Origin of the sequence: Comamonas nitrativorans (assembly GCF_042654765.1) — a bacterium.
GTDB classification, from domain to species: Bacteria; Pseudomonadota; Gammaproteobacteria; order Burkholderiales; family Burkholderiaceae_C; genus Comamonas; species Comamonas nitrativorans.
In genome coordinates this window covers 1-53,523 of record NZ_JBHSEW010000016.1, presented here as the reverse complement: position 1 = coordinate 53,523, position 53,523 = coordinate 1, and the positions used below count along the sequence as shown (strand labels likewise).

At 65.4% G+C, this 53,523-nt stretch carries 54 protein-coding genes and 3 pseudogenes; 32 read left to right on the top strand and 25 right to left on the bottom strand.

Annotation, left to right across the window (positions count from 1 at the left end; all coding sequences use genetic code 11):
• Positions 1-118: pseudogene (locus ACFO3A_RS14575) on the top strand (IS5/IS1182 family transposase); the annotation flags it as partial.
• Between the two features lie 7 nt (positions 119-125).
• Here the strand turns inward: ACFO3A_RS14575 and ACFO3A_RS14570 are convergent.
• A pseudogene (locus ACFO3A_RS14570) lies at positions 126-399 on the bottom strand (Arm DNA-binding domain-containing protein); the annotation flags it as partial.
• Positions 400-680: 281 nt separating this feature from the next.
• Positions 681-974 (bottom strand): 30S ribosomal protein S20, encoded by a 294-nt coding sequence (rpsT, locus tag ACFO3A_RS14565; protein WP_377727833.1) that lies wholly within the window; start codon positions 972-974, stop codon positions 681-683.
• Between the two features lie 110 nt (positions 975-1,084).
• On the opposite strand from rpsT, the gene murJ reads away from it, so the two are divergent.
• Positions 1,085-2,641 carry a murein biosynthesis integral membrane protein MurJ gene (gene murJ, locus ACFO3A_RS14560; protein ID WP_377727840.1) on the top strand — a complete coding sequence of 519 codons (1,557 nt, stop codon included), beginning with the start codon at positions 1,085-1,087 and terminating at the stop codon, positions 2,639-2,641.
• A gap of 128 nt (positions 2,642-2,769) precedes the next feature.
• Here the strand turns inward: murJ and ACFO3A_RS14555 are convergent, their stop codons facing one another.
• The 3 genes from ACFO3A_RS14555 to purM all read right to left on the bottom strand — a co-directional run bounded on the left by ACFO3A_RS14555 (position 2,770) and on the right by purM (position 5,369).
• Positions 2,770-3,162 (bottom strand): universal stress protein, encoded by a 393-nt coding sequence (locus ACFO3A_RS14555; protein WP_377727831.1) that lies wholly within the window; start codon positions 3,160-3,162, stop codon positions 2,770-2,772.
• A gap of 80 nt (positions 3,163-3,242) precedes the next feature.
• Positions 3,243-4,289 (bottom strand): AI-2E family transporter, encoded by a 1,047-nt coding sequence (locus tag ACFO3A_RS14550; RefSeq protein ID WP_377727828.1) that lies wholly within the window; start codon positions 4,287-4,289, stop codon positions 3,243-3,245.
• Positions 4,290-4,328: 39 nt separating this feature from the next.
• Complete coding sequence (gene purM / locus ACFO3A_RS14545; RefSeq protein ID WP_377727826.1) at positions 4,329-5,369, bottom strand: phosphoribosylformylglycinamidine cyclo-ligase; 1,041 nt, start codon at positions 5,367-5,369, stop codon at positions 4,329-4,331.
• Between the two features lie 221 nt (positions 5,370-5,590).
• Between purM and hda the strand changes: the two genes are divergently transcribed.
• From hda to ACFO3A_RS14520, 5 genes are read left to right on the top strand one after another with little or no spacing between them, the layout of a single operon-like run.
• Positions 5,591-6,283, top strand: a complete 693-nt coding sequence (gene hda / locus ACFO3A_RS14540) for a DnaA regulatory inactivator Hda (RefSeq protein WP_377727824.1) — start codon at positions 5,591-5,593, stop codon at positions 6,281-6,283.
• A gap of 28 nt (positions 6,284-6,311) precedes the next feature.
• Entirely contained in the window at positions 6,312-6,998 is a 687-nt protein-coding gene (locus ACFO3A_RS14535) for a histidinol-phosphatase (RefSeq protein ID WP_377727821.1), read from the top strand.
• 8 nt (positions 6,999-7,006) lie between these two features.
• Positions 7,007-8,581, top strand: coding sequence for a polynucleotide adenylyltransferase PcnB (gene pcnB, locus ACFO3A_RS14530; RefSeq protein ID WP_377727819.1), 1,575 nt, complete (start codon positions 7,007-7,009; stop codon positions 8,579-8,581).
• Positions 8,582-8,588: 7 nt separating this feature from the next.
• Positions 8,589-9,101: a 2-amino-4-hydroxy-6-hydroxymethyldihydropteridine diphosphokinase gene (gene folK / locus ACFO3A_RS14525; RefSeq protein ID WP_377727817.1), complete on the top strand. Its 513-nt coding sequence runs from the start codon at positions 8,589-8,591 to the stop codon at positions 9,099-9,101.
• A gap of 8 nt (positions 9,102-9,109) precedes the next feature.
• Positions 9,110-10,111 (top strand): NERD domain-containing protein, encoded by a 1,002-nt coding sequence (locus tag ACFO3A_RS14520; RefSeq protein ID WP_377727815.1) that lies wholly within the window; start codon positions 9,110-9,112, stop codon positions 10,109-10,111.
• 166 nt (positions 10,112-10,277) lie between these two features.
• Here the strand turns inward: ACFO3A_RS14520 and ahpF are convergent, their stop codons facing one another.
• Both ahpF and ahpC read right to left on the bottom strand, forming a co-directional pair.
• A complete protein-coding gene (gene ahpF, locus ACFO3A_RS14515) occupies positions 10,278-11,834 on the bottom strand; it encodes an alkyl hydroperoxide reductase subunit F (protein WP_377727812.1) in 1,557 nt (518 codons plus the stop codon).
• Between the two features lie 115 nt (positions 11,835-11,949).
• On the bottom strand, positions 11,950-12,525 hold the full coding sequence (ahpC, locus tag ACFO3A_RS14510; RefSeq protein WP_377727810.1) for an alkyl hydroperoxide reductase subunit C: 576 nt from the start codon (positions 12,523-12,525) through the stop codon (positions 11,950-11,952).
• 220 nt (positions 12,526-12,745) lie between these two features.
• Between ahpC and bfr the strand changes: the two genes are divergently transcribed.
• A complete protein-coding gene (gene bfr / locus ACFO3A_RS14505; RefSeq protein WP_377727807.1) occupies positions 12,746-13,228 on the top strand; it encodes a bacterioferritin in 483 nt (160 codons plus the stop codon).
• An 18-nt stretch (positions 13,229-13,246) separates the two neighbouring features.
• Here bfr and ACFO3A_RS14500 read toward each other — a convergent pair whose 3' ends face one another.
• Positions 13,247-15,631: a DNA internalization-related competence protein ComEC/Rec2 gene (locus tag ACFO3A_RS14500; protein ID WP_377727805.1), complete on the bottom strand. Its 2,385-nt coding sequence runs from the start codon at positions 15,629-15,631 to the stop codon at positions 13,247-13,249.
• An 84-nt stretch (positions 15,632-15,715) separates the two neighbouring features.
• Here ACFO3A_RS14500 and ACFO3A_RS14495 point away from each other — a divergent pair, with 84 nt between their 5' ends.
• The 8 genes from ACFO3A_RS14495 (at position 15,716) to ACFO3A_RS14460 (ending at position 23,114) form a co-directional block, all read left to right on the top strand.
• A complete protein-coding gene (locus ACFO3A_RS14495; protein WP_377727802.1) occupies positions 15,716-16,177 on the top strand; it encodes a RidA family protein in 462 nt (153 codons plus the stop codon).
• Positions 16,177-16,527: a divalent-cation tolerance protein CutA gene (cutA, locus tag ACFO3A_RS14490; RefSeq protein ID WP_377727797.1), complete on the top strand. Its 351-nt coding sequence runs from the start codon at positions 16,177-16,179 to the stop codon at positions 16,525-16,527. Before ACFO3A_RS14495 ends, cutA begins: the two co-directional genes overlap by 1 nt.
• Before the next feature lie 134 nt (positions 16,528-16,661).
• Positions 16,662-17,369, top strand: coding sequence for a MarC family protein (locus tag ACFO3A_RS14485; protein WP_377727794.1), 708 nt, complete (start codon positions 16,662-16,664; stop codon positions 17,367-17,369).
• Between the two features lie 80 nt (positions 17,370-17,449).
• On the top strand, positions 17,450-17,704 hold the full coding sequence (xseB, locus tag ACFO3A_RS14480; RefSeq protein WP_377727792.1) for an exodeoxyribonuclease VII small subunit: 255 nt from the start codon (positions 17,450-17,452) through the stop codon (positions 17,702-17,704).
• Positions 17,705-17,742: 38 nt separating this feature from the next.
• Positions 17,743-18,633, top strand: coding sequence for a polyprenyl synthetase family protein (locus ACFO3A_RS14475; protein ID WP_377727789.1), 891 nt, complete (start codon positions 17,743-17,745; stop codon positions 18,631-18,633).
• 76 nt (positions 18,634-18,709) lie between these two features.
• Positions 18,710-20,572: a 1-deoxy-D-xylulose-5-phosphate synthase gene (gene dxs / locus ACFO3A_RS14470; RefSeq protein WP_377727787.1), complete on the top strand. Its 1,863-nt coding sequence runs from the start codon at positions 18,710-18,712 to the stop codon at positions 20,570-20,572.
• A 181-nt stretch (positions 20,573-20,753) separates the two neighbouring features.
• Positions 20,754-21,836 (top strand): TRAP transporter substrate-binding protein, encoded by a 1,083-nt coding sequence (locus ACFO3A_RS14465; protein WP_377727784.1) that lies wholly within the window; start codon positions 20,754-20,756, stop codon positions 21,834-21,836.
• A 198-nt stretch (positions 21,837-22,034) separates the two neighbouring features.
• Complete coding sequence (locus ACFO3A_RS14460) at positions 22,035-23,114, top strand: TRAP transporter substrate-binding protein (protein WP_377727781.1); 1,080 nt, start codon at positions 22,035-22,037, stop codon at positions 23,112-23,114.
• 86 nt (positions 23,115-23,200) lie between these two features.
• Here ACFO3A_RS14460 and ACFO3A_RS14455 read toward each other — a convergent pair whose 3' ends face one another.
• Complete coding sequence (locus ACFO3A_RS14455; protein ID WP_377727778.1) at positions 23,201-24,139, bottom strand: NAD-dependent epimerase/dehydratase family protein; 939 nt, start codon at positions 24,137-24,139, stop codon at positions 23,201-23,203.
• A gap of 71 nt (positions 24,140-24,210) precedes the next feature.
• Between ACFO3A_RS14455 and ACFO3A_RS14450 the strand changes: the two genes are divergently transcribed.
• The 3 genes from ACFO3A_RS14450 (at position 24,211) to ACFO3A_RS14440 (ending at position 27,311) form a co-directional block, all read left to right on the top strand.
• A complete protein-coding gene (locus ACFO3A_RS14450; protein WP_377727776.1) occupies positions 24,211-24,633 on the top strand; it encodes a MerR family transcriptional regulator in 423 nt (140 codons plus the stop codon).
• A 229-nt stretch (positions 24,634-24,862) separates the two neighbouring features.
• Positions 24,863-25,858 carry an acetoacetate decarboxylase (ADC) gene (locus ACFO3A_RS14445; RefSeq protein WP_377727773.1) on the top strand — a complete coding sequence of 332 codons (996 nt, stop codon included), beginning with the start codon at positions 24,863-24,865 and terminating at the stop codon, positions 25,856-25,858.
• 16 nt (positions 25,859-25,874) lie between these two features.
• Positions 25,875-27,311, top strand: a complete 1,437-nt coding sequence (locus tag ACFO3A_RS14440) for a coniferyl aldehyde dehydrogenase (protein WP_377727770.1) — start codon at positions 25,875-25,877, stop codon at positions 27,309-27,311.
• A gap of 143 nt (positions 27,312-27,454) precedes the next feature.
• Here the strand turns inward: ACFO3A_RS14440 and mog are convergent, their stop codons facing one another.
• Both mog and yjgA read right to left on the bottom strand, forming a co-directional pair.
• Positions 27,455-28,072 carry a molybdopterin adenylyltransferase gene (gene mog, locus ACFO3A_RS14435; protein ID WP_377727767.1) on the bottom strand — a complete coding sequence of 206 codons (618 nt, stop codon included), beginning with the start codon at positions 28,070-28,072 and terminating at the stop codon, positions 27,455-27,457.
• A complete protein-coding gene (gene yjgA / locus ACFO3A_RS14430; protein ID WP_377727765.1) occupies positions 28,065-28,736 on the bottom strand; it encodes a ribosome biogenesis factor YjgA in 672 nt (223 codons plus the stop codon). The genes mog and yjgA overlap by 8 nt, the downstream gene beginning before the upstream one ends.
• Positions 28,737-28,806: 70 nt before the next feature.
• Between yjgA and pmbA the strand changes: the two genes are divergently transcribed.
• Complete coding sequence (pmbA, locus tag ACFO3A_RS14425) at positions 28,807-30,234, top strand: metalloprotease PmbA (RefSeq protein WP_377727763.1); 1,428 nt, start codon at positions 28,807-28,809, stop codon at positions 30,232-30,234.
• Positions 30,234-31,130 carry an EamA family transporter gene (locus tag ACFO3A_RS14420; RefSeq protein ID WP_377727837.1) on the top strand — a complete coding sequence of 299 codons (897 nt, stop codon included), beginning with the start codon at positions 30,234-30,236 and terminating at the stop codon, positions 31,128-31,130. Before pmbA ends, ACFO3A_RS14420 begins: the two co-directional genes overlap by 1 nt.
• Positions 31,131-31,227: 97 nt before the next feature.
• On the opposite strand, the gene ACFO3A_RS14415 is transcribed toward ACFO3A_RS14420, so the two are convergent.
• Entirely contained in the window at positions 31,228-31,674 is a 447-nt protein-coding gene (locus ACFO3A_RS14415; protein ID WP_377727761.1) for a GatB/YqeY domain-containing protein, read from the bottom strand.
• 129 nt (positions 31,675-31,803) lie between these two features.
• Complete coding sequence (locus ACFO3A_RS14410; RefSeq protein WP_377727759.1) at positions 31,804-32,721, bottom strand: LysR family transcriptional regulator ArgP; 918 nt, start codon at positions 32,719-32,721, stop codon at positions 31,804-31,806.
• A gap of 108 nt (positions 32,722-32,829) precedes the next feature.
• Here ACFO3A_RS14410 and ACFO3A_RS14405 point away from each other — a divergent pair, with 108 nt between their 5' ends.
• From ACFO3A_RS14405 to ACFO3A_RS14395, 3 genes are all read left to right on the top strand, one after another.
• Complete coding sequence (locus tag ACFO3A_RS14405) at positions 32,830-33,447, top strand: LysE/ArgO family amino acid transporter (protein WP_377727756.1); 618 nt, start codon at positions 32,830-32,832, stop codon at positions 33,445-33,447.
• 31 nt (positions 33,448-33,478) lie between these two features.
• Positions 33,479-34,105 carry an FMN-binding negative transcriptional regulator gene (locus tag ACFO3A_RS14400; RefSeq protein ID WP_377727753.1) on the top strand — a complete coding sequence of 209 codons (627 nt, stop codon included), beginning with the start codon at positions 33,479-33,481 and terminating at the stop codon, positions 34,103-34,105.
• Between the two features lie 91 nt (positions 34,106-34,196).
• The gene (locus ACFO3A_RS14395) at positions 34,197-34,511 is read left to right on the top strand and encodes a DMT family transporter (protein WP_377727750.1); all 315 of its coding nucleotides are present in this window, start codon (positions 34,197-34,199) and stop codon (positions 34,509-34,511) included.
• Positions 34,512-34,582: 71 nt separating this feature from the next.
• On the opposite strand, the gene rpsU is transcribed toward ACFO3A_RS14395, so the two are convergent.
• The 3 genes from rpsU to ACFO3A_RS14380 all read right to left on the bottom strand — a co-directional run bounded on the left by rpsU (position 34,583) and on the right by ACFO3A_RS14380 (position 36,629).
• Positions 34,583-34,795: a 30S ribosomal protein S21 gene (gene rpsU, locus ACFO3A_RS14390; RefSeq protein WP_377727747.1), complete on the bottom strand. Its 213-nt coding sequence runs from the start codon at positions 34,793-34,795 to the stop codon at positions 34,583-34,585.
• Between the two features lie 222 nt (positions 34,796-35,017).
• Positions 35,018-36,145, bottom strand: coding sequence for an FUSC family protein (locus ACFO3A_RS14385; RefSeq protein ID WP_377727744.1), 1,128 nt, complete (start codon positions 36,143-36,145; stop codon positions 35,018-35,020).
• 4 nt (positions 36,146-36,149) lie between these two features.
• Positions 36,150-36,629: a MarR family winged helix-turn-helix transcriptional regulator gene (locus tag ACFO3A_RS14380; RefSeq protein WP_377727742.1), complete on the bottom strand. Its 480-nt coding sequence runs from the start codon at positions 36,627-36,629 to the stop codon at positions 36,150-36,152.
• 107 nt (positions 36,630-36,736) lie between these two features.
• Here ACFO3A_RS14380 and ACFO3A_RS14375 point away from each other — a divergent pair, with 107 nt between their 5' ends.
• Entirely contained in the window at positions 36,737-37,336 is a 600-nt protein-coding gene (locus ACFO3A_RS14375; protein ID WP_377727740.1) for a DUF937 domain-containing protein, read from the top strand.
• Between the two features lie 139 nt (positions 37,337-37,475).
• Positions 37,476-38,519, top strand: a complete 1,044-nt coding sequence (tsaD, locus tag ACFO3A_RS14370; protein WP_377727735.1) for a tRNA (adenosine(37)-N6)-threonylcarbamoyltransferase complex transferase subunit TsaD — start codon at positions 37,476-37,478, stop codon at positions 38,517-38,519.
• 18 nt (positions 38,520-38,537) lie between these two features.
• Here tsaD and ACFO3A_RS14365 read toward each other — a convergent pair whose 3' ends face one another.
• The 6 genes from ACFO3A_RS14365 to ACFO3A_RS14340 all read right to left on the bottom strand — a co-directional run bounded on the left by ACFO3A_RS14365 (position 38,538) and on the right by ACFO3A_RS14340 (position 42,814).
• Positions 38,538-39,167, bottom strand: coding sequence for a response regulator transcription factor (locus ACFO3A_RS14365; protein ID WP_377727731.1), 630 nt, complete (start codon positions 39,165-39,167; stop codon positions 38,538-38,540).
• Positions 39,164-40,222, bottom strand: coding sequence for a sensor histidine kinase (locus tag ACFO3A_RS14360; protein WP_377727729.1), 1,059 nt, complete (start codon positions 40,220-40,222; stop codon positions 39,164-39,166). The genes ACFO3A_RS14365 and ACFO3A_RS14360 overlap by 4 nt, the downstream gene beginning before the upstream one ends.
• Positions 40,223-40,225: 3 nt before the next feature.
• Entirely contained in the window at positions 40,226-40,954 is a 729-nt protein-coding gene (locus ACFO3A_RS14355) for an MgtC/SapB family protein (RefSeq protein WP_377727726.1), read from the bottom strand.
• A gap of 116 nt (positions 40,955-41,070) precedes the next feature.
• The gene (locus ACFO3A_RS14350; protein ID WP_377727723.1) at positions 41,071-41,763 is read right to left on the bottom strand and encodes a hypothetical protein; all 693 of its coding nucleotides are present in this window, start codon (positions 41,761-41,763) and stop codon (positions 41,071-41,073) included.
• Positions 41,760-42,455, bottom strand: a complete 696-nt coding sequence (locus ACFO3A_RS14345) for a magnesium transporter (RefSeq protein WP_377727720.1) — start codon at positions 42,453-42,455, stop codon at positions 41,760-41,762. Before ACFO3A_RS14345 ends, ACFO3A_RS14350 begins: the two co-directional genes overlap by 4 nt.
• The gene (locus ACFO3A_RS14340) at positions 42,452-42,814 is read right to left on the bottom strand and encodes a hypothetical protein (RefSeq protein WP_377727717.1); all 363 of its coding nucleotides are present in this window, start codon (positions 42,812-42,814) and stop codon (positions 42,452-42,454) included. Before ACFO3A_RS14340 ends, ACFO3A_RS14345 begins: the two co-directional genes overlap by 4 nt.
• 374 nt (positions 42,815-43,188) lie before the next feature.
• On the opposite strand from ACFO3A_RS14340, the gene ACFO3A_RS14335 reads away from it, so the two are divergent.
• From ACFO3A_RS14335 to ACFO3A_RS14320, 4 genes are read left to right on the top strand one after another with little or no spacing between them, the layout of a single operon-like run.
• The gene (locus ACFO3A_RS14335; RefSeq protein WP_377727715.1) at positions 43,189-44,634 is read left to right on the top strand and encodes an efflux transporter outer membrane subunit; all 1,446 of its coding nucleotides are present in this window, start codon (positions 43,189-43,191) and stop codon (positions 44,632-44,634) included.
• 18 nt (positions 44,635-44,652) lie between these two features.
• Positions 44,653-45,996: an efflux RND transporter periplasmic adaptor subunit gene (locus ACFO3A_RS14330; protein ID WP_377727712.1), complete on the top strand. Its 1,344-nt coding sequence runs from the start codon at positions 44,653-44,655 to the stop codon at positions 45,994-45,996.
• A complete protein-coding gene (locus tag ACFO3A_RS14325; RefSeq protein WP_377727709.1) occupies positions 45,993-46,769 on the top strand; it encodes an ABC transporter ATP-binding protein in 777 nt (258 codons plus the stop codon). The genes ACFO3A_RS14330 and ACFO3A_RS14325 overlap by 4 nt, the downstream gene beginning before the upstream one ends.
• Positions 46,770-47,975 carry an ABC transporter permease gene (locus ACFO3A_RS14320; protein ID WP_377727707.1) on the top strand — a complete coding sequence of 402 codons (1,206 nt, stop codon included), beginning with the start codon at positions 46,770-46,772 and terminating at the stop codon, positions 47,973-47,975.
• Positions 47,976-48,093: 118 nt separating this feature from the next.
• Here ACFO3A_RS14320 and ACFO3A_RS14315 read toward each other — a convergent pair whose 3' ends face one another.
• Both ACFO3A_RS14315 and hemH read right to left on the bottom strand, forming a co-directional pair.
• Positions 48,094-48,786, bottom strand: a complete 693-nt coding sequence (locus tag ACFO3A_RS14315; RefSeq protein ID WP_377727704.1) for a DNA-3-methyladenine glycosylase I — start codon at positions 48,784-48,786, stop codon at positions 48,094-48,096.
• A gap of 107 nt (positions 48,787-48,893) precedes the next feature.
• Positions 48,894-49,940: a ferrochelatase gene (gene hemH, locus ACFO3A_RS14310; RefSeq protein ID WP_377727701.1), complete on the bottom strand. Its 1,047-nt coding sequence runs from the start codon at positions 49,938-49,940 to the stop codon at positions 48,894-48,896.
• Between the two features lie 301 nt (positions 49,941-50,241).
• Here hemH and ACFO3A_RS14305 point away from each other — a divergent pair, with 301 nt between their 5' ends.
• Complete coding sequence (locus tag ACFO3A_RS14305) at positions 50,242-50,460, top strand: DUF2788 domain-containing protein (RefSeq protein WP_377727835.1); 219 nt, start codon at positions 50,242-50,244, stop codon at positions 50,458-50,460.
• Here the strand turns inward: ACFO3A_RS14305 and ACFO3A_RS14300 are convergent.
• Complete coding sequence (locus ACFO3A_RS14300) at positions 50,414-53,164, bottom strand: cation-transporting P-type ATPase (protein WP_377727698.1); 2,751 nt, start codon at positions 53,162-53,164, stop codon at positions 50,414-50,416. The two genes, ACFO3A_RS14305 and ACFO3A_RS14300, sit on opposite strands and share 47 nt — an antisense overlap.
• Positions 53,165-53,328: 164 nt before the next feature.
• Here ACFO3A_RS14300 and ACFO3A_RS14295 point away from each other — a divergent pair.
• A pseudogene (locus tag ACFO3A_RS14295) lies at positions 53,329-53,523 on the top strand (hypothetical protein); the annotation flags it as partial.

The following is a 53,523-nucleotide window of genomic DNA, read 5'->3' as shown; positions in this document are numbered from 1 at the left end:
CAGCTTTGCGTGGCTGGAGAAGAACCGCAGGTTATGGAAGAACTGCGAGCGCTGGCTCAATACCAGCTTGCAGTTCGTCCACTTGGCATTTCTGGCACTGCTACTCAGGAGATCGTAAACACGTTCTTAGCCCCGCTGGGATCGCCGCCCTTGCGCACCTCGGCAAGCCATTCCTGCGCCATTGTGCGTGCCTGATCGACGGTTAGTTCCCCGTACTGACCCAGGGGGGGGCTTGCGGCGCTCGCCGGCGTTCGTTCGGTACTGGAGCATGAACACCTTGCGACCGGCCGGGGTGATCTTGCACAGGAAGCCGGGCACCACGGTATCCCGCAGTTCGACGGCCTTGGCCTGAGGTTGCGCCGCATCGACAGCGGACTTGGTGAGCTTGATTTTCGCCATGATGACTCCTCGGAAAGCCCGGTTTCCAAGAGCCGCATGGGAGCCACGCGAGGGGAAGCCGGGTCAAGTTTCGGAAAGCACCGGCATATGTTGAACTCGCCTAACTGATTGATAAACCTGCTGTATCGAGCCTTGGCGTAGTCCAGCAAAATGCCGAGCTGGAGTCATCGTGAAACAAAAAAACCGCCTTGCGGCGGTTCTCTTGTTTTTGCTGGCAGCGCACCCGTTTTGCAAACGGCAGGCGGTGTGAACCGCCCGTGCTTTGCCTAAATGGGGATGGCTTAGGCGGCCAGGGCCAGGGCTTTGACCTTGGCGGACAGACGGCTCTTGTCGCGAGCGGCCTTGTTCTTGTGGAAGATGCCTTTGTCGGCCACGGAGTCGAGTACCGACTGGGCTTGCTGGAACAGGGTGGTGGCCAGGGCTTTGTCGCCAGCCAGCACGGCCTTTTCCACCTTCTTCACGGCGGTACGGTATTTGGAACGCAGCGAGGTGTTGGCGGCGTTGAGCTTGACGTTCTGGCGGGCGCGTTTACGGCCCGATGCCAGGCGGGGGTTCTTTTTGGCTTTGGTTGCCATGGTGTTTTTCCTTCGATTGGTTTGTGGATGTTGCCAGCAAAGCCACGCATTATAGCCTGGAGCGCACTTTTTTACCAAAGCCGGCGGACGCAATGGCTACACTCTCGCGGGTGTCGCTCTTCAAATCTGCCTCCATCGTCTCGCTCATGACCCTGGCCTCGCGCGTGACGGGGCTGGTGCGGGATTTGCTCATGGCCTCGATCTTCGGGGCCAACGCCCTGACCGATGCGTTCAATGTGGCGTTCCGTATTCCCAACCTGTTCCGGCGCCTGTTTGCCGAAGGGGCCTTCAGCCAGGCGTTTGTGCCGGTGCTGGCCGCCAGCCGTGCCCAGGAGGGGGAGGAGCGCACGCGGCAGTTGATCTCCAACGTCGCCACCGTGCTGGCCTGGGCGCTGCTGCTGGTGTGCGTCCTGGGCGTGCTGGGGGCGCCGGTACTGGTGTGGCTGCTGGCCAGCGGCTTTCAAAACCAGGGCGAAACCGCAGCAGCGGTGCTGATGACGCGCTGGATGTTTCCCTACATCGGCTTCATGTCGCTGGTGGCGCTGTCCTCGGGCGTGCTGAATACCTACAAGCACTTTGCCGTGCCTGCGGCCACGCCGGTGCTGCTCAATATCTGCATGATCGTGGCCGCCTGGCTGCTGGCGCCGTGGTTTGCCCGCCAGGGGATCGAGCCGATTTATGCCATGTGCGCCGGGGTGATGGCGGGCGGCGTGCTGCAACTGACGGTGCAGATTCCGGCGCTGCGCCGCCGGGGGCTGCTGCCGCGCCTGGGTTGCAGCCCGGCGGCGCTGCGTACGGCCTGGGCCGATGGCGGGGTGCGCCGCATTTTGCAGTTGATGGCCCCGGCCCTGCTGGGCGTGGGCGTGGCGCAGCTCAGTTTGATGATCAACACGCAGATCGCCTCCTACCTGGCCCCCGGCAGCGTGACCTGGCTGTTCTATGCCGACCGGTTGATGGAATTTCCCACCGCCTTGCTGGGCGTGGCCCTGGGCGTGGTGCTGACCCCGCAACTGGCAGCGGCCAGGGCGGCGGGCGACAGCCAGCGCTATTCGCAGATGCTCGATTGGGGGTTGCGCCTGGTGCTGCTGCTGGCGCTGCCCTGCGCCGTGGGCTTGCTGGCGTTTGCCCAGCCGCTGGTGGCGACGCTGTTCCACCGCGGGGCGCTGCACGGCGGCGACGTGCAGCAGATTGCCCTGGCCCTGGTGGGCTACGGCGTGGGCCTGCTCGGGCTGGTGGCGATCAAGGTGCTGGCGCCGGGCTACTTTGCCAGCCAGGACATGCGCACGCCGGTGAAGATCGCCGTGGTGGTGCTGGTGCTGACCCAGGCGCTCAATGTACTGCTGGTGCCGCGTTTGCAGCACGCGGGGCTGGCCTGGTCGATCGGACTGGGGGCGTTGGTCAATGCCGGGTGGCTGCTGGTGGGGCTGTTGCGCCGGGGCGCCTACCAGCCCGGCAGCGGGTGGCTGAAATATTTTTTTCAGGTGCTGCTGGCCTGCGGCCTGCTGGCGGCCCTGCTGCTGTGGCTGGGCCAGCGCTGGGACTGGCTGGCCCTGGGCCAGTGGCAGCGGGCCGGCTGGATGGCCGCAAGCCTGCTGGCCAGCGCGGCGGTGTATTTTGGCGCCTTGCTGGCCACCGGTGTCAGATTACGTAGCTTGTTCCGCAGGTAAACATTGAGTTTCAGCCACTTTTATGGCTGAAGTGCTTGCTGTATGTGCGGTAGCAGCTATGAATAAAGAAAACCCGCCTGAACTTCGTCAAGTTCCAAGGCGGGTATGGGGTGCTTGGTGCGTGCCGCTTATTCGGCCTTGACCGCCAGAACCGGGCAGGGCACGGACATCAGGATGTCGTGCGCTAGGCTGCCCAGCAGCAGTTTGCCGACGGCCGAGCGCCGACGCAGGCCGATCACCAGCAGGGAAACCTGTTCGCGGTGTACCAGGTTCTGGATTTCTTCCAGGGTGTCGTGGCCGCGCACGAACATCTTGAATTCGGCCGGGACGGGCAGGGCTTGCAGGCGCTGCTCCAGGCGTTCGGCCTCGTGGCCGGGGACGATGTCCCGATCTTCCTGCGGGCCGCCGGGGGCGGCATTCACGACGATCAGACGCTCGTTGCGACGGGTGGCCGTTTCAATGCCTTTTTCCAAAGCCGCTTCGCCTTCTGGGCGGGGCGCGTAGGCGACGAGAATGGTCATGGGATTTCCTTAACGAACTCAATGAAACCGTACAGCATAGCGGCTTCAAAGCCGAGTAGTACATTTTTCCAGACCCGGATTTACACCAATTTTGCCGCTTCCAGCTCTTTCTTGAGGTAGGCGTAGAACAGCGGGGCCGCTACCAGCCCGGCCGGGCCGAAGACCGATTCGGCGACGAACATCACCGACAACAGCTCCCAGACCGCCATGTGCGTGCGCTGGCCGACCACCTTGGCATTGATGACGTACTCGGCCTTGTGGATCAGGATCAGAAAGCCCAGGCAGGCCGCCGCCGTCGTGGGCGATACCGACAGGCCCACCAGCGTCAGCACCAGGTTGCAGAACAGGTTGCCCACGATGGGAATCAGCCCTGCCACGAAGGTCAGGCCGATCAGCGCCGGGGTGTAGGGCAGGCGCATGTCCCACAGCGGCAGGATGAACAGCAGGAAGACGGCGGTCAGCGAGGTGTTGAACAGCGCAATCCAGAACTGCGCGGCCACGATCTGGCGGAAGGCGTCGCCCATCAGCGTGACGCGCTGGCGCAGGCTGGCCGTCAGCGGCGCCAGCGGAATCAGGCGGGGGCGCACGGCAGCCAGCAGGCCGATCAGCAGGCCGACGTAGGCGTGCAGCAGGCCCCCCAGCCACGCCTTGCCGGCAGAGGCCAGCATCCCGGCCTTGGTCGCCAGATAGGTGGCGATGGTGCGCTGGATGTCTTCCGTGCCCTGGGGCAGCTGGGCGCCCAGGTCGGGGGGGAGTTTTTGCTGTAACTCCAGAATGGTGTGCGCCAGGAAGTTGAGCAGCTCGCGGTACTGCTGGGGCGCTTCCATGATGTAGCCACGGGTGTGCGACAGGGCGCTGGAGAGCAGCAGCAGCGGCGCCAGGCCGACCAGAACGGCTGCGGTCACCTGCGCCCAGCGCCGGGGAACGACGGCGGGCGCCCGCCGATCCAGGCGGTCCAGCAGGCTGGCGATGCGCCGTGTGAGCAGAAAGCCCAGGCAGGCGCACAGCAGGCCGGGCAGGAGTCCTTGCAGCATGACCAGCAGCAGCGTGGCGGCCATGAGCAGGTAACTGGCCACCCGCACCGTCCGTGACGGTGGCGAGGAGGTCGGGACAAGAGAAGGGAGCAAGTTGCTCTCCTGCGCAGGAAAGGGAAAGGGGCCGAAGCGTTACACCAGGGCCACTGCCGGGCCAGTGCCGCGCGGGGCAATCTGGCCGATGGCAAAGACGGTTTCGCCCAGCCCGCGCAGGGTCGCAGCCGTGGCTTCGGCGGCTTCTGCGGGCACGACCACCACCATGCCGATGCCGTTGTTGAAGGTGCGGTTCATCTCCACATCGTCGATCCCGGCGGTGGCCTGCAGCCAGGCAAACAGCTCGGTCTGCGGCCAGCTGCCTTTTTGCAGCTGGGCCGCCAGCCCTTCGGGCAGGACGCGGGGGATATTTTCCAGCAGGCCGCCACCGGTGATGTGCGCCAGGGCCTTGATGGGGTGCTGTGCCAGCGCGGCCAGCACGTTTTTCACGTACAGGCGCGTGGGCTGCATGATGGCTTCCTTGAACGGCCGGCCGTCCAGCGTGGCCGGGGCGTTGCTGCCGGCACGGTCGATGCACTTGCGCACCAGGGAAAAACCGTTGGAATGCACGCCGGCAGAGGCCAGGCCCAGCACCACGTCACCGGCCTGCACGTTCTGGCCGGTGAGGATCTTGGACTTTTCCACCGCGCCGACGGCAAACCCGGCCAGGTCGTATTCGCCATCGGGGTACATGCCGGGCATCTCGGCGGTTTCGCCACCAATCAGGGCGCAGCCGGACAGCTCGCAGCCCTTGGCAATGCCGCCGACCACGGCGGCCGCCGTGTCCACGTCCAGCTTGCCGCAGGCGAAATAGTCCAGGAAGAACAGGGGTTCGGCCCCTTGCACCAGCACGTCGTTCACGCTCATGGCCACCAGATCGATGCCCACGGTGTCGTGCATGTTCCATTCAAAGGCCAGTTTCAGCTTGGTGCCCACGCCGTCGGTGCCGCTGACCAGCACCGGTTCCTGGTAGCGCTTGGGCACTTCGAACAGGGCGCCAAAGCCGCCGATGCTGGCCAGCACGCCTTCGCGCATGGTTTTCTTGGCCAGCGGCTTGATGCGTTCGACCAGCGCATCGCCGGCATCGATGTCCACACCGGCGTCTTTGTAGGAAATGGGGGGGTTGGAAGCAGTGCTCATGGCAGGAGGCGGAATAAGGCTAGAGAGCGTTTGCCAGCGCAGCAAACGGCTGAACTTGCGGATTCTAAGGCCCGCACTGGAGGCCGGGGGTGGGCTGGGACTAAAATGCCGGGTTTTCGCGGCCTGGCCACCATGCAGTGTGTGGGCAGACCGTTTCCCTGTATCCCCTTCGTCCCCTGGTTTCGCATGTCGTTGTGCCGCACTGCGCTGCTGCTGTCCGCATGAAGCAGTTGGCCCTGGATATTGGCTTGCCCACAGGCCCCTCGCTGGAGCGTTTCTACGCCGGGCGCAATGCACCCGTGGCGCAGCATGTGCGTGCCTGGGTGCTGGCGCACGCCGGCCCGCACATGCCGGTGCCCACCTACGTCTGGGGCGACAGCGGCGCGGGCAAGACCCATCTGCTGCAGGCCGTGCGCGAGCTGCTGCGCGAGCAGGGCGTGCAACTGGGCTGGATGGACGCCAGCACGGGCTTTCCGCCCGAATTCGACGAGCGCTGGGGCGCGGTGCTGATGGACGACGTGCACAGCTACACGCCCATGCAGCAGCAGCGGGCCTTCAACTGGTTCGTCAATGCCAGCAACCCGCCCAGCGGCCGGCCCTGCTGGGTGCTGACGGCGGGCAATGCGCCCCCGGCGGACTTGCGCCTGCGCGACGACCTGCGCTCGCGCCTGGGCTGGGGCCATGTGTTCCAGCTCCAGGTGCCCAACGAGGACGAATGCCGCCGCATCCTGCAAAACGAAGCCGCCGCCCGGGGCGTGACCTACAGCGCCGATGTGCTGGACTACATGCTCAAGCGCTTTTCGCGTGACCTGTCCAGCCTGATGCCCTTGCTAGACATGCTCGACGACTTCGCCCTGCGCAACAAACGCGCCATCACCATTCCCCTGCTGAAAACCATGTTGGAGACGCAGTAAGTCTGCGCTGGCAGCTATTACTTTCTTTATGAATAAACCTTTGATCCGCCTGGCCCTGTTCGACCTGGACCACACCCTGCTGCCGCTGGATTCCGACCACGGCTGGGGCGAGTTCACCATGCAGATCGGCTGGTGCGACCGCGCCGAGTTTGGCCGCCGCAACGACGCTTTCTTCCAGGACTACCTGGCCGGGCGGCTGGACATCCACGACTACGTGCGCTTTGCCACCGAAGCCGTGGTGCAGCGCGGCCCGCAGGCTGCTGCCGCCGCGCACCAGCGCTTCATGGACGAGGTGATCCGCCCGGCCATGCGCCCGGCGGCCATCGAACTGGTGCGCCGCCACCAGCAGGCCGGGGACGTGGTGGTCATCACCTCGGCCACCAACGAGTTCGTCACCCGCCCCATCGCCCAGGCGTTCGGCGTGGAGGAACTCATCGCCACCGAGCTGGAGCGTGGCCCCGACGGCTGGCTGACCGGGGAAGTGGCAGGCCAGCCCAACATGCGCGAAGGCAAGGTGCTGCGCCTGGCGCAGTGGCTGGCCGCACGCGGCTGGGACTGGGGCGATGTGGAAGCCACCTTCTACAGCGACTCCATGAACGACCTGCCCCTGCTGGAGCAAGTCCAGCACCCCGTCGCCACCAACCCCGACCAGCGCCTGCGTGCCCTGGCGCAACAGCGCGGCTGGCCCGTGCTGGATTTGTTTGAAGAAAAATAAGCCCCCTCATGATCAAGACCTTTATCGACAAACTGCTGGGCAAACCCGCCGCCCGCAGCCGCAAAAACCCCTTCGGCAAACGCGAGGAGCTGCCTGCCAGCGTCCACGGCATCGACCCCAAGCTGGTCGATGACCGCGCCATCGACGTGGTGCGCACGCTGAAAAGCGCCGGGTTCGAGGCCTACATCGTCGGCGGTGCGGTGCGCGACCTGCTGCTGGGCCTGCGCCCCAAGGACTTCGACGTGGCCACCAACGCCACGCCCGAGGAAGTCAAGCGGCTGTTTCGCCGTGCCTTCATCATCGGCAAGCGCTTTCGTATCGTCCACGTTGTTTATGGTCGGGGGCGCGAGCATGAGGTGATCGAAGTCTCCACCTTCCGCGCCTTCCTGGACAACAGCCAGGCCGAGCAGGTCAGCGGCAACGAGCGCACCAGCAAGCAGCAGCTGATGGGCGTGCAGCACGCCGTGGATGCCAGCGGCCGTGTGCTGCGCGACAACGTCTGGGGGCCGCAGGACCAGGACGCCACGCGGCGCGACTTCACCATCAACGCCATGTATTACGACCCGCACAGCCAGGTGCTGGTCGATTTCCACAAAGGCATTCAGGACGCGCACAAACGCGTCCTGCGCATGATCGGCGACCCGGAGCAGCGCTACCGCGAAGACCCGGTGCGCATCATCCGCGCCGTGCGCTTCGGGGCCAAGCTGGCCCACCTGGGCTTCAAGCTGGAGGCCAAAACCGCCAAGCCCCTGGTCGCCTGCGAGCCGCTGCTGCATGACGTGCCGCAAAGCCGGTTGTTCGACGAAATGCTCAAGCTGCTGCTCACCGGGCACGCCGCCGCCTCCATCGCGCAACTGCAGAAGCTGGGCCTGTCCAAAGGCATCTACCCGCTGCTGGACGTGGTCGTGGAACGCGCCGCCACCCCCATGGTGCAGGCGGTATTGCAGGACACCGACCGGCGCGTGGCCGAAGGCAAAACCTGCGTGCCCAGCTTTTTGCTGGCCTGCGTGCTGTGGCAGGACGTGCAGACCGGCTGGCAGCAGCGCCTGCAGGACGGCTGGCACAGCTTCCCGGCCCTGCAGGAGGCCATCGACGAAGTGTTCGAGCGGCGCATCGGCGACGTCTCGGGCCGGGGCAAGCTGGCTGCCGATATGCGCGAAATCTGGGCCATGCAGCCGCGTTTCGACAAGCGCACCGGCGCCATGCCTTTCAGCCTGGTGGCCCAGGGGCGTTTCCGCGCCGGGTTCGACTTCCTGCGCCTGCGGGCCGACGTGGGCGATGCCGACGAAGCCCTGGCCAACTGGTGGCAACTGTTCCAGTACGCCGACGAAGCCCAGCGCGAAGACCTGATCGCCCAGGCCCGCGACGAGCAGCGCCAGCGCCAGAAAACGCAAAAACCCAAGGCACCGCGCAAACCGAAGGCCGAGGCCGACGGCAGCCCCGGTGGGTTGGATGCCGCTGCCGTGCAGGCCGGTGGCGCAGGCGAGCCGTCTGCCGATGCGCCCGCGAAAAAACGCCGTCGCCGCCGCAAAAAGCCCGCTGGCGAAGCGGCATCCGCCCCTGAAGGCAGCGCCGAAGGTTGATGCGGGCATGAACGCCGCCGCCGCTGAAACCGTCCCTGCCACCGTCTACATCGGCCTGGGGGCCAACCTGGGCGACCGGGGGCAGGCGCTGCGGGCTGCCGTGCAGGCGCTGGCCGCTCTGCCGGGCACGCGGCTGTGCGGCGTCTCCAGCCTCTACAGCAGCGCCCCGGTGGATGCCACCGGGCCGGATTACCTGAACGCCGTCGCCGTGCTGGAAACGGACGCCGCGCCGCAGGATTTTCTGGCGCAACTGCAAGCCCTGGAAAATGCCGCAGGCCGCCAGCGCCCCTACCGCAACGCCCCGCGCACGCTGGATCTGGACATTCTGCTGTGGGGCGATGCCCGGCTGGACACCCCGCAGCTCACCGTGCCCCACCCGCGCATGGCCGAACGCGCCTTTGTGCTGCGCCCCCTGGCCGAACTCGCCCCGCAGCGCGTCACCGCCGCGCAACTGGCCGCCGTGGCCGGGCAAGCCATCGCCGTGCTGGCCGGGCCGGATTGGGTGGAGGGATGCGAGTAAAGGTAACCATGGCCGCGTATGTCTTGTTTTTTGCGTTGTTTTTCAGCTCTGCTGGGTGGGCCGATACCAGGCTGCCAAGAGCAGTGAAAAATACAGTTTTCAAATGCCAAATTGAAGGTAAGACGCATTATTCCGATAGCCCCTGTCCCGATGCTATTGCCGTGGATGTCACGCCGACACGCGGTGTTGATAGCATGTCAGGCACAAAGCGCATCAGCGCTGAAGTTCAGCGCGAGATATTGGAAGAAAAACTGGCGAAACAAAAACGACAGATCGTCACTGTTGAAAAAACTCCATCCACTCCAAAAGCATTGACTCCAGCGGCACCGCTAAAAAATACCGACCATCAGCAGCGTGCCCAACCAAGTATGAATATTTTTCCTGTCATGCTTCAAGCGGTGAAGCCATTTTTTTGGTTGATACCATTTTTTGTTATTATTTTTTTACTTCGCTCGCCCTTTTTCAAAGGCTGGCTCGGTGAAAAAATGGTTAGGCGTGCATTGGAGGAAAATTTAGATAAAAACAATTACTTGCTCTTGCATGATGTGACCTTGGAAGACCAGATGGGCTCCACGCAAATTGATCATATCGTCGTGTCGCCGTATGGAATTTTTGTTCTGGAAACAAAGCATTACAAGGGCTGGATATCTGGGCACGAGCGTGACGCACAATGGCAGCAGACGAATTTTCAGAAGAAAAATAGATTCCAGAACCCATTGCGCCAAAATTACAGACACATCAAAGCCCTGGAGGGATTGCTTGGTGTACCAATGAATTTTCTCCATTCAGTAATTGTATTTTCAGGAACGTGTGAACTGAAATCCAACTTTCCTGCCAATGTTTGCACGACTGGTAATTTTCTAGGATTTATAAAAACATTCAAAGAACAAATAATCCCGGCGCATCAAATGCAGGCTATCTGGGAAAAAATTGAAGGCAGTCGCTTGGCACCTACGCATAGGACGCATCAAGCACATGTCGAGCAGTTGCGCAAACGGCATGGTCGTTGAATTTGCTATATTATAAATAGCTTTTATCGCAGGTAAATGAACGATTTCAGATTATTTTAATGCTGAAATCATTGCATGAATAGCGGAAGAAGCTATGAAAAAAGGACTGCCCTTTGCGGGGCAGTCCTTTTTTCTGGGGGATTTCTGACCGCGCCAGTGGGGCAGCTTAGTTGCGGATCAGGTGGTCGAACGCCGACAGCCCTGCCGTCGCGCCGGCACCGGCGGCGATGACGATCTGCTTGTACGGCACGTTGGTGCAGTCGCCCGCCGCGAACACGCCGGGGACACTGGTCTGACCCTTGGCGTCGATGACGATTTCGCCCATCTTGTTCAGCTCCAGCGTGCCCTTGAGCCAGTCGGTGTTGGGCAGCAGGCCGATCTGCACGAAGATGCCTTCCAGCGCCACCTGCTTGACTTCGTCATTGGTGCGGTCTTTGTAGGCCAGGCCAGTGACCTTGCTGCCGTCGCCCAGCACTTCGGTGGTCTGGGCGTTCTTGATGACGGTGACGTTGGGCAGGCTGGCCAGCTTCTTTTGCAGCACGGCGTCGGCCTTGAGTTCGGGCATGAACTCGAACACGGTCACATGCTCGACCACGCCGGCCAGGTCGATGGCCGCTTCCACGCCGGAGTTGCCGCCGCCGATCACCGCCACGCGCTTGCCCTTGAACAGCGGGCCGTCACAGCTCGGGCAATAGGCCACGCCCTTGGTGCGGTACTGGTCTTCGCCGGGCACGTTCATGTTGCGCCAGCGGGCGCCGGTGGACAGCACCACGCTCTTGGCTTGCAGGGTGCCGCCGTTTTCCAGTTCGACGGTGATCAGGCCGCCGGTTTCGGCAGCGGGAATCAGCTTGGCGGCGCGTTGCAGGCGCATGACGTCGATGTCGTAGTCGCCGATGTGCGATTCCAGCGCGGCGGCAAACTTCGGGCCTTCGGTCTTGTTGACCGAGATGTAGTTCTCGATGTCCAGCGTGTCGTTCACCTGCCCGCCGATGCGCTCGGCGGCAATGCCGGTGCGGATGCCCTTGCGGGCGGTGTAGATGGCAGCGGCTGCGCCGGCAGGGCCGCCGCCGACGATCAGCACCTCGAATGCCTCTTTGGCCGACAGCTTGGCCGCTTCGCGGGCGGCGGCACCGGTGTCCAGCTTGGCGACGATTTCGCCCAGCAGCATCCGGCCTGCACCGAACACCTGGCCGTTCAGGTAGACCATGGGCACGGCCATGATTTCGCGCTCCTGTACTTCCTGCTGGAACGCCCCGCCTTCGATCACGGTGGTCTTGATGTTGGGGTTGAGGATGGCCATGAGCGACAGCGCCTGCACCACGTCGGGGCAGTTGTGGCACGACAGGCTCATGTAGACCTCGAAGTTGAAATCGCCTTCGATGGCGGCGATCTGGTCGAGCAGGTCTTGCTCTTCCTTGGGCGGATGGCCGCCCGTCCACAGCAGGGCCAGCACCAGCGAGGTGAATTCGTGGCCCAGGGGCAGCCCGGCAAAGCGCAGGCTGCTGGTGCTGCCCTGGCGTTGCAGGGTGAACGACGGCTTGCGGGCGTCGTTGCCATCCAGGCGCAGGCTGATCTTGTCGCTGCGCAGGGTCTGGATGGTGGTGAGCAGATCGCGCATCTGTGCGGCAGTCTCGCTCTCGTCCAGGGAGGCCACCAGCTCGAAGGGCTGGGTCACGCGCTCCAGGTAGGCGGCCAGTTGGGTTTTGAGTTGATCGTCAAGCATGGGTGTCCTCCGAAAAAGCAGTGGTTTTTAAGAATTTTGGGCAATAAAAAGCCGGACGGCACGGCGCTCGCACCCGTCCGGCTTGCACTAGGGAACGGTCCCTAAGGCAACAGGCTTAGATCTTGCCGACCAGGTCCAGCGAAGGCGTCAGCGTGGTGGCGCCTTCTTTCCACTTGGCCGGGCACACCTGGTCGGGGTGGGCGGCGGTGAACTGGGCAGCCTTGAGCTTGCGCAGGGTTTCCGACACGTCGCGGGCGATTTCGTTGGAATGCACTTCCATGGTCTTGATCACGCCATCGGGGTTGATCACGAAGGTGCCGCGCAGGGCCAGGCCTTCTTCGGGGATATGCACGCCAAAGGCGTTGGTCAGCTGGTGGGTCGGGTCGCCGACCAGGGGGAATTTGGCCTTGCCCACGGCGTCGGAGGTTTCGTGCCACACCTTGTGCGAGAAGTGGGTGTCGGTGGTGACGATGTAGACCTCGGCACCGGCCTTCTGGAATTCGGCGTAGTTGTCGGCGGCGTCTTCGATCTCGGTGGGGCAGTTGAAGGTGAAGGCGGCCGGCATGAAGATCAGCACGGACCATTTGCCCTTGAGGGATTGCTCGGTCACTTCGATGAATTCGCCCTTGCCAGCGCGGTTCACAAAAGCTTGGGTCTTGAAGGGTTGAACTTGGGTGTTGATCAGAGTCATTGCAGTTTCCTTTCGTTGTGAAGTGAGTGTTTGACTGAACACAGCACGGAAGTTTAGCGCCGTTCAAAAATAAATCTAATCAATTGATTTGATTGTTGCGATTGTTAATAACTAACATCATGCGGCTTGCGATGCGTTGTCGACCACCGGTTATTCCTCAGCGTCGGCAGCGCTCTTGCCGCTGGGCCGACAATGGCGGTTTTACAAGGAGTGTTCCCACATGCAAGGCGAACCCAAGGTCATTGCCGCGCTGCAAGCGCAATTGAAAAACGAACTCACCGCCATCAACCAGTACTACATGCACTACCGGCTGCAGAAGCACTGGGGTTTCGAGGCGCTGGCCAAGGTGGAATACAAGGAATCCATCCACGCCATGAAGCACGCCGATGCGCTGATGGACCGCATCCTGATCCTGAACGGCCTGCCCAACCTGCAAGACCTGGGCAAGCTGCAAGTGGGCGAGGACGTGCCCGAAACCCTGGCCTGCGACCTGCGCCATGCGCAAAGCGCCCAGCAGTGCCTCAAGGACGGCATCCACGCCGCAGAAACGGCGCAGGACTTCGTCTCGCGCGATCTGCTGCAAAAGCTGCTCGACCGCACCGAAGAGCGCATCGACTTCCTGGAGACGCAGCTGAATTTGGTCGAATCCCTGGGCCTGGAAAATTACCTGCAAAGCCAGATCGGCGAGGCGCACGAGGGTTGACGTCCGGGCAGGGCGGGGCTACGGCCTGACGCTCTGCCAATAACGCGGCTGCCGTTCACGCTCGCACAGCGCCGTATCCGGCCGGGTGGAATGCCAGTGGATGGCCCCGCAGGTGGCGGTGTTGAAAAGCTGCGCCTGCGCCGCCTGCAAGCGCTGCACCACCGGCGCGGCGGGGTGGCCGAAGCGGTTGCGCCAGCCGCTTTGCACCAGGGCCACCTGCGGCTGCACGGCTTGTACCCAGGCGGCCGAGGTGGAGGTCTTGCTGCCGTGGTGCGCCACCAGCAGGGCATCGGCCCGCACGTCGGTGCCCGCCCGCAGCAGGGCGCGTTCCTGGGCCTGTTCCATATCGCCGGTCAGCAGGGCGACGGCACCGCTGGCCGAACGCACCTGCACTACGCAACTGATCGCATTGGTCGCCGGTTTGGCGCCGGACGGGCGCGGCAGCGTGTCCGGGGCAGGCCACAGCACGGTGAAGGTGACCTGCTCCCACACCCACTGCTGCCCTTGTTCGCACGCCTGCCAGGGGCGCTGCGCCTGCGCGGCGATGTCGGCAATGCCGCTGCCGCGCAAAGCGGCTTGCGGCTGGGCGGCGAGGACGGACAGCGCCCCGCCGGTGTGGTCGCTGTCCGCATGGGTGAGCAGCACCATGTCCAGCCGCAGGCCCAGGGCGTGCAGCAGCGGCACGATGGTCTGGCTGCCCGTGTCCCCGCCGTCCCAGCGCGGGCCGGTATCGACCAGCAGGGCGTGGCCTGCCGTCTGCACCAGCACGCTGCTGCCTTGCCCCACGTCCAGCGCCAGCAGGGAAAACTCCCCCGGCGGCGGGGGCCGGGGCTGCCACAGCAGCATGGGCAGTACCAGCGGCAGCCCCAGCAGGCGCAGCGGCCAGGGCCAGCGCAGCAGCAGCCACAGGCAGCCCGCCATGCTGACCACGCCCAGCGCCAGCGGCGGCTGGGCGAAATAGGCCACCGCCCCCGGCCACTGCGCCATCCAGGCCAGCAGGGCGAGCAGCACGTCGGCGCACCACACCGCCGCCGTCCACAGCGGCGGGCAGACCACCCCGGCCATGGCCAGGGGCGTGAGCAGCAGCGTCACCCAGGGAATGGCCCACAGGTTGGCGAAAAACCCGACGACGGACACCTGCCCGAACAGCAGCAGGGTCAAGGGGGCCAGGGCCAGGCCGATCAGCGTTTGCTCGCGCACCAGCCGCCACAGGGGCCGCCACCAGCGCCAGGGGCGGGCGGCCAGCCCCGGGCCGGTCATGAACAGCACGCCCACGGCGACGAAACTCAGCCAGAACCCCGCTTGCAGCAGCGCCCACGGGTCCCAGGCCACCACCACGGCCAGCACCAGCAGCCAGATGCGCGGCCAGGGCCACTGCACACCCAGGCTGCGCAGCAGGGTGACGGTGAGCAGCATCAGCAGCGTGCGCTGCGCCGGAATGCCCCAGCCGCTGAACAGGGCGTAGCCCAGCGCCAGCGCCAACCCCACCCAGGCGGCGGCCAGCGGGGCGGGCCAGCGCAGGCACAGGAAACGGCTGCGCCGCCACAGCCCGCCGACCAGCACCACGGCCAGCCAGGCAAACATGGTGATGTGCAGGCCGCTGATGCTGACGAGGTGGGCCACCCCGGTGGCGCGAAAAATCTGCCAGTCCGCCTTGTCGATCGCGCCCTGGTCGCCGGTGACCAGGGCCACCACCACCCCGGCGGCCCGGCTGGTGCCCGCGTAGCCGTGCAGCCGCTGGCGCACCTGTTCGCGGGCCTGTTCCAGCGGGGCGTGCCCGGTCTGGCCCAGCCGTTGCGCCGGGGGGTGCGGGCGCACGTAGCCGTTGGCCTGCACGCCCTGGCTCCACCACCATTGCTCCAGGTCGAAACCCTGTGGGTTGCGGGCACCGTGCGGGCTTTGCAGGCGCACCGTCCAGCGCCAGCGCTCGCCGGCGTGAACCGTCAAGTCCGGCGTGTAGTGGCGCAGGGCGATGCGCGGCGGCAGCGGCACGGGGATGCCCGCGCCATCCCGGGCGTGTTCGGGTGCGAACAGCCAGCGCTGGCCGCGTTCCGTCGTCTGCGGCAGGCTGATGATGACGCCTTGCACGGTGATGTCCGCCCCCTGCAGGGCGGCAGGCAGCGCGTGGCGGGCAAAGGCCATGGCCCGTATGCCGGTGCTGCTCCACCCGGCCAGGGCCAGCGCCAGCAGCACGCCCAGGCAGGCCGAAGACCGTGGCACTGCCTGACCGCGCCAGAGCAGCCCGGCCAGCCCGGCGGCGGCCACGCCCCCAGCGGCATAGCCCCACAGCGGCCCCAACTGCCCCTGCTGCAATTGCAGCGCACAGCCCAGCACCCAGCCCATCAGGGGCCAGGCGGTCAGCCAGGGGGAAATTTGGCGGTCAGGGGCTTGCGCTCTTGGCATACTTGCGGGCCATGCTAGTGGGGGCGGATGAATTTGGGCAAGCGCTCAAACCCCACACTGGCGGTAATGAAAGAAAGCATCACCATGAGCGTTTACGACCAACTGCAAGCCCTGAACATCACCCTGCCGCCCCTGGCCGTGCCGGCCGCCGCCTATGTGCCCTTCGTGCAGACGGGCAATCTGGTGTTCCTGAGCGGCCATATCGCCCGCAAGGCCGACGGCACGGTCTGGGCCGGCCAACTGGGCGGGCAGGTCAGCACCGAAGACGGCAAGCAGGCGGCCCGCGCCATTGCCGTCGATCTGATGGGCACGCTGCAGGCGGCCTGCGGCGGCGACCTGAATCGCGTCAAGCGCATCGTCAAGGTGATGAGCCTGGTCAATTCCACGCCCACGTTCACCGAGCAGCACCTCGTCACCAACGGCTGCTCCGAGCTGCTGGGCGAAGTTTTCGGCGACAAGGGCAAGCACGCCCGCAGCGCCTTTGGCGTGGCGCAAATCCCGCTGGGCGCGTGCGTCGAGATCGAGCTGATCGCGGAAATCGAATAATGCCGTCCGCGCCCCCGGCAGTGCAATTGCTGGCCGTCTTCACCACCGTCCCCGATGCGGCCAGCGCCGGGGCACTGGCCCAGGCCGCCATTGCCCAGGGGCTGGCTGCCTGCGTGCAGCAGGACAGCGTCCACAGCACCTACCAATGGCAGGGCCAAATGCAGTCCGAGCCGGAGGTGCGCCTGCTGTTCAAAACCACCACGGCGGCCTGGCCCGCGCTGCAGGCGCTGATTGCCCGGTTGCACCCTTATGAAGTACCGGCGATTTATGCCTTGCCGGTGCCGCACGCCAGCGCCAGCTATGCCCGGTGGGTGGCGGATCAGGTTGCAGTGAATACTGATAAACCATAGCTGCTGCCGCTTGCCAACTAACGATTTCAGAATCATTTATCTTTCAAATCCTTGCAGCACCAGCGGCAACAGCAACTGAATTGATAGCTTGCGTGCCCCTGCCATAAATTATTGATTTGCATCTTCCCCTTGCCATGAACCTGCCGTTCCTCGATCTGCTCACCGCCTTTGGGCAAAGCCTGCTGTTTGCCTTCATCGGCGTGCTGCCCATCATCAACCCCCTGGCGACGGCCCCGCTGTTCGTCGATCAGGCGCGGGGCCTGAGCGAGCAGGATCGCGCCCTGCTGGCCCATCGCATCGGCAAGAACGTGGCGATTCTGCTGACCTCCACCATGCTTACCGGCTCCTACGTGCTGCGCTTTTTCGGCGTCTCGCTGCCTGCCGTGCGCATTGCCGGGGGGATGATCGTCGCCTCCATCGCCTGGAGGATGCTCAACGCCCAGCAGGCCACCACCGACGACGCCACCCAGATCGCCCAGGCGCTGACCTGGGACAAGGCCCGCGTCAAGGCCTTCTACCCTCTGACTTTTCCCCTGACCTGCGGCCCCGGCACCATCGCCGTGGCCATTGCCATCGGTGCCAGCCTGCACTCGCGCACCAGCGTGCCGCTGACTCTGGCGAACATGAGCGGCGGGCTGGCGGCCTCGGTACTGCTGGGGATTCTGGTGGCGCTGACCTTCCGCTACGCCACCACCTTGCTGCGCCGCCTGGGCGACACCGGGCAGGTGGTCTTCATGCGGCTGATGGCCTTCATCCTGCTGTGCGTGGGCGTGGAAATCGTCTGGAGCGGCGCACGCGCCCTGCTGGCCGGGCTGGGCATTGGCGCCCCGGATGCGCAATAGCCGCCCACGCCGTCGTTGAGCGTGGGGTGCGCCTAAAATCCCGGCTTTCCCCTTCGCCACACTCTGCGCCCCCTTTTGCCATGCCTGCCAAGCGTTCTGCCGAAAAAAAATCCTCCTCCCCCTCCGACGAGCCGGCCAGCTACGAAGCCGCCCAGGCCGAATTGCAGGCGCTGGCCCAGGCCATGGAATCCGGGCAATTGCCGCTGAGCGAGATGCTCGACGGCTACCGCCGCGCCTCGGTGCTGCTGCGCTACTGCCATGCCCAACTCGATGCGGTGGAGCAGCAGATCCTGCAACTCGATGGCGGCGACCTCAAACCCTGGGCCGCAGAGTGAACCCATTGATCGCAGGAACCACAGGAAGCGGGCAGGCCGTGCAAGATTTTGATTTTTCCCATTGGGCCAACGCGCAGTGCCGGCAGGTGGAGCAGGCGCTGACCGACTGGGTCGGCATCGGCGCCCCGGCCGGGCTGGGCGAGGCGATGCGCTACGCCGTGCTGGACGGCGGCAAGCGCCTGCGCCCCTTGCTGGTGCTGGCCGCGGCCCAGGCCGTCGGCGGCAATGCCGCTGCCGCACTGCGGGCCGCCTGTGCGGTGGAGCTGATCCACGCCTACTCCCTCGTCCACGACGACATGCCCTGCATGGACAACGATGTGTTGCGCCGGGGCAAGCCCACCGTCCACGTCGCCTTTGGCCAGGCCCAGGCGCTGCTGGCAGGCGATGCCCTGCAAGCCCAGGCGTTCGAGCTGCTCACCCCCGGCGTGGCCGAAGTGCCTGCGGCCATCCAGGCCGACCTGTGCCGCATCCTGGCCCGCGCCGCCGGAGCGCAGGGCATGGCGGGCGGGCAGGCCATCGACCTAGCCAGCGTCGGCCAGCCCTTGACCGAGGCGCAACTGCGCCAGATGCACCGCCTGAAAACCGGCGCCCTGCTGGAAGCCTGCGTGCTGCTGGGTGCTGCCTGCGGCCAGACCCCGGCGTCGGCCCTGGCCGTTTTGCAGACCTACGGCCAGGCGCTGGGGCTGGCGTTTCAGGTCGTGGACGATGTGCTGGACGTGGTGGCCGATGCGGCCACCCTGGGCAAAACCCCCGGCAAGGACGCGGCCAACGACAAGCCCACCTACGTCGCCCTGCTGGGCCTGGACGGCGCCCAGGCGCTGGCGCAGGACTTGCTGGCCCAGGCCTGTGCCGCCTTGCAGCAATCGGGGCTGGCCGATACCCGCGCCTTGCTGGCCCTGGCCCGACAGGTGGTGGGGCGATCGCATTGAATGCCGCCTGTATTCATATAAAGAATAGCTGGGGCCGCTGGCCCCTTGGGCTTTTCAGCCCAGAGAGACTGGATAAATGACTGCCAACGCCTACCCTTTGCTACAAAAGATAAACGACCCCGCCGATCTGCGTGCCATCGCGCGGGGCCAGTTGCCCGCCGTGGCCGACGAGCTGCGGGCCTACGTGCTGGACAGCGTCTCCAAAACCGGCGGGCACCTCAGCTCCAACCTCGGCACCGTGGAGCTGACGGTGGCGCTGCACTACGTCTTCAACACGCCGTACGACCGCATCGTCTGGGACGTGGGCCACCAGACCTACCCGCACAAAATCCTTACCGGCCGGCGCGACCGCATGGGCACGCTGCGCCAGCTGGGCGGCATCTCCGGCTTTCCCCAGCGGGCCGAAAGCGTGTACGACACCTTCGGCACCGCGCATTCCTCCACCAGCATTTCCGCCGCCCTGGGCATGGCGATGGCCGCCAAGCGCAAGGGTGAAAAGCGCCGGGCGATTGCCGTCATCGGCGACGGCGCGATGACCGCCGGCATGGCCTTCGAGGCCATGAACAACGCCGGGGTGCTGGACGGCAACCTGCTCGTCATCCTCAACGACAACGACATGAGCATCAGCCCGCCCGTCGGGGCGCTGAACCGCTATTTGGCGCAGTTGATGAGCGGCCAGTTCTACGCCGCCGCCCGCCACGTCGGCAAGAACGTGCTGAAAAACGTGCCGCCCCTGCTGGAGCTGGCGAAAAAGCTGGAACAGCACGCCAAAGGCATGGTGGTGCCCGCCACGCTGTTCGAGAACTTCGGCTTCAACTACATCGGCCCCATCGACGGGCACGACCTGGATTCGCTCATCCCCACGCTGGAGAACATCCGCCAGCTCGACGGCCCGCAGTTCCTGCACGTCGTCACCAAAAAAGGCCAGGGCTACAAGCTGGCGGAAATCGACCCCATCACCTACCACGGCCCCGGCAAGTTCGATCCGGAGGTTGGCATCGTCAAGCCCGCCACCCCGCCCAAGCCCACCTTCACCCAGGTGTTCGGCCAGTGGCTGTGCGACATGGCGGCGCAGGATGCGCGGCTGGTCGGCGTCACCCCCGCCATGCGCGAAGGCTCGGGCATGGTGGAGTTTCACCAGCGCTTCCCCGAGCGCTATTACGACGTGGGCATTGCCGAGCAGCACGCCGTCACCTTTGCCGCCGGGCTGGCCTGCGAGGGCGTCAAGCCCGTGGTGGCAATCTACTCCACCTTCCTGCAACGCGCCTACGACCAGATGATTCACGACGTGGCCCTGCAAAAGCTGCCGATGGTGCTGGCGCTGGACCGTGCCGGGCTGGTCGGGGCCGATGGCGCCACCCACGCGGGCGCCTACGACATCGCCTTCGTGCGCTGCATCCCGCACATGAGCATGGCCTGCCCTGCCGACGAGCGCGAATGCCGCCAACTGCTCTCCACCGCCTACGAACAAGACCACCCTGTCTGCGTGCGCTACCCGCGCGGCGCCGGCGCAGGCGTGCCGCCGCTGGCCGACCTGGGCAGCCTGCCCTTCGGCAAGGGCGAAATCCGCCGCCAGGGGCAGAACATCGCCATCCTGGCCTTCGGCACCCTGCTGTACCCGGCGCTGCAAGCGGCGGAAAAACTGGATGCCACCGTCGCCAACATGCGCTGGGCCAAGCCGCTGGACACCGAGCTGCTGCTGCAACTGGCCGCCAGCCACGATGCGCTGGTCACGGTCGAAGAGGGCTGTCTGCAAGGCGGCGCAGGCAGCGCCGTGCTGGAAGCGCTGGCGCAGGCCGGCGTGGTCAAGCCCGTGTTGCAACTGGGCCTGCCCGACGTATTCATCGAACACGGCGACCCGGCCAAACTGCTGGCCTTGCAGGGGCTGGATGCGGCGGGGATGGAAAACAGCATCCGCCAGCGATTCATGCCGGTTTGAATGGGAATATCGGGGGTTTTCCCTGACGCTATGCCAGCCATAGCATTTTGTGTGGCCCAGGGCATTCAATAGGGATTGCTTTGATTTCACGCAAGCCCTTGCTGTGGAATACTGCACGCTTGGCTGCGCTGGCACAAAACGCCAGCGCACTTGTGTTGATATTCCAAACCAAGGAGATGCAATGGATCGTCGTTCCCTCATCAAGCAAGCGGGTATTGCCGGTATTTTGGCTGCCGGTGTGGCCCCTGCGGTACACGCCCAGGCGTCGGTGCGCTGGCGCCTGGCTGCCAGCTTTCCCAAATCGCTGGACACCATTTTCGGTAGCGGCGAGAAATTCGCCAAAACCGTCAAAGAGCTGTCGGGCGGCAAGTTCGAGGTGTCGGTACACGCTGCCGGGGAGCTGATGCCCGCTTTCGGCGTGGTGGACGGCATCCAGAACGGCACGGTGGAAATGGCCCTGACGGCCCCTTACTACTTCACCGGCAAGGACTACGTCTTCGCCTTCGGCTGCGCCGTGCCCTTCGGCCTGACCGCCCGCCAGATGGACGCCTGGATGGAGCATGGCGGTGGCCGTCAGCTGATGGACGAGTTCTACGCCGAATACAACATCAAGAGCCAGAGCGCCGGCAACACCGGCACGCAGATGGGCGGCTGGTACCGCAAGGAAATCAAGTCGGTCAAGGACCTGCAGGGGCTGAAGATGCGCCTGGGCGGCGGCCTGTTCGGCGATGCCATGCACAAGCTGGGCGTCGTCTCGCAGAACATGCCCGTGGGCGAGGTCTATCAGGCGCTGGAAAAAGGCACGCTGGATGCGGTGGAGTTCGTCGGCCCCTACGACGACCAGAAGCTGGGCTTCTCCAAAGTCGCTCCCTACTACTACTACCCCGGCTGGTGGGAAGGCGGCGCAGAGCTGGAGTTCTTCATCAACACCAAGGCCTATGCGGCCCTGCCCAAGGAATACCAGGCGATGGTCGATGCGGCCTGCCAGGTCGCCGCACGCGACATGACTGCCAAGTACGACGCCATGAACCCCATCGCCCTGAAAAAGCTGGTTGCCGAGGGCACCAAGCTGCGTTCCTTCCCCAAGGATTTCATGGATGCCGGCTACAAAGCCTCGATGGAAGTATTTGCCGAGAACGAGGCCAAATCGCCCATGTTCAAGAAAATCCACCAGCACATGCGCACCTTCCAGCGCGACCAGCTGCTGTGGGATCGCTACTCCGAATTCCGTTACAACAGCTACATGAGTTCGGTGAAACTGTAAACCGTATTCTTCTGGACAAGATTCTGTCGCCTGTGTGACAGAATTACCGGGGCCTGCCAGACCGTGTCAATACGGGAAAGCAGGCCCCTGTTTTTTTGTCGCAACTTTTTTGAAAAACATTCAAAACTTTTTTCACGGGAGTTGCGGGAAAAGCATTCAGAATGAAAAGGCTTCATTATTTTTTAGGAGACAAAGACCATGGATCGTCGCTCAATGCTGAAAAACGCCGGTGTTGCCGGTATTCTGGCCGCCGGGGCAGCCCCTGCCGTTCACGCACAAGCTGCCTTGCGCTGGCGCATTGCATCGAGCTTCCCGAAATCGCTCGACACCATTTACGGCGCTGCCGACGTGTTTGCCAATGCGGTCAAGCGCATGACCGGTGGCAAGTTCGACGTTACGGTTCACCAGGCGGGTGAATTGATGCCCGCTTTCAACGTGGTCGATGGCGTGCAAAGCGGCACCGTCGAAATCTGCCACACCGCCCCGTACTACTTCTTCGGCAAGAACGAAGTGTTCGCCATCGGCGGTGCGATCCCCTTCGGCATGAACTCGCGCCAGCTGACGGCCTGGATGCTGGAAGGCAACGGCGAAAAGCTGATGAACGAGTTCTACGCCAAGTACAACATTGTCGTCATGCCCGGCGGCAACACCGGCACGCAGATGGGCGGCTGGTTCCGCAAGGAAGTCAAGAGCCTGGACGACCTGAAGGGCCTGAAATTCCGCGCCGGCGGTTTTGCCGGCAAGGTGCTGGAGCGCCTGGGCGTGGTGCCGCAGAACATTCCGGCCGGTGAAATCTACCAATCGCTGGAAAAAGGCACCATCGACGCCGCCGAGTGGATCGGCCCCTACGACGACCTGAAACTGGGCCTGAACAAGGTGGCGCCCTTCTACTACTACCCCGGCTGGTGGGAAGGTTCGCTGCACCTGTCGTTCTACATCAACGACAAGGCATTCAACGGCCTGTCCAACGAGAACAAGGCCATCGTCCGCGCCGCAGCCATGGAAGCCCACGTCACGACCCAGGCCAAGTACGACACCTTCAACCCCGGCGCCTTGAAGCAACTGGTGGCTGCCAAGGCCAAAGTGCTGCCCTTCCCGCAACAGGTGATGGATGCCTCGTTCAAGGCCGCGATGGAGCTGTACAAGGAGCTGGACGCCAGCAACCCCGACTGGAAGAAGATCTACGGCGACTACCGCAACTTCCAGCGTGATCAGGTGCTGTGGTTCCGTTTCGCTGAATCGCGCTTCGACAACTTCATGATGGGCCAGAAGCTGTAAGCAGTTTCTGTCCTCTCAGGCAAAACAGGCAACCAAAGGGTTGCCTGTTTTTTTTATTGCACAGCCCCTGGCCCACACGCCCGTGGTCAGACAGTTTTGCCTTTCGCCTCGGCCAGAATTTGCGCCAGGCCTTCGCGGTAGGTCGTGGGGTGGAATGTCGGGAAGCGTTGCTTGAATTTTGTGCTGTCGAACCGGTTGTCGTGCGCGTAACGCGGCAGCAGTTCGTGCAATTCGCGTACCTGTCTGGAAAACAGGCTGGCGGCGTTCAGCATCCATTTGCCCAACACCTTGTAGGAGGAGCGGGTACCGAACACCGTGTTGGCCAGAGCCACGAACTGCGCATAGTTCAGGCGCTCGTCGTCGCAGGGCAGGTGCCAGGTCTGGCCGTAGGCATCCGGCGTGTTGCCCAGGGCGGCCAGCGCACGGCTGGCATCGGGAGTCCAGATCAGCGTGCGCAGCACATCGTCCCGTACCGGCACACGCGCTGGCTTGCCTGCCAGGAGGTTGTCGATGACCAGCGCGTTGGTGAAGCTCTGCGTCTTGCCCGGCCCGTAGAACTCGGGTGCGCGGCCAATCAGTACGGGGATGTCGCCGCGTGCCATTTCCTCCAGCACCATGGACGCCATCGCCGCACGCACCTTGCCCTTGCGGCCCACGGGGGCGAAGGGCGTGTCCTCGGTCTGCAGCCGATCGTCCTGCGGGTACATGTAGGTGTTGTCGAAGTAGGCGAAGCGGGCGCCCGCCGCGCGGCTGGCGTCCAGGGCGTTCTTCAGCATCGTGGGGAACTGCGCTTCCCACAGCGCCGTATCCGGCGGCAGCCCGGCGGTGAAATACACCACGCTGCTGCCCTTGACCGCCTCGGCCGTCTGCCGTGCGTCGAGCAGGTTGGCGGACACCAGCGCGTCCGTGCCGTTCACCTTGCGCGGGGTACGGCTTACCAGCCGGATGTCGTCGGTGTGGCTGCGCCGCAGTTCACGCGCCAGTTCCACGGCAATCTGCCCGTTCGCGCCCAAGATCGTTTGCATGGAGAGATCCTTTGAAATTTTGCTGGCGCGAGATTAACCTTGAAGCAAGGTTCAATGTCAAACTCCGGGCCATGAAAATCGGAGAACTCGCCCAACGCACCGGCCTGGCCGCCTCGCGCATCCGCTTCTACGAACGGATCGGCCTGCTCAAGGCCGTGGAACGCCAGGCCAACGGCTATCGCAGCTACCCCGCCGACGCGGTGCTGACATTGCAACTGATCACCGCCGGGCAGCGTGCAGGCTTCAGCCTGGACGAGCTGCGCACGCTGCTGCCCAATGGCCTGGCGCAGTGGGAGCATGGCACCCTGATCGACACGCTGCACCGCAAGGTGCAGGACATCGAGGCGCTCCAGGCGCAGTTGGCGCAAAGCAAGGCGCACCTGCTGGAGCTGGTGGCGCAGATCGAGGCCAAGCCTCAGGACATGGACTGCACCGCCAACGCCCGGCGCGTGCTGGCGGAAATGCGGCTGGGCCAGGCGCCTGCCAAGGGGTAAGCTATTTTTGATAGCTGTTAGCGATTTGCAGGCAAGCGCTGGAGACAGTTTTTTTATAAAAAAACTGTCTGGTAGGTGAAGACAGGGGGAGCGGTTTATCCACGGCAAGAAAACCGCTTGACCTTGAAGTTAAGTTGAATCTTATGCTTTGCAAAGGTCGGAAGAGTCGGGTATGCCAACACGGCGCTTTCCGGTTTTTTTCCCTTTGCTTCACTGCCACCACTGCCCCATGAAAAGCACTTCACTGACCGCCGTTCTCGGCCTGTCCCTGGCCCTTGGCACGATGCCCTCGTGGTCTGCCGACGACCATTCCGCACCGTCCCCCGTTGCAACCACCACCATTCAGATCGGTGCGCACGATGTGCCCGTGGTGCAGGGCGGCCTGTACGACCGCTTCCGCTCCAACCCGCCGCTGTCCGTCATCGCCGCCGAGGCGCCGGACGTCGATTTGAGCTGGTTCAAGGGCATCGCCAAGGAGAAGGTGGACATCGGCTTCGAAAGCTGGTCGCCCAACTTCTATTACGAAAACAGCCGGGTGACGGCCATCTTCACCGCCGACCTGGCGCGGCTGCGTGCGCTGATGCCGCCCGAGGTGCTGGCGCAGGTGCAGCCGCTGCAAGTGTGGCCGGGCCGGGGCGTGGTCGCGCTGACCGCGTATGCCTACCACTACTGCGACAACGACAGCTACAACGAGATCGGCCTGTCCGTCGTCACCAACCAGCCGGGTGCGTCGAACTGGGGGCCGCTCTCCCTGCTGGGCCAGTCCCGCGCCGGTGACTTCTGGGGCTATGTGTTGAAGCTGCCCGTCGATACCGAACTGGCGCGGGTGCGCGGCGTGGTGGGCTACAACCTGCCCAAGTGGCTCACGCGCATCGACTACAGCGAAGGCGAAAACAACGTCGTCGTCAATATCTATGACAGCGAAACCCAGGCGCTGGATGTCACGCTGGAAACGCGCAAGCTCGATGTGTCCTCCAGCAAGGAAAACCTGGTGACGACCCGCTTCACCAACATCGACCCGCAAGGGCAACTGACCACCGGCTACAGCACTTCCCGCCAGTTGCGCCACGCCAGCACGTCGGCTGCCGATGCGGTGAAGCTGACGCTGACGGACGGCAGCCTGTCGCGCTTCATCGCGTCGCTGAAACTGGGCAGGATGGTGAAGTACGAATACGTGCCCGACTTCCAGGCCGCCCTGTACGCGCCCCAACCGCTCAAGCCCTGATTGCCGGAGAGACACCATGACGCCTGATGAAGACCGCACCCGCATGGCCGACCTGCTGCACCGCCAGCGCAGCGCCTTTCTGCATGATGGCCCGCCGGGTCTGGCCTTGCGCAAAAGTCGTTTGGCCCGGCTGCGGGCCGCCGTGCTGGCGCACCGCGAGGCGCTCAAGGATGCGGTCAGCGCCGATTTCGGCAACCGCTCGCGCCACGAGACCGACATCATGGAACTGGCCTGCGTCGTTCAGGCCATCGACTACCTGTCCAATCACCTGCGCCGCTTCATGCAGCGCGAGCGCCGCCACGTGCCATTTGTCTATCGCTCGGCACGTGCCTACGTGGAATACCAGCCGCTGGGCGTCGTCGGCGTGATGGCGCCGTGGAACTACCCCGTCTCGCTCACGCTGGTGCCGCTGGCCACTGCGCTGGCGGCGGGCAACCGCGCCATGCTCAAGCCCTCGGAGCTGACCCCGCGCACCAGCGCGGCGCTGCGGCACATGCTGGCCGGGGCTTTTGCGCAGGACGAGGTGGCCGTGGTGCTGGGCGGCCCCGAGGTCGGCGCCGCGTTCAGCGCCCTGCCGTTCGACCACCTGCTGTTCACCGGCAGCACGCAGGTGGGCCGCAAGGTGATGCGGGCCGCCAGCGACAACCTGGTGCCCGTGACCCTGGAGCTGGGCGGCAAAAGCCCCGCCATCGTGGCCCGTGGCCACGTGAATGACCGCACTATGCAGAGCGTGGTGTACGGCAAGCTGTCCAACGCCGGCCAGACCTGCGTGGCGCCGGACTATGCCCTGGTACATCAAGACGATCTGGAGGCATTCATCGCCCGTTACGCCGCCACGGTGCAGCGCTTCTACCCGGATGGCCCGGCCAGCCGCGACTACACCACCATCATCAGCGACCGCCACTACGACCGCCTGCGCGGGCTGGTCGAGGATGCCCGCCGCAACGGCGCCCGTGTGATCGAGGTGGGCGAACGCCCCGCCCACCTGCCCGGGCGCGAGCGCACCCTGGTGCCCACGCTGGTCGTCAACGCGGGCGACGATGCGCTGCTGATGCAGGAGGAAATCTTCGGCCCCATCCTGCCGGTGCGCACCTACGGCGGCATCGACGAAGCCATTGCCTATGTGAACGCGCGGCCCCGCCCCCTGGCGCTCTACTACTTCGGTGCCGAGGACGGCGACTGCGCCCGGCTGCTGGCGCGTACCACCTCGGGCAACGTCGGCATCAACAACACGCTGATGCACGTGGCGCAGGACGATCTGCCTTTTGGCGGCGTGGGGCCGAGCGGCATGGGGGCGTACCACGGCATCGAGGGCTTCCGCGCCATGAGCCATGCCAAGGGCGTTTTCGTGCAGGGCCGCTGGAACCTTCCCGGCCTGCTACACGCGCCGTTCGGCAAACTGGCCGATATGGCGGCTGCGCTGACGCTGGGGCGGACTTCCCGCAAGCCCTGAGAACCTGTTCACGATCTCCGCGCGGGTGTGCTATGGATTAGAAAGCTGCTTGCGCTGGTATCTAAACGATTTCAAAGGTAAATCGTTCTGAAACCTTTGTTTATCCAGCGGAAGCAGCTTTCTTTTCAGATATTCCAGCCCTATCACACCGGCAGCGGGCGCCGTGCGGTTTTCGGGCGGAAGGCGGCGCAGACGGCATCCTGGGTATGGATGTACGGCCCGCCGATCAGGTCGATGCAGTAGGGCACGGCGGCGAAGATGCCGGGCACCAGGCTGTGGCCCTGCGCATCTTTCAGCCCCTCCAGCGTTTCGGCAATCGCCTTGGGCTGGCCCGGCAGGTTGATGATGAGGCATTGGCCGCGCACCACGGCCACCTGGCGCGAGAGGATGGCCGTGGGCACGAAGCGCAGGCTGATCTGGCGCATCTGCTCGCCAAAGCCGGGCAGCTCCTTGTCGGCCACGGCCAGGGTGGCTTCCGGGGTGACGTCGCGCAGCGCCGGGCCGGTGCCGCCGGTGGTCAGCACCAGATGGCAGCCGCCGTCGGCCAGTTCGCGCAGGGTCTGGCTGATGAGGGGCTGCTCGTCCGCAATCAGGCGCGGCACGCAATCCAGCGGGTTGCGGATGGCGCGGGCAAGCCAGTCCTGCAGGGCGGGCAGCCCCTTGTCTTCGTAGACGCCGCTGCTGGCGCGGTCGCTGATGGAGACGATGCCGATGCGCACCCGGTCAAGGGCGGCGCCGGGGGCAATGGTCGGTTCAGTCATTGGCTTCGTCCTCGCCGTCGTCCTGGGCTGGGTCTTCGGCAGCCGCATCGGTGTTCAGGCTGCGGCGCAGCAACTGGAACAGGTCGCGGTAGGCGCGGCCTTTTTTGGCGGGCGGGGCGCCTTCGGCAACGGCGGCCTGGGCCTGATCCTTGCGGGCCTGGCGCACCAGGGCACGCAGGGGCTGCACGTCGGTGCCGGGGTAATGCTCCAGCCAGAGGGTGAGGGCGGCATCGTCGGCAATCAGGCGGTCGCGCCATTGCTCGGCCAGCAGGATTTGCGTCTGCTCCGGGCCGGTGCCGCTGCGCTGCTCGTGCAGGGCGGTGCGGGCGGCGGCGACTTCGCTGTCTTCAAGCTTGCGCATCAGCTTGCCGACGAACTGCAACTGGCGGCGCTTGGCCTCGAAGCTGGTCAGGCGCTGGTACTCGTGCAGGGCATCGAGCAGTTTTTCGGGCAGTTGCAGGCGTTCCAGGGTTTTCGGGTGCAGCTCCAGCAGTTCCTGGCCCAGGGTTTGCAGGGCTTCGCTTTCTTTTTTCTGGTCGGAGCGGGTGCTGTCGTCGGCGTCGCGCAAGCCTTTGAGCTCGGCCTTGAGTTCCAGATCGCGGGCGCTGCCTTCGGCAACAAATTCGCCTTTGACGTAATAGCCTTTTTTCGGTTTGCGTGGCATGAATAAAAGAGAGGGCAATTGCTTGGGCAGCCGGGAGGCGGCTGCGCGGCTGGGTATCATAGCCGCCGCTATGAAAAATCTGCGCCAACGTGATGTAAGAACTGCCGCCGGGCAGGCCGATTCGGGCTTTAGTTACAGCCCGGTTTTTTTTGAAAATCTGGTCGATCTGGCGCTGGCCCACGCCAAGAAACTGGGGGCCACCGATGCCGGGGCCGATGCCTCGGAAGGCTGCGGCCTGAGTGTCAGCGTGCGCAAGGGCGAACTGGAAACGGTGGAGCGCAACCGCGACAAATCCCTGGGCGTGACGGTGTACGTCGGCCAGCGCCGGGGCAATGCCAGCACCTCGGACTTTTCCGAAGCCGCCGTGCAGCAGACCGTGCAGGCGGCGTTCGACATTGCCCGCTTCACGGCGGAAGACCCGGCAGCGGGCCTGCCGGACAAAAAAGACATAGCCCCGCAGAAAACGCACCGCGACCTGGCGCTGTTCCACCCCTGGCTGATCGATGGTCAGCAGATCAGCAGCGAGCAGGCGGCCGAACTGGCGCTGCGCTGCGAGGATGCCGCCCTGAGTCTGCACAAGCGCATCACCAACAGCGAGGGGGCCAGCGTTTCGGCTCAGCAAAGCCACTTCTTCAGCGCCCACACGCGCGGTTTTCGCGGTGGCTATGCCAGTTCGCGGCACAGCCTGTCGGTGGCGCCGATTGCCTCGCTGCCGGGCAAGAACGGCGAGATGCAGCGCGACTTCTGGTACAGCTCCGAGCGCAATGCCGCCGATCTGGCCAGCCCCGAGGTGATTGGCCGCTACGCCGCCGAGCGTGCCCTGTCGCGCCTGGGCAGCCGCAAGCTGGCCACCACCGAATGCCCGGTGCTGTTCGAATCGACCCTGGCGGCGGGCCTGCTGGGCGGCTTCGTGCAGGCCGTCAGCGGCGGGGCGCTGTACCGACGCAGCACCTTCCTGCTCGACAGCCTGGGCCAGCCCATCTTCCCCAAGCACGTGCAGATCGAGGAAGACCCCTTCATCATCGGCGGCAAGGGCAGTTCCCCGTTCGACGACGAAGGCGTGCGTGTGCAGCCGCGCAAGGTGGTCGAGGACGGGCGGGTGCAGGGCTATTTTCTGTCCAGCTATTCGGCTCGCAAGCTGGGGATGCGCACCACGGGCAACGCCGGTGGTTCGCACAACCTGAGCATGACCTCCACCCGGACCAAAAAGGGTGACGATCTGGCCGCCATGCTGCAAAAACTGGGCACCGGCCTGTTCGTGGTCGAGCTGATGGGCCAGGGCGTGAACTACGTCACGGGCGACTATTCGCGCGGCGCGTCGGGCTTCTGGGTGGAGAACGGCGAGATCGCCTTCCCGGTGCAGGAGATCACCATCGCCGGGAACCTGAAGGACATGTACCAGGGCATCGCCGCCATCGGCGCGGATGCCTACACGATGGGGGCCAAGACGGTCGGCTCCATCCTCATCAACCGGATGAAAGTGGCAGGCGGCGCATGATGCGCCAGTCCGACTGGCTGCGGGCGCTGCTGGTCATCGTTATCTGGGGGGTGAACTTCCTGCCCATGAAGTGGGGGCTGGAGCAGCTCTCGCCCCTGCTGCTGTCGGCCATGCGCTTTTGCGTGGCTTCGCTGCCCTTTCTGCTGTTCGTGCGCAAGCCGGCCAACCTCACCTGGGGCGTGTTGGCCGCCTACGGGCTGGTGCAGGGCGTGGGGCAGTTCGGCATGTTGTTCGGCGGGCTGGCGCTGGGGATGCCGGCAGGCATGGCCTCGGTGGTGCTGCAGGCGCAGGCGTTCATCTCGCTGCTGCTGGGGGCGCTGTTTTTGCACGAGCAGCCCCGGCCCTGGCAGTGGATCGGGCTGGTGATTGCCAGCGTGGGCCTGGGCGTCATCGGTGCGGCGCGGGGCGATGGGGCGGGCAGCATGACGCTGATCGGCTTTGTGCTGACCCTGGGGTCGGCGGCGATGTGGTCGCTGGCCAACCTGATCACCCGCCACGCGGCCAGGCAGGGGCCGTATGAGCCACTGCCCTTCCTGGTCTGGTCGAGCATCTTCCCCATCGCGCCGCTGCTGGTGTTGTCGGCGTTGGTGGAAAGCCCCGCGTTCGGCTCGATTCCGGCGCAGTTGCAGGCGGCAGGCTGGCAGGCCGTGGGGTCGGTGGCCTATCTGGCGCTGCTCTCCACCCTGCTGGGCTACGGGCTGTGGACCAAGCTGCTGCAACGCTACACCGTGGGCACGGTGGCCCCGCTGTCGCTGCTGGTGCCGGTGATCGGTATCGTCTCGGCCATGTGGGCGTTTGACGAGCGCCCGGTGCTGCTGCACTGGCTGGGCGCCGCCGGCGTGCTGCTGGGCATGGCGGTCAACCAGTGGGGCGGGCGCTGGGCGAAAAGAGCGTGAAAGATACGAAAAAGAGAGCTTTTTCCGATTGAAAACAAAGGATTTCAGATGATTTCAATGCTGAAATCCTTGTTTTATAAGCGGAAGCAGCTCTTTTTTATTTTGTCAGCGCAGCCTTCACGGCGGCGCTGACCTGGCCCATGTCGGCCTTGCCCGCCAGCTGGGCCTTGACTGCGCCCATCACCTTGCCCATGTCGGCCGGGCCGCTGGCACCCAGCCCGGCCACGATGGCGGCCACGGCGGCGGTGATTTCCTCGGCGTTCATGCGTTCGGGCAGGTAGACCTGCAGCACGGCCATTTCGGCTTTTTCGATGTCGGCCAGGTCCTGGCGGCCTGCGCCTTCGTAGGCGGCGATGCTGTCCTTGCGCTGCTTGATGAGCTTGTCGATGATGGCGACGATGGCTGCGTCGTCCAGCTCGATGCGCTCATCGACTTCCTTTTGCTTCATCGCCGCCTGCAGCAGGCGGATAGTCGAGAGGCGGGGCGCATCCTTGGCCCGCATGGCGGTTTTCATGTCTTCGGTGATCTGGGCTTTGAGGTTCATGGCGGTAATCCTTGGCGAGTCCTGAACAAAGGGTCGGGGCAGGAAATCGGCCAAATCGGTCCAATCGACGATTGCGCCCCGGCAGGGGTGTGGATTGTGCCAAGTCTTTGCCCCTGTCTGCCCGTGCGTTCACGCTGTGGGCAGAGGCTGCAAGGCCGCGCCGGCCGCCCGGCCCAGCGCCATGCCGATGCGCTGCAAGGTGTCCGAGCGAACGGCGGCGTGCTGCCAGTGCAGGGGCACGTCCAGCCAGCGCCCGGGGGCAATGCAGACCACGCGGCCTGCCTGCACGGCCGGTTGCACCAGTGCATCCGGGGCCAGGCACCAGCCCAGGCCCAGCGCCGCCGCATCGACGAAGCCGGTGGCCGTCGGCAGGTAATGGATGGGCGGCGCCAGGCGGGCGCGGGTGATGTGGCGCACGAAGCGCCACTGCAAGGCATCCTTGCGGTTGAAGACGATCATCGGCGCCCGGGCCAGCGTGGCGGCATTCACCCCGGCGGAAAAGTAGCGGGCGGCAAATTCCGGTGCGGCAATGGCCTGGTAGCGCATCGCGCCCAGCGCCTGCACCGCGCAGCCCTGCACGGGCACGCCGTCCGCCGTGACCACGCCCAGGACGGAGCCGTCGCGCAGCAGGTCGAGGGTGTGATCCTGGTCGTCCACCCGCACGTCGAACAGATAGCCGTGCTGCTCGTGCAACTGTGCCAGGGCACCCAGCACCCAGGTGTCCAGCGAATCGCTATTGACCGCAATGGCGATGGGGCGGGCGGCCGCGTCGGGGCGGTGCGGGCTGTGTTCCGGCAGGAAGTCGGCCAGGGCCTCGGTTTCCAGCAACTGCATCGGGCGCACGCGGCGCAGCAGCAACGCCCCGGCAGGCGTGGGGCGGCAGGGCGGCTGGCGTACCACCAGCACCTGCCCCAGCCGGTCTTCCAGCGCCTTGATGCGTTGGGACACGGCGGAGGCGGTCACGCACAGCCGCCGCGCGGCGGCCTCGAAGCTGCCTTCTTCCAGCACGGCGGCAAAGGCGGCGAGTTGGGGGTGTATCAAGTCCATGAACAAGTTCTCAGATTAGTTTTTCTGGATGATATGAAGAATTTTTAGTTTTACTTCATCGTTCAGGCGCTGCACGATACGCGCTTTCTTGAACTGCTGGACACCAGAATGCTTTTTTCCTCTGCCGCTGCCGGGTTCGTCACCAGCGCGGGCCTGATCATCGCCATCGGCGCACAAAACGCCTTCGTGCTGCGCCAGGGCCTGCAGCGCAGCCATGTCGGCCTGGTGGTGGCGGTCTGCATGGTCAGCGACGTGGCGCTGATCGTGTGCGGTGTGGCCGGCATGGGCGCCCTGGTGCTGGCGTGGCCGCAACTGCTGCAAGTGCTGCGCTTTGGCGGTGCGGCGTTTCTGGCGTGGTACGGCCTGCTGGCGGCGCAGCGGGCCTGGCGCGGCTCGGGGGCGCTGGTGGCGGGTCACGGGCAGGCGCAAAGCCGCCGCCGCGTGCTGCTGGCCTGCCTGGCCTTCACCTTCCTCAACCCGCATGTGTATCTGGACACGATGGTGCTGATCGGCAGCCTCTCCACCCGCTACCCCGGCACGGCGCAGTGGGCCTTCGGCCTGGGGGCGTGTCTGGCCAGCGTGGTGTGGTTCTCGGCCCTGGGCTTCGGGGCGCGGCTGCTGCAACCCGTTTTTCGCAATCCCCATGCGTGGCGGGTGCTGGATGGCTGCATTGCCGCCTTTATGCTGGCGCTGTGTCTGCTCTTGCTGCTGCATCCGCTGCAATAAGCCTGTCGAATCACCCCGCTGAATTTTTCGTATGTACCTGCCTGCCCCATTTGCTGAATCCCGCCCCGAAGAACTCCAGCGCATCATGCGCGACCATCCCCTGGCCATGCTGGTAACGCAGCGGCCCGATGGGCTGGAGGCCGACCATCTGCCCTTTCTGTTCGCTGCCGACCAGGGGCCGCTGGGCACCTTGCAGGCCCACGTCGCCCGTGCCAACCCCTTGTGGCAGGCGGTGCGGGACGGTGATGCCGTGCTGGCGGTGTTCCGGGGGACGGATGGCTATATCTCCCCCAACTGGTATCCGAGCAAGCAGGAGACGCACCGCCACGTCCCCACCTGGAATTACGAAGCAGTGCATGCGCATGGCCGCATCTGGGTGCGCGACGACGAAAAGTTTCTGCGTGCCGTCCTGGGCCGCCTGACGCGTGTGCATGAGGCCGACGAATCCCGGCCCTGGCGGATGAGCGATGCGCCTGCGGACTATCTGGCCGAGCTGTTGGCGCAGATCGTCGGTATCGAAATCGAGCTGACCCGCATCGAAGGCAAGCGCAAGCTCAGCCAGAACCGGGACGCCAGGGATTTCGAGAACACGGCGCAAACCCTGGAAAGCCGTGGCCGGCAGGCACTGGCGGTGGCGATGCGCCGGGCCAGGGATTGAGCCATCGGGTACGATTTCCGCCGGGGACGACCCCGGCCTGCGGGCCTATCTATCGTCCGGGACGACCCGGCTCTTTCCGAAGGAGGGCCGTATGGCTTGGATGTATTTGGTGCTGGCCGGTGTGCTGGAGGTGGTTTGGGCGTACACGATGAAGCTTTCGGCAGGCTTCACGCAACTGGGCTATTCGGCCATCACCCTGGTGGCCATGACGGCCAGCTTCGGGCTGCTGGCGGTGGCGATGAAGTCGCTGCCCCTGGGCACGGCATATACCATCTGGACGGGCATCGGCGCAGTGGGCGCATTTGTCGTCGGCATTCTGGTGCTGGGCGAAGCGGCCAGCCCGCTGCGGATTCTGGCGGCGCTGCTCATCGTCGGCGGGTTGGTACTGATGAAGCTGGCATCCTGACCCGGTTGCAATCCGGCAACAAAAAAACCGCACCCGGCGTCCCTGGTGCGGTTTTTTTGTGAGGTCGGTGCTTAGTACAGCTTCTTGGGCAGCTGCATGCTGCGCACGCGCTTGTAGTGGCGTTTCACGGCAGCGGCCTTCTTGCGCTTGCGCTCGGCGGTGGGCTTTTCGTAGAACTCGCGGGCACGCAGTTCGGTCAGCAGGCCCAGCTTTTCGATGGTGCGCTTAAAGCGGCGCAGCGCTACTTCATAGGGTTCGTTTTCTTTGACGCGGATGGTAGTCATTCAATTTCCAGATATATCTGTGCTGCCAGAGGGATTGCAGGAAGATCGGGCCTGCAAGCCGTGGGTCAGCGGTTGTTCCCCGCCTGAAACTAGTATTGGCACGGCGGGGGATTGCCAGCAAAGCGCGAGATTATAAGAAATTTTTCCGCGCTTGGCAGCATTGTTTATCCAAAGCGGAAAGGCTCACCGCTATCACGCCATGGGAATCGATGGGATGGCACTTCACGGTGTCTGCCGATGGTGGCGGGCCAGGTCGATGCGCTCCTGCACCGATGAAAACGCCAGGGTCAGCACCGTGCCGACGCCTGCACCCAGGGCGGTGTCGAGGATGCGGGTCAGGGCCATGTCGGCGGCTTCGCCGGGGACGGCCAAAGTGGTCATCAGGAGTGCCATGGGGGTGACGAAAATCTGCCCCAGGGCGTAATTCATGCCAATCGTCATTTCGGTGCAAATCTGTAGCACGGCCACGGCCAGCAGCAAAGTCCAGAACGAAGGGGCTGCGGACAGAAAGGCCCAGGCGATGGCCGCGCCCACCAGCGTGCCCAGCGTGCGTTGCCAGGCGCGGTGGATGGTGCCGGGCAGGTGCGCCCCTTGCTGCACGGCCACGGCACCGATGGCGGCCCATGCCGGGTGGGGCCAACCTGCGGCATACGCCAGGCCGGACGCCAATGCGGCACACAGGGCGACGCGGAGGGCCTGTCGGGGCGCGTAACCGGGGGAGGGGGCTGCCACCACGCGGTGCTGCAGAGCCTCGGTGGGGGATGTTGGCAGGTCGCTGACATCACGCAGGTGATCGGTCAGCAGGCACAGCACCCAGGCGACGACGACCCCCAGTGCGGTGGCGGCGCAGCGTTCCAGCAGCAATTGCAGGCTGGCCACCGGGCTGAGGGCGGCACTGGCGGCAAAAATGAAAATCACCGCGCCCGGAACACCGGTTTGCAGGCGGTGCGCCAGGGCGGCGATGACCCCCGTGATGGCGGCCAGCACCAGCAGCAGGGCCAGGGGCGGCAGGCCCAGCCAGGACAGCCAGGACAGCACCACGACCGGCCCGAGCAGGAGGGCACCGGCGATCAGCACGATGCGTCGGCGCTGCACGACCGTGGCGGAGCGTCCGAACAGCGCCGCCAGCGCTCCCAGACAGGCAAACCCGAGGACGTGCTGCCAGGGGGAGGGATGCAGGGCGGCCGCGATCAGCACCACTGCCAGGGCCACCTGGGCTCCGGCAATGGTGGCGTTGCGCAGGGAGGGCGGCCGGTGGATGGTGGTCAGGCTCTCCCGTAGCCGGGCCGGAGCCAGCAGCAGGCGCAGGGCCAGGCGGTAGGACGCCGCGCGTCGCGGGGATCGGGCCATGGGGTCAGCCTTTCGGCTGGGCGGCGGCAATCCGCGCCTCGATGCGGTCAAAGGCCTGCAGCATCCATTGCGCAGCCTGGGGCTCCAGATCGACGAGCAAGGCGTCTTCGATGGCGGTCAGGCGCTGGCGTACTTCGGTGGCGGTCTGGCGGCCTTGCGGGGTCAGGTAGATCAGTTTGATCCGCCGGTCGCTGGCGTGTGCCTGGCGTTCGATCAGCCCCTGGGCGACCAGCATGTCCAGCAGGCGCACCAGGCTGGAGCCTTCCAGCCCGATGGCGGCAGCCAGCTCGGTTTGCGACAGGCCGTCGCCCAGGCGCAGCAAGTGCATCAGCGGCGTCCAGGCAGCGTCGCTCAAGCCGTTGGTGGCCAATTGCGTGTCCAGTGTTTTACGCCAGCGCCGGCCCAGGCCGACCAGGCGCACGCCCAGCAGGCGTTTGGGGTCGGCGTAGGCGGCAGGGGGGATGGTTGGAATGGTTTTGTGCATCAATAAATTATATTGAAATGGTTTGAATGCAAATCATCAGGGGGTTCATACCCCCGTGCCTTTTGCTGCATACTGCCTGCCCTCACGATAACCAACAGGTGACGGATATGAATTTGAGTGAAGAACTCCTGGCGCAACTGCAAGGTGCCCCCCTGCAACAGATGGCACAGCAATTGGGTGCAGGCACCGACCAGGTGCAAAGTGCCCTCGGGCAGGCCCTGCCGGTGCTGTTTGGCGCGTTGGGGCAAAACGCGGCCCAGCCCCAGGGCGCGGCCGATTTGCTGGGCGCTTTGCTCAAAGACCATGGCGGCAGTGGCGCCCAGGGCCTGGGTGGCTTGCTCGGCGGACTGCTGGGCGCAGGCCGTGGCGGCAATGACGGGGCCGCGATTCTGGGGCACATGCTCGGCGGCGCCCGCAGCCAGGTGGAAAGCCAGCTGGGCCAGGCCTCGGGCCTGGGCGACAAGATCGGCCCGTTGCTGGCCATGGTGGCTCCGCTGGTGATGCAGTTCCTGAGCCAGCGTGCCCAGGGGGGCCATCTGGATGCCGGCGGCCTGGGTCAATTGCTCGGGCAGGAAAAGGCCAGCGTGCAGCAGCAGGGCGGTCTGGCCGGGGGGCTGCTGGGCAGCCTGCTCGACCAGAACGGCGACGGCAAGCTCGATGCCGGTGATCTGTTCAAGCTGGGGGCCAGCTTGCTGGGCAAACGTTGATGCTATGAATATAAAAGCTTTTTCCGCTGATGAATAAAGTATTTCGGATGGAAAATCATCTGAAAACGTTGTTTTATCAGCGGTAAGAGCTATTTTTTTTATTTCTCTCTCCTTCTGACACACCCTAAACTCACGCCCCATGCAATTGATCCTGGGTATTGAATCTTCCTGCGACGAAACCGGCGTGGCCCTGGTGCGCCTGCCTGCCGATGGCAGCCTGCCGCAACTGCTGGCCCATGGCCTGCACAGCCAGATTGCCATGCACCGTGCTTACGGCGGTGTGGTGCCGGAACTGGCCAGCCGCGACCATATCCGCCGGGTGCTGCCCTTGACCCGACAGGTGCTGGAGGATGCCGGCGCTGCCTTGCCCGATATCGACGTGGTGGCCTTTACCCGTGGCCCCGGTCTGGCCGGGGCGCTGCTGGTGGGGGCCGGGGCCGCCTGTGCCTTGGGTGCAGCGCTGGGCAAGCCGGTGCTGGGCATCCACCATCTGGAGGGGCATTTGCTTTCGCCCTTTCTGAGCAGCGATGCGCCGCAGTTTCCGTTTGTGGCGCTGCTGGTGTCGGGCGGGCATACCCAGCTCATGCGCGTCGATGGCGTGGGGCAGTACGCCATTCTGGGTGAAACCATCGACGATGCCGCTGGCGAAGCATTCGACAAATCGGCCAAATTGCTGGGCCTGCCTTATCCCGGCGGGCCGGAGCTGGCCCGGCTGGCGCAGGACGGCAACCCCCAGGCGTTCAAGCTGCCGCGTCCGCTGCTGCACAGCGGCGATCTGGATTTTTCTTTTGCCGGGCTGAAAACGGCGGTGCTGACCCAGGCGAAAAAACTGGGCGGCGACCTGGCGGCACACAAGGCCGATCTGGCCGCCAGCACCCAGGCGGCGATCGTGGAGGTGCTGGTCAAGAAAACGCTCAAGGCCGTGCAGCAGACCGGGATGCAGCGCCTGGTGGTGGCTGGCGGCGTCGGGGCCAACCGCCTGCTGCGCGAACAGTTGAACCAGACCTGCATCCAGCGGGGCATCCGCGTGCATTACCCGGAGCTGCATCTGTGTACCGACAACGGCGCCATGATCGCCATGGCGGCGGCCATGCGCCTGCAAAGCGGGCAGCAGCAGGCCGATTGCAGCTACGCTTTTGATGTCAAGCCGCGCTGGCCGCTGGACAGCATCTGCGCCGCCTGAATACACCCCCGGGGCGGCCTACAGCCCCAGTTGCCCGGCGATTCTGACCAGCTCGGCCAGCGAACCCGCCTGCATCTTGCGCATGGCATGGGCGCGGCGCACCTTTACCGTGACCTCGCTGACGCTCAGTTGCGCGGCAATCTGCTTGTTCAGCCAGCCTTGCACAACGTAGCGCACCACTTCCTGTTCGCCAGGAGAGAGCGCAGCCCAGCGGGCTTGCAATGCGGCGGCGTGGGCGGCGCTGCTGCGCCGTGCGCGGTCTTTCTCGATACCGCTGTGGATGGCGTCGAGCAGGCTTTGCTCCCGAAACGGCTTGGCAAGAAATTCGATGGCGCCGTTCTTCATCGCTTCGACGCCCATGGCGATGTCGCCGTGGCCGGTAATGAAGATCACCGGCAGTTCGATGCCTTGTCCGGCCATCTGGCGATGGAAATCCATGCCGCTTTGCCCGGGCATGCGCACGTCCAGAATCAGGCAGCCCGGAGCATCTGCCAGCGGATGGGCCAGAAATTCTCTGGTCGAGCCGAAGGCCAGGGCTTTCAGCCCGATGGAGGCCAGCAGGTCTTCCAGTGCGGCGCGGATGGAGGCGTCGTCATCCACGATGTAGACGACCGGGTTGTCGGCGGTCGGTTGAGCATTCGCGGTCATTGGGGCGCCTCCTGCAGGAGGCCTGGCACGGTGAAGCGCAGGACAGCCCCGCCGCCTTCACGCGGGTATGCCTCTATCTGGCCGCCATTGGCTTCGACGATGGCCCGGCTGATGCTCAGGCCGACACCGATGCCGTGCGGTTTGGTGGTCCAGAACGCTTCGAACAGGCGCTCGTGCATTTCCGGGGGAAAGCCCTCGCCCGAGTCGGCCACGGCAATCGTCACGGTGCCGTCGCTGGCTGCGGAGCTGATTTGCAACACGCGTGAGTGCGCCGGCATGGCGGACATGGCCTCGATGGCATTCAGCACCAGGTTGCCGATCACCTGCTGTATCTGCACCCGGTCTGCGTGTGCGTGCGGAAGGTGGAGAGACAGGTCGGTTTGCAGAACAATGCCGTTGCGGTCGATCTCGGCCTGCGCCAAGGCGATCACTTCCAGAATGGCCTGGTTCAGGTCGAACGCACTTTTGTGCGCAGGCGCTCCCCTGGTGAGGCTGCGCACGCGGACGATGATGCTGCTGGCGCGGTCGGCAGCATCCAGTATCCGGGCCAGCGCCTGGCGTGCCTTGTCCAGGTTCGGCGGCTCCTGCGCCAGCCAGCGCTGGCTGGCATGGCCGCTGGTGACGATGGCGGCCAGCGGCTGGTTGACCTCGTGCGCAATGGAGGTGGTCAGGCCTTCCAGGCTTTTTACGCGTGCCATGCGCATCAGCTGCGCCTGGGCCAGGTGGGCGGCGGTTCGGGCCGCTTGCATCGTGATGACCAGGTAAGCCGTCATGACGATGGCCGCGATGCTGATGCCGGTATTGATCAGGCCCGCATGAAAATCGCCATGCGGCGTCAGCCAGAAGCTCAGTACCGTCAGACCGATGCAGGCCGCCGTGAGTGCGGCCAGCCCGCTGCGGCCCAGGGCACGCGCCGCGATCAGAATCACGATGGCATAGAACACGGCAGCAGCCACCTCGTAGCTTGTGCCGGTATCCGCCACGAAGATGGCCGCCATGGCGATGCCGATGGCGGCAAATTGCAGGATGGACAGGACGCGGGGCGGGAGGCGCATGGGTCAACCTTCGTCGCCGGAGTTCCAGAAGGCTTGCACCACACCGGGCAGGCTCTCGGCCTTTTTCACGGCTTCGTCAAGTTCTTCGGTCTGAACGGCGGTGGCGTACAGGGTGAACTCGATTTCGATGTCCTCCTTGCCAAAGGGGCGGTCTTCGACCTGGCGCGGAGGATAGCTGGCATTTTCCAGGATTTGCACCATCTGCTCGCGAACCTCGGATTGCTGGTCCCGCGAGCAGATGACGTAGACCATGTAGGTTGCCTCGCTGGCTTCCGCGTGGAAGGGGCGGCGGTTGATCTGGTTCACCACGGGCCGCAACAGCGTGTTGCTTGCCAGTACGAACAGCGCGGCAATGGCCGCTTCGCCCAGCAGACCGGCCCCGGCGCACGCCCCTACCGCGCCCGATCCCCACAGTGTGGCCGCGGTGTTCAGCCCCGAGACGCTGGCCCCTTCCTTCATGATGGTGCCGGCCCCCAGAAAACCGATGCCCGAGACGACGTAGGCCACCACGTGGATGGTGGTTTGCGTTCCGCCATTGATCTCGAACAGCCGGGCAGCCAGCGAGACGAAGATGGCCGCGCCCACCGCCACCAGCGTATTGGTACGCAGCCCTGCCGTGCGCTGGCGCCACTGCCGCTCGATACCGATCAATGCGCCCAGCAGGAAGGCGGCTGTCAGGTTGATGAACATGGCCGCCAGCGCGGCAGGGTTGCTGAAGTGAATGGCGTTCATTTCCCGGATTCTCTTTTTCCTCAATGCAAGGGAAGCGCCCGGCCCTTGGGCGGGGGCTGGGGAGCGATCTTGCCACCAGGATACCGCCCCATCGTGACAAACGATGCGGCAAGCGCTTACCGCCTGAGCGAGACGCCCAGCGTCACGGTTCGCCGTGCCTGCCCGTCGATGCGCCGTCCTATCAGCAAGTCCAGGTCCAGGTCTTTGCGTCCGGCGCTCCAGCGCAGGCCCAACTGTGCGCCTGTCCGTTCGGCCTGGCGCGTCAGCATCTCGCCCATCAGCGTCAGCGAGTTGCTGACGGCCACTTCCAGCTGCGTTCCCGCAAAGCGCCGGTGCTGGCGTGCGCCGGTGCGTTCGTACAGCCATCCTGCATTGAAATGGGACCAGACCCCGTCATGCAGCGCCAGCGATACCGGCACGACGATGCGGGCTGCATCGGTTCGGCCTGCGCGGGCGTTGTGGATGACCGAACCGGCGATGCCGATGCCCAAGCCGGTTTCGACCGGCATGAGGTTGATTTTGATGGCCGGGCCGAAACCGGTCATGGTCTCGTTGCCCCAGGCCTGTTCGGCGGAAACGCCAAATTCGACGCGGGGCAGGGCCGTAAAAGTGCAGGCAGGGGCCAGGGTCGCCATGCCGCCCGCGGTATGCCGGTGGTGCGATACCCAGGTTTCCAGATGGCAGACGCCCGGTGTCTCCACGTCCGCATCGTCCACCAGATGGGCACCGCCGGCAGCCTGTGCCGTGGAGACGCAGGCCACCCCGATGCAGCAGGCCAGGGTGCTGCGCAGAAAGTGCAATGCAGTCATGTCAGCAGGTGTCCCATGAACAGGTAGGCAAGGCCAAAATAGACGAAGACGCCGATCAGATCCATGATGGACGTGATCAACGGCGCACTCAGGGTCGCGGGGTCGGTGCCCAGGCGCCGGGCAGCGAAGGGCAGCAGTGCCCCGATCAGGCCGCCGAGCACCATACAGATTCCCATGGACAGCCCGACGACCAGCAACACGTCCATCCCGACGCTCTTGCTGAACCAGGCCAGCACGGCTTCCAGCAGGCCGATCACCATGCCCAGGGCGAAGACCACGGGCAGCTCGCGCCGGATGACGAACCAGAGATCGCGCCAGCCCAGCCGCACCTCGCCCAGCGCCATGGCGCGGATGACCAGGGTGGCGGACTGGCTGCCGGTGTTGCCGCCCGCGTCGATGATCGGGGCAATGAAGGCGGCCAGAATGATGATCTTCTCCAGCATTTCTTGCTGCGCCGCAACAAAGGTGCTGGTGAGAATGCCGAACACCGTCAGCAGGCTCAGCCAGAAGGCCCGGGTGCTGAAAATCTGCATGAAGCTCGACGTGCAGAAGCTCAAATCCGGGCTGCTGCTGATCGGGACGCTGCTATCGAATGGCACCATCTGGCGCCCTTGTTCCGACTGGGCAGCATCCAGGGCCATGAGCGAGGACAGGTCGCTGCGACGGGGGGTGTGCTTGGATGCGGGGATCATGGATTCACTCCTTGACGGGTGGCAGAAGCCGTTGGGCGAACCAGTATTCCGATGCACCGGTGCGTGACTGTCAGCCAGGATTGGCGCGGGGCAACGCCTGTGCCGGCGTTATCGAACTGCCGCAGGCGGCGGCGTGCAGTGCGTGTCAGATGTCGGCGCACGCCTTCGCGGCTGGACACGGGCAGCATGGACAGCGCATCGGCCATCACGCGGCCGGACAGGTCGGAAAGTGCCAGGGCGAACATCCTGTCGCCATGAGAGGCTCGCAAGGCGCATAGCGCAGCGGGGCGGTGGCCGGTGACTGCAGCACGCAGGGCGCGTTGGAAGGCGTCGGTGGGGCGGGGTGTGCGAAACAGCATGAGATTCTCCTTGGGCACGCGGCCACGGAGGCATCTCACGCATTCAAGCGAGCGAGAACCTCGGGGCCGGCACCCGGTACGTCATTGCATTCATGGGGCGATGGGGCAGGGGGGGGGGCGCAGACAGGCGCCAGCTCGGGTCGGGGTCCATATGCTCCTCCAGGTTGTGAAAACAGGCGGGCGTTGCCAGGTTGCTGCCGCCGTGCCCGGCTATCCGGCGACGGGGCGTATTGTTCCATCGGGGGAGGGCCAGTGCCAGCAGGCATTGGGGTCGCAGCGCTATACCAAGGTATACCGTGGCCCTGCCCGACGGCTTTACCTTGCCTTCACACGGCAGGGGCCAAGCGACTACACAGCAACGGCACAATCGGCGGATGGCTTTTTTGCTTTCTTCTTCTTTTTCTTCCCGTCCCCTGCTGCTTTCGGCCATTGCTGCGGCCACGCTGACCGCGTGCAGCCATACCACGCCGCTGGCACAGCAGGAGGTAGCCCTGCCTGTTCCGGCCCAGTGGCACAGCCCCGTGCCTGCGCAGGCCGATGGCAGCCAAGACCTGGCCCGATGGTGGCAAGGCTTTGGCGATGCGCGGATGGTGACGCTCATCGAACAGGCGCTGCAGGCCAACCCCAGCATCCTGAGTGCCAGGGCCGCCGTCGAGCAGGCCCGCGCCCAGGTGGATGTGCAAGGCGCAGCGCTGCTGCCCAGCCTGAGTGCCAGTGCCGGGGCGCGGCGCAGCAAGCAGGGTTTCAACGATGCGGGTAATAGCTACAACGCCGGCCTGGATGCCGGCTGGGAGCTGGATTTGTGGGGCCAGCGCCGCAACGCCGTGCGGGCCGGGGAACAGAACCTGGCAGCCAGCCAGGCCTCGCTTCATGCTGCGCACGTCAGCCTGTCTGCCGAGGTGGCGCTCAACTACATCCAGCTGCGCAGCCTGCAGGAACGCCTGCGCATTGCGCAGGGCAATCTGGCCCTGCAAGCCGAAACCGATGAAATGACCCGCTGGCGCGTGCAGGCCGGGCTGGCCGCCTCGCTCGATGCCGAGCAGGCCCGCCAGACCCTGGCGCAGACCGCGGCGCAAATCCCCAGCCTGCAGGCCAGCGTGGCCCAGGCCCAGCATGCCCTGGCCGTGCTGACGGGGCAGGAGCCGGCGGCGCTGATGGCCGATCTGGCCGCTGCTGCCCCGGTGCCACTGGCGCCGCAGGACTGGGCGTTGCGCCTGCCTGCCGACACCCTGCGCCAGCGCCCCGACGTGCAGGCGCAGGAACACAAGGTGCAGGCGGCGCTGGCCAGCCTCTCGGCGCAGGAGCGGGCCAACTTTCCGACGCTGCGCCTGTCGGGCAGCCTGGGCGTGAGTGCGCTGACCGTGGGGGCGCTGACCAGCGGTGCTTCGGTGGCCCGCAGCATTGCGGCTGCGCTGGCGGCCCCCTTGTTCGACGGCGGTGCCAATCGGGCGCAGATTTCTGCACAAAAAGCGTCGGTAGAGCAGGCACGGCAGGCGTACCGTGCCAGTGTTTTGTCTGCCTTGCAGGAAGTCGAAGATGCGCTGGTGCAACTGCACGGCGATCAGCAGCGCCTGCAGCACCTGGCCACAGCGGCAGAGGCGGCAAGCAACGCCCAGGTGCTGGCCCAGCACCGCTATGACAGCGGGCTGATCGATTTCCGCACCGTGCTGGAGAGCCAGCGCAGCCTGCTGTCCAGCCAGGACAGCCTGGCCAGCGCCCAGGCAGCCATCAGTACCGACTTCGTCCAATTGTTCAAGGCTCTGGGCGGCGGCTGGCAGCCGCAGTCCCAGGACCTGGCCGCAGCCCCCTTGACCGAATAAAAGCAAAGAACCCCTGTCATGTCCAAGAAAAACACTTCTTCCGCCCAGGATGTGCAAGCCCTGCTGGGCGACAACCTGCAACGCCGCTGGTGGCAAAGCCCCACGGTGTGGATCGGCGCCGCCGCCCTGGTCATTGCGGCGGGCGGCTATGCCTGGTGGAGCGCCAAGGCCGCTGCCAATGCCAAACCGCTGTACGTCACCGAAGCCGTCAAGCGCGGCGATCTGGCCCTCACCGTCTCGGCCAACGGCACGCTGCAGCCGACACGCACGGTCAATATCGGGTCGGAGCTGTCCGGCACGGTGCGCAGAGTGCTGGTCGATGTGAACGACCGGATCAAAAAAGGCCAGGTGCTGGTGGAGCTGGATACCGACAAGCTCAACGCCCAACTGGGCCGTTCACGCGCCAGCCTGGCTTCGGCGCAGGCCGGTTTCGGGCAGGCCCAGGCCAGCTTGCGCGAGGCGCAGGTGAACATGCAGCGATTGCAGGAGGTGCAGCGCATCTCCGGCGGCAAGCTGCCTTCGGCCGCCGAAATGGATACCGCCCAGGCGGCCCTGGACAAAGCCAGGGCGGGCGTGGAGTCGGCCAAGGCCTCGGTGGCCGATGCCCAGGCTTCGCTGGTGACGACGGAAACCGATTTGTCCAAGGCTGCCATCAAGTCCCCCATTGACGGCGTGGTGCTGGCGCGTTCGGTCGATCCGGGCAATGCGGTGGCCGCTTCGCTGCAGGCCGTGACCCTGTTCATGGTGGCCGAGGATTTGACCAAGCTGCGCCTGGAAGTCGCCGTCGATGAGGCCGACGTGGGCAGCGTCCAGCAGGGGCAGCAGGCCAGTTTTACCGTCAGCGCGTATCCGGCCCGCAACTACCCGGCCCAGGTCACCCGGGTGGATTACGGCGCGACCAAAACCGACAACGTGGTGACCTATGTGGCCCGCCTGGATGTGGCCAATGAGGATTTGAGCCTGCGCCCCGGCATGACGGCCAGCGCCACCATCAACGCCACGCAACGCACCGACGTGCTGCTGGTGCCCAATGCCGCGCTGCGCTTCACCCCGACCGAGGCGGGCGGGCGTGCAAAGGGCGCCGCAGCGGGCAAACCGCCCCAGGGCGGCGGGTTGGTCGATCAGATCATGCCGCGCGGCCCCATGCGCAGCCGCAACCCCGGCGGCGCCCGGGAAAACAACAGTGCCGGGCAGGAGCGCAAGCTGTGGGTGCTGCGCCAGGGCAATGCCCAGCCTGAAATGGTGCCGGTGCGCACCGGCCTGTCCGATGGCCGCATGACCGAAATCATGGTGCGCGGCGAGGCCTTGAAAGAGGGCGATCAGGTCATCACCGACCAGCGCAGCAGCGGGGCCGGGGCATGAGCGCAGACGCCATTCCCCTGATCCGCCTGCGCGGCGTCACGAAAACCTATGGCCAGGGCGCTCTGGCCTTCCAGGCCCTCAAGGGCGTCGATTTGGACATTGCCCAGGGCGATTTCGTCGCCATCATGGGCCCCAGCGGGTCGGGCAAGTCCACGGCGATGAACACCCTGGGCTGCCTGGATCGCCCCACCACCGGGGAGTATTTGTTCAAGGGCGTGCCGGTGCAGGGGCTGGACCGGGACGAACGCGCCCGGCTGCGCCGGCGCTACTTCGGTTTCGTCTTCCAGGGCTTTCATCTGCTGCCGCGCACCAGCGCCCAGGAGAACGTGGAACTGCCGCTGCTCTACCGGGGGGAAACCACCGCCCAGCGCCATGCGGCGGCACAAAAGGCGCTGGCAGCCGTGGGGCTGAACGGCTGGGAACACCACACCCCGGCGGAACTCTCCGGCGGCCAGCAGCAGCGCGTGGCCATTGCCCGGGCCATCGTCAGCAACCCCGTGGTGCTGCTGGCCGACGAACCCACCGGCAACCTGGACAGCCAGCGCAGCGCGGAAATCATGCAACTGCTCTGGCAGCTCAACCAGACCCAGGGCATTACCGTGCTGATGGTCACGCACGAGCCGGAAATGGCCGCCTACGCACGGCGCATCGTGCATTTCCGCGACGGCCTGCTCGACAGCGACCGGCCCAATACCCCGTTGCCGCTGCGCGGCAGCCAGGGCGACGGGCATGCTCCTGCGCTGCAGGAAAGCGTCGCGCAGGAGGTGCAGTAAATGCTGTGGAATACCATCTGGCTGGCGCTGCGCTCCATCCGGCGCAACCTGCTGCGCTCCTTCCTGACCATTCTGGGCATCGTGATCGGCGTCAGCGCCGTGATCACCATGGTGACTTTGGGCAATGGCGCCACGCAGGCGGTGCAGAACCAGATTGCCGGCCTGGGCAGCAATCTGCTGCAGGTGCGTGCCGGCCAGCGCATGGGGCCGGGCGCGGCGCCTGCACCGTCGTTCAAGGTGACGGACGCCACCACCATCGCCCAGCAGATCGGCGGCATTGCCGCCGTGGCCCCCGAGGCGCGATCGGCCGGCACGGTGGTGGCCAACGGGCGCAACTGGAACACCAGCTTCATCGGCAGCAGCAACGACTGGCTGGTGACCGGCAACTGGCAACTGGAGCAGGGCCGTGCCTTTTCCGAGCAGGAGCAACGCGCCGGCGCGGCGGTGTGCCTGATCGGCGCCACGCTGCACCGCGAGCTGTTCAACAACACCCCGGATATCCTGGGCGAGCAGCTGCGGCTCAAATCCTTTTCGTGCGAGATCGTCGGGCTGCTCGGCTCCAAGGGCCAGGGCGCCTTCGGCAACGACCAGGACGACGTGGTGTTCCTGCCCCTGACCACCTTGCAGCGGCGTGTGACGGGCAACCAGCGCCTGAACACCATCCTGGTGTCGATGGCCGACGGCAGCGACCCCGAGCGCGTCAAGAGCAGCCTGAACCAGCTGCTGCGCGAGCTGCGCAAGCTCTCGCCGGGCGACGACGACAACTTCAACGTGCTCGATACCAAGCAGCTGGCCGATACCATGGCCGGGGCCACCCAGGTCATGACCACGCTGCTGGGCGCGGTGGCGGCGGTCAGCCTGCTGGTGGGCGGCATCGGCATCATGAACATCATGCTGGTGAGCGTGACCGAGCGCACCCGCGAGATCGGCCTGCGCCTGGCCATCGGTGCGCTGGAGCGCGAGGTGCTGCTGCAATTCCTGATCGAGGCCGTGGTGCTGGCCGCCCTGGGCGGCCTGCTGGGCATTGCGCTGGCGACGGTGGCCTCGCTCATCCTGACGCAGGTGATGCAGGTGCCCTATGCCTTCAATGCCAGCATCAATGCGCTGTCGTTCGTATTCTCGGCAGCCATCGGCGTGGTGTTCGGCTACTTCCCGGCGCGGCGGGCTGCACAGCTCGACCCGATCGAGGCGCTGCGGCACGAATAATTCCATTTCTAGATCAAACGTGCATTTTGTCGGCTTCGCTTGCCGTACGCCTGTACTGTCTGCGCTTCGCCTTCGCGTTCACGCTTGATCTAGAAATGGAATAAGCGGCTGAAAACCGCTACAGCGCCTGCCCCTGCGGCGAAATGCTCAGGGCCAGCAGCGCCGAGAGCTGGCACAGGGGCCGCCCGCTGCGCTCCTGCAAGGCGTTGAAGGCGGCCTGCACGCGCTGCAAATCGCGCTGGCTGGTGGGGGTGCGCTCCACCACGCCGGCTTGAATCAGGCGCTCCACGACATGGCTGGTCAGCAGGAAGCTGTCCTTGCCCGCCAGCCGCAGAAAGCCTGCGGCGGAACGCCCGCCCAGCCGTGCGCCGCGCCGGGCCAGCACCTGCCACAGGCCGATGGTGTCGGTGTCCGGCCAGTCGGCCAGGAAGGCGCCGAAGCCCTGGCCGTTTTCCTGCGCCACCTCCAGGATGAATTGCGCGTTTTTCGGAATCGTCAGCAGCTTGGTGCGGTCGCGGATGATGGCCGGGTTGTCCAGGTAGGCGGCCATGTCCTGGGCGCTGTGCCGGGCCAGCGTCTGCGGGTCGAACCCGGCAAACGCCGCTTCGAAGGCGGGCCATTTGCCATCGACCACGCTGTGCTGCATCCCGGCCTGGAACACGCGCTGCGTCATGGCGGACAGGTAGCGGTCGTCGCCCTGCGCCCGCAGCGCCTGCGGCGACAGGGGGTGGGGCAGCGCAGCCTCCAGCGCGGCAGCGTTGGCAAAACGCGGGGCGACGGTGTCGTACAGCCAGGGGTAGTCGATGGGCATGGGGTTTGTCTAAAAAGAGAGCTGTTTCCGCTGATGAATAAACGATTTCAAATATAAAACAATCTGAAATCGTTTATTCATCAGCGGAAATAGCTTCTGTTTTTCAATCATTCCAGCGATGTCGGCCAGCCTTGCAGGTGCTGGGCACACAGGTCGCGCAGGGCGGCAATCCAGTCCGGCCGGTCGTTCAGGCAGGGGATGAAGCGGTAGTCCTGCCCGCCGGCGGCCAGGAAGGCCTCGCGCACTTCCATGTTGATTTCTTCCAGCGTTTCGATGCAGTCGCTGGCAAAGCCGGGGCACAGCACGTCCAGGCTGCGCGTGCCGCTGCGGGCCAGCGCCTCCACCGTGGGCTGGGTGTACGGCTCGACCCATTGCGCCTTGCCAAAGCGCGACTGGAAGGTGACCTGACAGGCTTCGGGGGCCAGTTGCAGCGCCTGCGCCAGCAGCGCCCCGGTGCGCAGGCATTCGTCGATGTACGGATCGCCCAGATCGCGGGTGCGCTGGGGCACGCCGTGAAAGCTCAGGATGAGCTTGTCCGCCCGCCCCCGTTCCTGCCAATGCGCCTGCACGCTGGCGGCCAGTGCGGCGATGTAGCCCGGGTGCTGGTGGTAGCGCTGCACGAAGCGCAGCTCCGGGATATGGCGCTGGGTTCCCGCCCAGGCGTACACCGCATCGCACACGCTGGCGGTGGTGGTGCCCGAGTATTGCGGGTACAGCGGCACGATCAGGATGCGCTGCGCCCCCTGGGTCTTCAGGGCATCGAGCTGGCTGGCGATGCCGGGCCGGCCGTAGCGCATCGCATAGCCGACGGGAATGGCCTGTCCGCCGTCCGGATTGAGCGCGGCCTGCAGCAGCCGGGCCTGCTGTTGCGTCCAGTGCAGCAGCGGCGAGCCGCTGGCGCCGCCCTGGTTCCAGACCTGCTGGTACTTGGCCGCCGAGGCCTTGGGCCGCAGGCGCAGGATGATGCCGTGCAGGATCGGCCACCACGCCAGGCGGGGAATCTCCACCACGCGCGGGTCGCTGAGGAACTCGGCCAGATAGGGGCGCACCGCCGCCGCCGTGGGGGCGCAGGGCGTGCCCAGGTTGCACAGCAGCACGGCCGTGCCCGAGGTGGTGGGGGGAGAAGGCAGGGAGGGTTCGGGAGCAAAACGCATGGGGGCCGATTGTGCCTGCTCTTGCCACTCTCGCTCAGAACCTGTTCACGATCTCGGCGCGAAGGGGTGCAGGATGCGGATCGGGATGGGCTGCTAGGCGCCAACCGCAGCCATAGCGGTGCTATGGCGAGGATTTGCAACGACGCAGAGCGCCCGAGACCGCGACTGCACACCCGCGCGGAGATCGTGAACAGGTTCTCAGGCCGCAGGCACAACCTGGAAGGCAGGGTTGCCAATGCTGGCTTGCCGCCTGTTGCACAATCGCGCCGCCCGGCTGGAGGGCGGTTTGAATAAAGGAAGCATCGTGTTTGGAATGACGGAAGAGCAGTTTTCGGAGTTTTTCTCTACCTACGGCGTCGCGGCCCTGATTCTTTTCATGATCTTCATCATCGGCAACCTGGCCTGGCAGTCCAAGGCGGGCAAGTTCGGCACCTTTGTGCTGTTTCTGGGGCTGGCCGTGGGCTTTATCGGCTTTATCGCCAAGTACGTGATCCAGTGGTATCTGGAAAATCACATGTAGGCAAGCTGGCAGCGCCGGCCCGCCGGCGCTGCACCGTTTTTTCGATCTCCGACACGGCGAACACTGCCGCCCCTGCCAGCACCACGCGAGCCCATTCGGCGGCGGACAAATCCGTGGAGCCGAACACCGCCTGCAGCCACGGCAGATGCACGAAGGCCAGTTGCAGCGCCACGCACACCGCGATGGAGGCGGGCACCTTGAGGTTGCCGAGCAGCCCTTCGCGCGTGAGTACGCTGTGGATGACGTGGCGGCTGCTGTACAGGTAGAACATCTCGGCCAGCACCACCGAGCTGACGGCCATGGTGCGTGCCGTCTCGATGCTGGCGCCCTGGCTTTGCTCCCACAGGAACAGCCCCAGCGACGCGCAGGCCATCAGCACCGACACCATCGCCACGCGCCACACGAACAGCCCCGTGAGCAGCGATTCGGACGGGTCGCGCGGGCGGCGGCGCATCACGTCGCCCTCGGCCGGCTCGAAGGCCAGCGCCACCCCCAGCGTGCTGGACGTGACGAGGTTGATCCACAGCACCTGCGCGGGCGTGAGCGGCAGCACCAGCCCGAAGACGATGGCAGCGAACACGATCAGCGCCTCGCCGCCGTTGGTGGGCAGCATGAACAGGATGAACTTGCGCACGTTGTCGTAGATGCCCCGGCCTTCGCGCACCGCATGGCCCAGGGTGGCGAAGTTGTCGTCGGCCAGCACCATGGCGGCGGCGTCCTTGGCGGCCTCGGTGCCGTTCTTGCCCATGGCCACGCCCACGTCGGCACGCTTCAGGGCCGGGGCGTCGTTCACGCCGTCGCCCGTCATCGCCACCACCTCGCCATTGGCTTGCAGGGCCTGCACCAGGCGCAGCTTGTGTTCGGGGCTGGCGCGGGCGAACACATCCACCTCGGCCACCACCTGCCGCAAGGCGGCGTCGTCCAGCAGCTCGATTTCCGCGCCGGTCAGCGCGGGCTTGCCCACGCCGATGCCCAGTTGCGCACCGATGGCGCGGGCCGTCTCGCCATGGTCGCCGGTAATCATCTTCACGCGGATGCCCGCCGCGTGGCACTCGGCCACGGCCGCCATGGCCTCGGGGCGGGGCGGGTCCATGCTGCCGAGCAGGCCCAGCAGGGTGAAGCCGCCTTCCATGTCGGCGAAATCCAGCGTCTGCTGCCCGGCGGGCATGGCCTTGGTGGCAATGGCCAGCACGCGCAGGGCGCGGGCGGCGCAGTCGTTGGCGGCGCGGCGCCAGTAGTCCGGATCCAGGGGCACGTCCTGGCCCTGCGCGTCGCGCTGCGTGGCGCACATCTCCAGCACGCGCTCGGGGGCGCCCTTGACGAACACCATGGCGTGGCCTGCGTGGTCGTGGTGCAGCGTGGCCATGAAGCGGTGTTCGGATTCGAACGGGATGGCGTCGGTGCGCGGGTGGTGGGCGTGTTCGGCCTGCGCGTCCAGCCCGGCCTTGAGGGCCAGCGTGAGCAGGGCGCCCTCGGTGGGGTCGCCGGTCAGCGTCCAGTGGCCTTCGTTGTCATGCAGCGCCGCGTCGTTGCACAGCAGCGCGGCGCGGGCGATGGGGGCGAGCGCCGGGTGATCCTGCAGCGCCACGCTCTGGCCGCCCCGGTGCAGGCCGCCTTCGGGCGCGTAGCCGGTGCCGGTCACGTCATAGACATGGGGGGCCGTGACCACGCGTTGCACCATCATCTCGTTGCAGGTGAGCGTGCCGGTCTTGTCCGAGCAGATCACGGTGACCGAGCCCAGCGTCTCCACGGCAGAGAGCTGGCGGATGATGGCGTTGTGCCGCGCCATGCGCCGCACGCCCAGGGCGAGGGTGATGGTCATGATGGCGGGCAGCCCCTCGGGGATGGCCGACGCGGCCAGGGCCACGGCCATCATGAACATCTCGGCGGGCGCCTGCCCGCGCCACAGCACGCCGATGGCGAAGGTGACGGCGACAAAGGCCACGATCACCAGCGCCAGCCGGTGCGAGAAGCGTGCGATCTGCCGCAGCAGCGGCGTGGTGTTGTTCTCCACCGTGGCCAGCAGGGCGCTGATGCGGCCCAGCTCGGTGCCCGTGCCGGTGGCCACTACCAGCCCCACGGCGGTGCCGGATGCGACGAGGGTGCCCGAATACAGCATGCCGCGCCGGTCGCCCAGGGCCGCATCGGCCGCCACCGCGCCCTCGTGCTTGTCGCCGGGCACGGATTCGCCGGTCAGCACCGCCTCGTTGGCACGCAGGCCTCTGGCTTGCAGGATGCGCAGGTCGGCGGGCACCTTGTCGCCCGACGCGAGCAGCACCACGTCGCCCGGCACCAGCGCCTCGGCATCCACCAGCCGCCGCTCGCCGCCGCGCAGCACGGTGGCGTGCAGCGACAACATGCGGCGGATGGCGTCCAGCGACGATTCCGCCTTGCCCTCCTGCACGAAGCCGATGAGGGCGTTGATGATGACGGCCCCCATCAGCACGCCCGTGTCCAGCCAGTGCCCCAGGGCCGCCGTGACGGCCGCCGCGACCAGCATCACGTAGATCAGCACATTGTGGAATTGCAGCAGCAGCCGCAGCCATGCCGGGCGCTTGCGCTGCTGGGGCAGGCGGTTGGGGCCGTACTCGGCCAGGCGGCGGGTGGCCTCTTCGGGGGCGAGGCCCCGGGTCTGGTGGCTTTGCAACTGCTCCAGGGTGGCGTCGGCACTCAGGCTGTGCCAGGCGGGGGGCGTCGGACTCATGTTTTTCAGTCTAGGGATGTGTGTTCCTGCGGCGTTGAGATGTATCAAAAACAAGCAGCTGGATTTTTAGAACGTGTTTACGATCTCCACGCGGGTGTGCAGTCGCGGCCTCGGGCGCTCTGCGGCGTTGCAAATCCTCGCCATAGCAACGCTATGGCTGCGGTTTGCGCCTAGCAGACCATCCCGATCCGCTTCCCGCACCCCTTCGCGCCGAGATCGTAAACACGTTCTTAGAACGTGTTTACGATCTTTTTGCCCCCGACAATCCTTGGATGAAAAGAAAGCCGTACCCAAGCGACATCAGTCGAGAGAAATTTGCCGAGATCGAGCCGCTGTTGCGCAGCGTTCGACGCAGCACC

What these genes read in the sequence shown, in the direction of transcription:
- bfr (WP_377727807.1), top strand. Translation starts at nt 12,746, where the DNA reads ATGCAAGGCGAACCCAAGGTCATTGCCGCGCTGCAAGCGCAATTGAAA.
- ACFO3A_RS14440 (WP_377727770.1), top strand. Translation starts at nt 25,875, where the DNA reads ATGACGCCTGATGAAGACCGCACCCGCATGGCCGACCTGCTGCACCGC.
- ACFO3A_RS14365 (WP_377727731.1), bottom strand. Translation starts at nt 39,167, where the DNA reads ATGACCGCGAATGCTCAACCGACCGCCGACAACCCGGTCGTCTACATC.
- ACFO3A_RS14375 (WP_377727740.1), top strand. Translation starts at nt 36,737, where the DNA reads ATGAATTTGAGTGAAGAACTCCTGGCGCAACTGCAAGGTGCCCCCCTG.
- ACFO3A_RS14355 (WP_377727726.1), bottom strand. Translation starts at nt 40,954, where the DNA reads ATGAACGCCATTCACTTCAGCAACCCTGCCGCGCTGGCGGCCATGTTC.
- ACFO3A_RS14465 (WP_377727784.1), top strand. Translation starts at nt 20,754, where the DNA reads ATGGATCGTCGTTCCCTCATCAAGCAAGCGGGTATTGCCGGTATTTTG.
- ahpC (WP_377727810.1), bottom strand. Translation starts at nt 12,525, where the DNA reads ATGACTCTGATCAACACCCAAGTTCAACCCTTCAAGACCCAAGCTTTT.
- ACFO3A_RS14495 (WP_377727802.1), top strand. Translation starts at nt 15,716, where the DNA reads ATGAGCGTTTACGACCAACTGCAAGCCCTGAACATCACCCTGCCGCCC.
- ACFO3A_RS14445 (WP_377727773.1), top strand. Translation starts at nt 24,863, where the DNA reads ATGAAAAGCACTTCACTGACCGCCGTTCTCGGCCTGTCCCTGGCCCTT.
- ACFO3A_RS14500 (WP_377727805.1), bottom strand. Translation starts at nt 15,631, where the DNA reads ATGCCAAGAGCGCAAGCCCCTGACCGCCAAATTTCCCCCTGGCTGACC.
- ACFO3A_RS14350 (WP_377727723.1), bottom strand. Translation starts at nt 41,763, where the DNA reads ATGACTGCATTGCACTTTCTGCGCAGCACCCTGGCCTGCTGCATCGGG.
- ACFO3A_RS14410 (WP_377727759.1), bottom strand. Translation starts at nt 32,721, where the DNA reads ATGGACTTGATACACCCCCAACTCGCCGCCTTTGCCGCCGTGCTGGAA.
- dxs (WP_377727787.1), top strand. Translation starts at nt 18,710, where the DNA reads ATGACTGCCAACGCCTACCCTTTGCTACAAAAGATAAACGACCCCGCC.
- ACFO3A_RS14555 (WP_377727831.1), bottom strand. Translation starts at nt 3,162, where the DNA reads ATGACCATTCTCGTCGCCTACGCGCCCCGCCCAGAAGGCGAAGCGGCT.
- rpsT (WP_377727833.1), bottom strand. Translation starts at nt 974, where the DNA reads ATGGCAACCAAAGCCAAAAAGAACCCCCGCCTGGCATCGGGCCGTAAA.
- ACFO3A_RS14455 (WP_377727778.1), bottom strand. Translation starts at nt 24,139, where the DNA reads ATGCAAACGATCTTGGGCGCGAACGGGCAGATTGCCGTGGAACTGGCG.
- folK (WP_377727817.1), top strand. Translation starts at nt 8,589, where the DNA reads ATGAACGCCGCCGCCGCTGAAACCGTCCCTGCCACCGTCTACATCGGC.
- purM (WP_377727826.1), bottom strand. Translation starts at nt 5,369, where the DNA reads ATGAGCACTGCTTCCAACCCCCCCATTTCCTACAAAGACGCCGGTGTG.
- xseB (WP_377727792.1), top strand. Translation starts at nt 17,450, where the DNA reads ATGCCTGCCAAGCGTTCTGCCGAAAAAAAATCCTCCTCCCCCTCCGAC.
- ACFO3A_RS14300 (WP_377727698.1), bottom strand. Translation starts at nt 53,164, where the DNA reads ATGAGTCCGACGCCCCCCGCCTGGCACAGCCTGAGTGCCGACGCCACC.
- ACFO3A_RS14520 (WP_377727815.1), top strand. Translation starts at nt 9,110, where the DNA reads ATGGCCGCGTATGTCTTGTTTTTTGCGTTGTTTTTCAGCTCTGCTGGG.
- hda (WP_377727824.1), top strand. Translation starts at nt 5,591, where the DNA reads ATGAAGCAGTTGGCCCTGGATATTGGCTTGCCCACAGGCCCCTCGCTG.
- ACFO3A_RS14315 (WP_377727704.1), bottom strand. Translation starts at nt 48,786, where the DNA reads ATGCCCATCGACTACCCCTGGCTGTACGACACCGTCGCCCCGCGTTTT.
- ACFO3A_RS14415 (WP_377727761.1), bottom strand. Translation starts at nt 31,674, where the DNA reads ATGAACCTCAAAGCCCAGATCACCGAAGACATGAAAACCGCCATGCGG.
- hemH (WP_377727701.1), bottom strand. Translation starts at nt 49,940, where the DNA reads ATGCGTTTTGCTCCCGAACCCTCCCTGCCTTCTCCCCCCACCACCTCG.
- ACFO3A_RS14330 (WP_377727712.1), top strand. Translation starts at nt 44,653, where the DNA reads ATGTCCAAGAAAAACACTTCTTCCGCCCAGGATGTGCAAGCCCTGCTG.
- pcnB (WP_377727819.1), top strand. Translation starts at nt 7,007, where the DNA reads ATGATCAAGACCTTTATCGACAAACTGCTGGGCAAACCCGCCGCCCGC.
- ACFO3A_RS14535 (WP_377727821.1), top strand. Translation starts at nt 6,312, where the DNA reads ATGAATAAACCTTTGATCCGCCTGGCCCTGTTCGACCTGGACCACACC.
- mog (WP_377727767.1), bottom strand. Translation starts at nt 28,072, where the DNA reads ATGACTGAACCGACCATTGCCCCCGGCGCCGCCCTTGACCGGGTGCGC.
- pmbA (WP_377727763.1), top strand. Translation starts at nt 28,807, where the DNA reads ATGAAAAATCTGCGCCAACGTGATGTAAGAACTGCCGCCGGGCAGGCC.
- ACFO3A_RS14385 (WP_377727744.1), bottom strand. Translation starts at nt 36,145, where the DNA reads ATGGCCCGATCCCCGCGACGCGCGGCGTCCTACCGCCTGGCCCTGCGC.
- ACFO3A_RS14345 (WP_377727720.1), bottom strand. Translation starts at nt 42,455, where the DNA reads ATGATCCCCGCATCCAAGCACACCCCCCGTCGCAGCGACCTGTCCTCG.
- ACFO3A_RS14360 (WP_377727729.1), bottom strand. Translation starts at nt 40,222, where the DNA reads ATGCGCCTCCCGCCCCGCGTCCTGTCCATCCTGCAATTTGCCGCCATC.
- cutA (WP_377727797.1), top strand. Translation starts at nt 16,177, where the DNA reads ATGCCGTCCGCGCCCCCGGCAGTGCAATTGCTGGCCGTCTTCACCACC.
- yjgA (WP_377727765.1), bottom strand. Translation starts at nt 28,736, where the DNA reads ATGCCACGCAAACCGAAAAAAGGCTATTACGTCAAAGGCGAATTTGTT.
- ahpF (WP_377727812.1), bottom strand. Translation starts at nt 11,834, where the DNA reads ATGCTTGACGATCAACTCAAAACCCAACTGGCCGCCTACCTGGAGCGC.
- rpsU (WP_377727747.1), bottom strand. Translation starts at nt 34,795, where the DNA reads ATGACTACCATCCGCGTCAAAGAAAACGAACCCTATGAAGTAGCGCTG.
- ACFO3A_RS14340 (WP_377727717.1), bottom strand. Translation starts at nt 42,814, where the DNA reads ATGCTGTTTCGCACACCCCGCCCCACCGACGCCTTCCAACGCGCCCTG.
- tsaD (WP_377727735.1), top strand. Translation starts at nt 37,476, where the DNA reads ATGCAATTGATCCTGGGTATTGAATCTTCCTGCGACGAAACCGGCGTG.
- ACFO3A_RS14405 (WP_377727756.1), top strand. Translation starts at nt 32,830, where the DNA reads ATGCTTTTTTCCTCTGCCGCTGCCGGGTTCGTCACCAGCGCGGGCCTG.
- ACFO3A_RS14320 (WP_377727707.1), top strand. Translation starts at nt 46,770, where the DNA reads ATGCTGTGGAATACCATCTGGCTGGCGCTGCGCTCCATCCGGCGCAAC.
- ACFO3A_RS14460 (WP_377727781.1), top strand. Translation starts at nt 22,035, where the DNA reads ATGGATCGTCGCTCAATGCTGAAAAACGCCGGTGTTGCCGGTATTCTG.
- ACFO3A_RS14380 (WP_377727742.1), bottom strand. Translation starts at nt 36,629, where the DNA reads ATGCACAAAACCATTCCAACCATCCCCCCTGCCGCCTACGCCGACCCC.
- ACFO3A_RS14335 (WP_377727715.1), top strand. Translation starts at nt 43,189, where the DNA reads ATGGCTTTTTTGCTTTCTTCTTCTTTTTCTTCCCGTCCCCTGCTGCTT.
- ACFO3A_RS14420 (WP_377727837.1), top strand. Translation starts at nt 30,234, where the DNA reads ATGCGCCAGTCCGACTGGCTGCGGGCGCTGCTGGTCATCGTTATCTGG.
- ACFO3A_RS14395 (WP_377727750.1), top strand. Translation starts at nt 34,197, where the DNA reads ATGGCTTGGATGTATTTGGTGCTGGCCGGTGTGCTGGAGGTGGTTTGG.
- ACFO3A_RS14325 (WP_377727709.1), top strand. Translation starts at nt 45,993, where the DNA reads ATGAGCGCAGACGCCATTCCCCTGATCCGCCTGCGCGGCGTCACGAAA.
- ACFO3A_RS14450 (WP_377727776.1), top strand. Translation starts at nt 24,211, where the DNA reads ATGAAAATCGGAGAACTCGCCCAACGCACCGGCCTGGCCGCCTCGCGC.
- ACFO3A_RS14400 (WP_377727753.1), top strand. Translation starts at nt 33,479, where the DNA reads ATGTACCTGCCTGCCCCATTTGCTGAATCCCGCCCCGAAGAACTCCAG.
- ACFO3A_RS14485 (WP_377727794.1), top strand. Translation starts at nt 16,662, where the DNA reads ATGAACCTGCCGTTCCTCGATCTGCTCACCGCCTTTGGGCAAAGCCTG.